Genomic DNA, 55,513 nt, shown 5'->3' on the forward strand with positions numbered 1-55,513 from the left:
CAGGAACACGGCGCGCTCAATGTCCACAAATGACCAAAATTCCTCCGTCCTACAGCGCCCCGCCGGCGCTACATCCCACCCGCTCTTTGAACCGTAAGCCCGCAACGGAAACCGCGTTTCTCCCACGATAGCGTCGTGTCACCTGTGTCACCCAAATCCTATCCGCCACCGCCACCCAGAACATTGATGGTGAAGGCCAATATCCCCAGATTGAACACGAACGCCGCAAGGCAATGAAACAGCACCGCCTGCCGCATCCCCCCGCGCACCACCGAGACGTCGGACGTCTGGAACGTCATCCCCAGCGTGAAGGCGAAATAGAGGAAATCCCAATAGCCCGGCTCCCGCGTATCGGGGAAATCAAGCCCGCCGCTATCGCCCCCATGCCCATCGGCCAGATAGAAGATATGCGCATAATGCATCGCATAGACCAGGTTGGAAAACAGCCAGGCCAGCCCCAGCGTTCCCAGCACCAGGGCGATCACCGCCCAACCCGGCCCGCCATGCCGGCTCACGGCCACCCCGACCGCCATCAGCACCACCAGCGACACGATCCCCGTCAGCAGCAACATGAGCTGGCGATTGACATCATTGTCCGCTGCCTTGCGTCGCATCGAATCCGCATCGGCATCCAGCAGCGGCCGGGCCGACAGGATGAACGCCAGCGCCGCGACGTCGAAGCCCGCCATCACCGCCTCATGCCAGGGCAGCAGCAGGCCCAAGGGCGCCATGCTCCCCAGCAGCAGCAGGAGGAACATGCCATAACGCCAGGGAAAAATCTGCGGTCGCCCCATGCCCCGCATAGAAGAGCCAAAAAGACCTTTCGGCAAGCCGCTTTCTCATCGCCCCGCGCCTGTCGCTTCTGGCCTGTCGCTTCTGGCCTGTCGGTTTTTAGCTGGCGCCCCGCCGGAGACGCCCCTACAGAACAGATCATGACCAAAGGGCAAAGGGCATGATCGCAAAACTCAAAGGACGGCTGGACAGCACCGGCCCCGACCATGCCATCATCGATGTCGGCGGGGTCGGCTATCTGGTCGGAGCCTCCTCCCGCACCCTCGCCGCGCTGGGGCCGGTGGGCGAAGCGGTGACGGTGCACACCGAAATGCTGGTGTCGGACGATGCGATCCGCCTTGTCGGCTTCGCCCGCGCCGAAGAACGGGACTGGTTCCGCCTGCTCACCAGCGTGCAGGGCGTGGGATCGCGCGTGGCGCTCGCCATCCTCTCCGCGCTCGAACCTGCTGAACTGCACCGCGCCGTCGCGACCGGCGACAAGGCCATGATCGCCAGAGCCAATGGCGTCGGCCCGAAACTCGCCCAGCGCATCGCCAATGAGTTGAAGGACAAGATCGGCGCCGTTCCCACCCCCGCCGGCGCGATCGGCGCGGGGCTTGCGGGGCTCCCCACCGGCAGCCACGGCGCCGATGCGATCTCCGCCTTGCAAAATCTTGGCTTCAGGCCCGCCGAAGCCAGCAGCGCGGTTGCCGCCGCCGAAGAGGAGCTGGGCGAAGGCGCGTCGCTTGATGCCCTCGTCCGTCTCGCGCTCAGGAAAGCCGCCAAGTGAGCGAGGAACGTCTGATCGCTCCCACCCGCCGCGTCGAGGATGCCGATGCCGCGCTGCGCCCCAAGTCGCTGGCGGAGTTCATCGGCCAGCAGGCGGCGCGCGAAAATCTGCGCATCTTCATCGAAGCGGCCAAGGGACGTGGCGAAGCGTTGGACCATGTTCTCTTCTTCGGTCCGCCGGGTCTGGGCAAGACCACGCTGGCGCAGATCGTCGCCCGCGAAATGGGCGTGGGCTTTCGCGCCACGTCCGGCCCGGTGATCGCCAAGTCCGGCGACCTCGCCGCGCTGCTCACCAATCTGGACGAGGGCGACGTGCTGTTCGTTGACGAGATTCACCGCTTGAATCCCGCTGTCGAGGAAGTGCTTTACCCCGCCATGGAGGATCGCGCGCTCGACCTGATGATTGGTGAGGGGCCATCGGCCCGATCCGTGCGCATCGACCTGCCGCCTTTCACGCTGGTCGGCGCGACCACGCGGCAGGGCCTGCTGACGACGCCGTTGCGCGATCGGTTCGGCATTCCGGTGCGGCTGCAATTCTACACCGTCGATGAACTGGAACTGGTCGTCCGCCGCGCCGCGCGGTTGCTCGACCTTGCCATCACCTCCGACGGCGCGGTGGAGATCGCCCGCCGCTCGCGCGGCACGCCGCGTATTTCCGGGCGGCTGCTTCGCCGGGTGCGCGACTTTGCCAATGTCGCGGGCGCGCAGGCGGTGGATGCGAAGGTCGCTGACGCCGCGCTCACCCGATTGGAGGTTGATCATCTCGGCCTCGACCTGATGGACCGTCGCTATCTGATGATGATCGCGGACATCTATCGTGGCGGCCCGGTGGGCGTCGAAACGCTGGCGGCGGGCCTGTCTGAAGCGCGCGACACGATCGAGGAAGTGATCGAACCCTATCTGATCCAGCTCGGCCTCATTGCCCGCACCGCGCGGGGCCGTTGCCTGAACGGACCGGGATGGAAGCATCTGGGCCTCAACCCGCCAAGCAATATTCAGGATGGCCTGTTCGACTAAGGTGATTTCGCATCGTTTTTACGCAAAACCGGTTCCCACTTTTGCGCACGATGCTCCAGGCCGGAAATCCTCGAAAAATCATGGCCGTTACGGCATGGCGGGGTTATAGCCTGCCGGGCAGGCGCGTCAGGCGCGCAACAGATGCGCCGCGAGTGAGGAGATGCCGTTTTGAAGGCGATCGAGCGTTTTCCCAATCTGGTGACCATGTTCTTCGCCCGCGCGAAGGAGCAGGGCGACGTCCCCTTCCTCTGGCGCAAGACGGGCGGCCAATGGCAGTCGCTGAGCTGGACGGAAGTCGCGCATGAAGTCGCCTCGCTCGCCAGCGCTCTCCAGGCGCAGGGACTGAAACCGGGCGATCCGGTGATGCTGGTCAGCGAAAACCGGCCGGAATTCTGCGTTGCGGACCTTGCCATCATGGCGGCGGGCTGCGTCACGGTGCCGACATACACCACCAACACCACCCGCGATCATCAACATATCCTGACCGACAGCGGCGCCCGCGCCGTCATCGTCTCCACCGCGAGGCTGGCGCAAAATCTGATGCCCGCCGTGCTGCGATCACAGGCTAGCTTCGTGATCGGCATGGAGCCGCTGCGCGGCGCGCAGGGCGATGTCGCCTGCCATCTGTGGAGCGACCTGATCGCGCATCATCCCACCGACCCGGAGGCCTGCGCCGCCAGCCAGACCGCGCAGCGCGAAGATCTGGCATGCGTCATCTACACCAGCGGCACCGGCGGCGCGCCGCGCGGGGTGATGCAGCATCACGGCGCCATCCTCTGCAATATCGAGGGGGCAGGCGCGATCGTGGCGGAGGATTTCGGCTGGGAGGAGGAGGTCTTCCTCTCCTTCCTCCCCCTGTCCCACGCCTATGAGCATAGCGGCGGCCAGTTCCTGCCCATCCTGCTGGCGGGGCAAATCTATTATGCGGAGGGGCTGGAAAAACTTGCCTCCAATATAGAGGAGGCGCGGCCGACCATCATGGTCGTGGTCCCACGCCTCTTCGAAGTGCTGCGCACCCGCATCATCAAGTCGATCGAGAAACAGGGCAAATTCCCCGCCTATCTGCTGGGACAGGCGCTACGCATCGCGGCGAAGGAACAGGGCGGGCGCAAGTCGCTGCTCGACCTGCCGATGAAGGCGCTGCTCGCCCGGACGCTCAAGCCCAAGATCGCCGCGCGCTTCGGCGGGCGGCTGAAGGCGCTGGTGTCGGGCGGTGCGCCGCTGAACCCCGATGTCGGCCTGTTCTTCGACGCCATGGGGCTGACGCTGCTGCAGGGTTATGGCCAGACCGAGGCGGGGCCGGTGGTGAGCTGCAACCGCCCCAGCGCCGGCATCGCCATGGACACGGTCGGCCCGCCGCTGGACGGCGTGGAGGTGAAGATTGCAGAGGATGGCGAGATTCTCGTGCGCGGCGAACTGGTGATGCACGGCTATTGGCGCAACGCCGCCGAAACCGAAAAGGCGCTGCAAAATGGCTGGCTGCACACCGGCGACATTGGCGAGATCGACGCGCGCGGCCGCATCCGCATCACCGATCGAAAGAAGGACCTGATCGTCAACGACAAGGGCGACAATGTCTCGCCGCAGAAGGTGGAAGGGATGCTGACGCTCCAGCCGGAGATCGGACAGGCGATGGTCCATGGCGACCGCCGCCCGCATCTGGTCGGGCTGCTGGTGCCCGATGCCGAATGGACCCGCGAATGGGCCGAGGCACAGGCGCGCGATGTTTCAGGCATTGAGGGCGACCCCGCCTATCAAACGGCGTTGCGTGCGGCGGTCGATCGGGTGAATGACGACCTGTCAGTGATCGAGCGGGTCCGGCGCTTCATCCTGGCGGACGAACCCTTCACCATCGACAATAGCGAGATGACGCCATCGATGAAGATCCGCCGCCACGTCATCCGCGCTCGCTATCAGGATCGGCTGAACGCGCTTTACAAGTCCTGATGCTTCATTTGCCGGGTGTGCGATAGGGCGTGAAATCGCCCAGCGCGCAATTGCCTGTCACCATGCCGGTCGTCAGGTCCGCACTGGTCGCCATGTCGCCGCGGCAATATTGCGAACCCCAGGTCTTGATGATCAGCGTATCGCCGCGCGACAGGCCGGAACAACTGCCTATCAGGTCGTTGCGATAGACCAGCCGCCCGCTCACCCGATAGAGCAGCACGCTGCTGCTGATCGCCGTCAGACTGGCCTGGGATTCGCGATTGACGCAACTCGTCTTTTCGCCGGCGACCTTGCCGGCCAGAGCGCGTTCCAGTTCGCTGGTCTGCTTTTCGGTCAGCCTGGGTGGCTCATAGCTGCCCGAACATCCGGCGAGCAGCAACGGCGCGAGAAACATCCACGGGCGCATGACACCTCTCCTCGTTCGTCCCCGCTTCAAAGACGGTGGAATACCGTCAAAACCGTCACGCGGCGTCCTTGGCCGCGCGCCGTTCGGCCAGTTGCGCGATGTCGCGCGCGCGCATGAAGACATTGGTCGCGCGCTCCAGCCCGATGCTGGTCGGCACCGTCGCCTCTCCGCGCGCGCGCGCCGCGTCCACCTCCGCCATGCGGGCGTGCAAGGCCGCATTGTCTGGTTCCACGGTCAGCGCGAAATGGCCGTTGGTCTGCGTATATTCATGGGCGCAATAGACCGCCGTGTCGTCCGGCAGCGCCGCGAAACGCTGCATATTGGCGAACATCTGCGCTGCCGTCCCCTCGAACAACCGGCCGCAGCCCATGGCGAACAGCGTGTCCCCCACGAACAGGATGTGATCCTGCGCCAGATGATAGGCGATATGACCGGCGGTATGGGCGGGAACCTCCAGCACGGTCGCTCGATGATGGCCTATGTGGACGCTGTCGCCTTCCTTCACGCCACGGTCCAGCGTACCGATCTTCGCCGCTTCCGCGACCGGGCCGGTGATGGTGCAGCCGCCCCATGCCTCCGCCGCGGCCTTGATCGCCGCATTGCCGCCGACATGGTCGCCATGCCAGTGCGTGTTCCAGATCTGGCCGATGATCCAGCCCCGATCACGCGCCGCCCTCAGCACCGGCTCCGCGACGGCGGGATCGATGGCCACCGTTTCCCCGCTGGCATCGTCATGCAGCAGCCAGACATAATTATCGTTGAGGACGGAAACGCGGACGACTTCCAGCATGGTGTTCACCAGACTCCTGTGTTCGGCATGGACAGCCACGGTTCGGCCGGTTCCAGATGACCATCCTGCAACAGTTCGATCGAGATATTGTCGGGCGTTCGTACGAAAGCCATGTGCCCGTCTCGCGGCGGGCGGTTGATGGCGACACCCGCATCCATCAGCCGCTGGCAGGTTTCGTAGATATTCTCGACCCGATAAGCGAGATGGCCGAAATTGCGGCCGCCTCCATAGAGTTCCGGCGGCGCGCCGTCCTCTGCGGGCCAGTTATAGGTCAGTTCGACTTGCGCTTCCTCATCCCCCGGCGCGGCAAGAAAGACCAGCGTGAACCGTCCCTGCCCGCTGTCGATGCGCTTCTGCTCCTCCAGGCCGAGCAGCCGGAAAAAGGCCACTGTCTGGTCAATGTCGGTGACGCGGATCATGCTGTGCAGATATTTGGGCAAGAAATCACTCCATTCGTCGCCATAAAGCAACGGTTCAGCTCTGAAGTCTTAGGACCTCCCCAAGATAAGGTGCGTTGGACGTGGAAAGAAGAGGAAAGCCACATGGGCGGTCTGGCATATCATGACAAGATCCTGCTCGGCTGTGCGGGGCTGCTCGCATTCGGGGTCGTCAGCGGCGGTTATCTGTTGGGGGACGGCCTCAAGCGCGCCAGAGCGGCCGACCGCTCGGTCACCGTGCGGGGGCTGGCGGAAAAGAATGTCACCGCCGATCTTGCCACCTGGTCGATCAGCTACGCCGCCACTGGTTTCGACCTGCCCGCCGTCCGCGCCGAGATCGACAACAACACCAGGGAATTGCGCGCTTATTTCGCTAGTCTTGGTTTCAAGGCGGATGCGCTGACCCCGACCGGAGCGGGGGTCAACCAATATATCAACAATGGCGTCAACACGATCACGATCACCCAGCGCATGCTGTTGCGGACGACCGATATCGCCCGCGCCCAGCGCGCCGTCGCCCAGCAGTTCGACCTGGTCCGGCGCGGTGTCACGCTGCAGGAAGGGTCGGGCATGCGGTACAGTTTCACCCGGTTGAACGACATCAAGCCGCCGATGGTCGCGGCCGCCACCAGAGACGCCCGGGCCGCCGCCGAGCAGTTCGCCCGGGATAGCGGTGCCAGCGTCGGCGGCATCAAAAGCGCCACCCAAGGCTATTTCTCCATCGAAGCCCGTGATGGCGAGGCCGACGGCGCGAGCGACACGCCATATAAAAAGGTCCGCGTCGTCACGACGGTGGACTTCTATCTCGACTAACGGCGTTTGTGGGAATTATCGCCGATGATCGCGCCGGCCGTGCCGCCGATCACCGCGCCTTCCACCGTGCCAAGACCGGTCGCGGCGCCCACCACGGCGCCACCCGCGCCACCGATCAGGCCGCCGCGCGTCGCGCCGTGCGAGCAGGCGGAGAGCGAGAGGGCGCCCGCCATCAGCAGGCCCAGCGCCGCGAATTTTCCATTGCGTTGCATTTTCGGTTCCTTTTTCTCCTGCGTCCCGCTTATCGGACCAACGGGGAGGCAGGGATCAAGGTTCCGCGTCACTCCGCGGGCGGGGAGGCCGGCAGGCGCGACAGATTATCCCCCGCCGCTTTGGCCGCAGGCGAGTCCGGCGCCAACTCGACCGCGCGCTGCCATGCCGAGCGTGCCATGTCCTCATGATTGCTCAGGACCGCAATATTGCCCTCCTCCAGCGCGACCGACGCATCATCGGGCGAGAGTTGCACCGCCCGCGCGATATGCGCCTGCGCCAGCTTCATCTCGCCCGAACGCCGGGCCAGCGTCGCCGACAGCAGCCAGGCCAGCGGGTCCTGCGCCACCTGCTCCAGCGCAATGTCCAGCGATTCCCGCGCGCCCTTGCCGTCATTAAGCGCCACCAGCGCCCGGGCGCGGTCCAGGTGAACCTCACCCTTTTCCACGCCGTCGGGTAGTCCCCGCGCCAGCGCTGCGTCGAAATCGTCGCGTGCCTTGGCGGCATCGCCCCCGGCCAACGCGGCATTGCCCGCCTGCGCCCAAAGGCGCCCGCTCTGTACCATCTCGCCATTGCGTTCGGCTTCGTCCGCGCCCTGTTCGAAGGCGATGATGGCCGGCGCCCAGCGTTCCGCCCGGGCATAGGCAAAACCCATGCAGTTGCGGGCGTAGAAGCTGCCGCCGTCGATCCGCCACTGCTGGGCGAAGGCGATGCCCTTGTCGGGCGCCTCGACCGCCTGATCCAGACAGGCCTGGAATTTCGCGGCATATTTGTCGGGCACCGGGATGCGGCCATCCCCGCCAGCCGTCGCGGGCGTGGAGGAAGCGGCGGCGGCAGCAGCCTCCTTCCGCTTGCGGTTCATCACCGCTTCGATCTCCGGATCATAGGCCTGGGAGCCAAGCAGCAACAGGGGGAGCAGAAAGGGCATCAGAGGCTGTCCAACAGGCTGGCGACGGTCCGGATCAGCAGGGCAATGTCCGGGTCGCGGGAGAGGCGATGGTCGCCATCCTTAATCAGCACCGTCTGCACATCGGATGAACGCAGCCGCTCTACGATCCGCAGCGCGGTCTGCCAGGGAACGTCGGGATCGTCCTGCCCCTGCAACAACCGCACCGGGCAATCGATCGCAATCTCCTCCGCCAGCAGCCGCAGCGATTGGCCAGATTCCCAGAAGTCCAGGGTGGTGACATAGGGATCGTCGCCATAGGGCGTCGGCTCGATGATCCGTCCCTCGGTTGCCAGCAGCGCCTTGTCCGCATCGGTAAAGCCCCATTCGGTGAAGTCGGGCGCCGCCGCGATGCCGACCAGCCCCGCCACCCTCTCCGGCCGCGCCAGCGCGATCAGCAGCGCCAGCCACCCGCCCATGGACGAGCCGACCAGCACGACCGGCCCCTGCGTCAGAGAATCGATCAGCAGCAGCGCGTCGTCCCGCCAGCTGGCCAGCGTGCCATCCTCAAACCGCCCCTCGCTGGCGCCATTGCCCGCATAGTCCAGCCGCAGCATCGCCCGTTCCCGACCTTGCGCCCAGCCATGCAGGGCGATCGCCTTGCTCCCCTCCATGTCCGACATATAGCCCGGCAGGAAGACGATCGTCGGCCCGCTGCCCGGCTGATGGCGATAGGCCAGCCGCAGCCCGTCCGGGCGAGCGAACAGGGCAGGCGGCGCGACATCGGGGCTTTCCAAGGCACTTCTCCAACTTGAGCAACAGGGGCTTGAGAAAGGCCGTAAAAAGCTCCTCGTCGAGAAACCAGAAAAATAAAAAATAATGCACCGGTCGCGATTGACAGCTTTCCGGCCAGCGGCTAGTTGCGCGCTCCTACCCCGTGCCCAGATGGCGGAATTGGTAGACGCACCAGCTTCAGGTGCTGGCGATCGCAAGGTCGTGGAGGTTCGAGTCCTCTTCTGGGCACCATTTGTTCTTCCGACGACGTCCGACGGCGTCCCGAAAACGGCTGAAATCTGCCACTTCTTGTGCTATAAGCGTCCGGCGAAATCCGGGCGGATACGGCACCAATCGGGAACAATGGGGGTATATCCGAGGGTATCGTTCTCCGTCCTTTGCAAGGACGATACCCTCGATGAGCACCCTCTTCGCCACCAGCGTAGCCAATGCCAAACCACAGGATCGGGACTATAAGCTGTCCGACGGGGGCGGTCTCTATCTTCTCGTGCGGACCAATGGGGCAAAGCTCTGGCGCCTCAATTATCGGCATCTCGGAAAATACCGGACGCTGGCCTTCGGCACCTACCCGGAGGTGAGCCTGGCCGACGCGCGCGGCAAGCGCGACGAGGCGCGAAGGCAGATCGCTGCGGGCCTCGATCCTTCGCATGAGCAGAAGGTCGCCTTAGCGAAGGCACGGGTCGAGGAAAACGACACCTTCAAGGCGGTCGCCAAGGAGTGGATCGCCAAGAACGAGCGCGAGGACATGGCCGAGATCACGCTCAGCAAGATCCGCTGGCTCCTCGACATGGCCTATCCGAAGATCGGCAACCGGCCGATCGCCAAGATCACCACCCAGGAGGTGCTCGCCGTCCTGCGATCTGTCGAGGCGACGGGCCGCTATGAAAGCGCGCGTCGGATGCGCAGCGTCCTCGGCCGGGTGTTCCGCTACGCCGTCGCCACCACGCGCGCCGAGCGCGATCCGACCGGCGACCTGCGGGGCGCGCTCACGGTGCCCAGGACCAAGCATCTCGCGGCAATCACCAATCCCAAGCGTGCGGGCGAGCTGATGCGCGCCATCGAGGGCTATACCGGCCATGCCATCACGCTCTACGCGCTCCGGCTCTCGGCCCACATGTTCGTGCGGCCCGGCGAGCTGCGGCAGGCCGAATGGGCCGAGTTCGACTTCGACCGCTCGGTCTGGAACCTGCCGGCCGAGAAGATGAAGATGCGCGGTGCGCATCGCGTGCCGCTCTCGACCCAGGTGACCAGCCTGTTCGAGGAACTCTGGGAGCTGACCGGGACCGGCCGCTACTGTTTCCCCTCGTTCCGCACCGACCGACGGCCGATGTCGGAGAACACTGTCAACGCGGCGCTGCGCGTCCTCGGTTTCGCCCAGGAGGAAATGAGCGCCCATGGCTTCCGGGCGATGGCGGCGACTCTGCTCAACGAGAGCGGGCGGTTCCATCCCGATGCGATCGAGCGCCAGCTTGCCCATGTCGAGCGCGACGGCGTGCGCCGCGCCTACACGCGCGGCGAATATTGGAGCGAGCGGGTCACGATGATGCAGTTCTGGTCGGACGAACTCGACCGCCTGCGCAGCGGTGCCAAGCTGCTCAAGCCCAACTTCGGCGGCCGGCATGCCGCAGCCGGCTAAGGTTCAGTCGAGGCGCTTCGCATCGTAGATGTAGACGTCGTCGTCCATCAGCTTGAGGTCAGCGATACGCTCCGCGACCGCGCCTGGCGCGAGCTTGGCCTCGAGCCATTTCTGATAAAGGCGCGCAAACTCCAGCAGCTCGGCAAACTTCGGATCGGGGTCTTCTGCCTGCTCCCATAGACCGATCAGGCCGGACAGGCCGTCGACCTCCCGCTTCCGTTCGACCTGGCGTTGCAGGAAGGTGATCCGATAGCCTTCCACGCGGACCTGTCGCTCGATGTCCTTGCGGCGACGGTCCTGCTCCGCCCATTTCCTCGCCTGCTCGGCGCGCTCCGCGCGGCGCGCCTTCACCGCCATGCCCCACCGCTCGAGCGACTCGATCATGGACGGGACGAGGTCTTCGAGGCGCTGCCGCTTGCCATCCGAGAAGGTCCGCCGCGTGCCGCCCGCGTCGTAGTCGTGATCGAATTTCAGGACGAGTTCGCCATTTGGCACATAGTCATGCTCGGGAATGGTTGGCGCGCGCCACGGACGGTAGCTTGTGTCGTCCAGCGCTGGATCCGCGGGATAGTCGGGAGTGGGCGGTGCCTTCCCCACCTCCATTTTCATCCAGTGTCCGGCTCGCGGCGTTGGTAGCCCCAGCCGCCTTGCAAGCGCCGCAAGAGTAGGTGCCGCCGTGCCAAGTTCGGCTGCATTGGTGGTCATCGGCTTTGACCAGATTCGATCGAAAAGCTGGCGCCTGCTCAGCTGCAATGGATCGGTTGGTCCGTCCTTGGACGTCATGTCTTCAAGGAGGGTTCGTCGCTTGTCGTGCCCAGCCTTGCCGCCGCGGTAGCGCGCCTGCGGATTTCTTCGACATCGGGCTGGCCAGCGGACACAACCCAGCTTCCGCCGACGCACAGTACCGCCTCGAGCGCGAGCCACGCAGCAGCGGTCTCGTGGCCGATCCCGCCGGTCGGACAGAAGCGACATTGGTGGAAGGGCGCGACGAGCGCCTTCAGTGCAGGGATCCCGCCATTCGCCTCGGCCGGGAAGAATTTGAAATGAGTGAGTCCCATGTCGAGCCCGCACATGATGTCGCTGGCATTGGCGACGCCCGGGAGTATCGGCACGTCGTTGTCAACCGCGGCGCGTACCAGCGGCCGGGTGAGGCCCGGCGAAACGAGAAAGCCTGCACCGGCATCGATGCTCGCCCGCGCAGCCCCAGCAACCGCAAGCGGAGACCCGCCAATGAAATCTCTTGTCGTTATCGGCCTGCTTGCCAGCGCCACTGTCGTGACCGCCCAGACCGCGCCCATTCCGCCATCACTTCCGGCTGCACCTCCTCCGACGGTGGCGGCCCCGGTCATCGCCCAACCTGTTCCGCCAATGACCTCGCGGACGAGGCCGCGCCGACATGTGCCGCCGTCTCCGGCAGAATTGCGCGTCCGCGCCGCCAACCGCGCGGCGACGCTCGAACCGGTCGCCGCCGGCTACATCAACGCGGTCCAGGTCTATCCTTTCAGCGACGGAGCGATCTACCACGTGCTCACCGCTCCCGGGCAGGTGACCGACATCGCGCTGCAGCCCGGTGAGCTGTTGGGCGCGGTGGCCGCCGGCGACACCGTCCGGTGGGTGATCGGCGACACGACCAGCGGCGGTGGCAAAACCAAGCGAACGCACGTCCTGGTCAAGCCCTTCTCGGCCGGGCTGGCCACGAACATCATCATCACGACCGACAGGCGGACCTACCATCTCGCGCTCTCGAGCGCCGAGCGCTCCGCGATGGTGGCCTTGTCCTGGACCTATCCACAGGACCAGCTCATCGCGCTTAGGGCGGCGGAGGATCGAGCCCGGGCAGCACAGCCGGTCGCGACCGGCCTTTCGGTCGACCAATTGCACTTCGACTATGTCATCTCCGGCGACCGGCCGGCGTGGCGGCCGCTGCGCGCGTTCGATGATGGCCGTCAGACCTTCATCGAGTTCCCGGCCAGCTTCGGCACCGGCGAAGCGCCGCCGCTCTTCCTTGTCGATGCCAGGGGGACCGCACAGCTCGTCAACTACCGGGTGCAGGGGCGCTATTATGTCGTGGATCGGCTGTTCGAGAGGGCAGAACTGCGACTTGGCCTTAAGCGCCAGGAGGTCGTGAGGATAAGTCGATCGGGCCAGGTCGATACGCGGCGGAGGGCGTCGTGACCGAGACCGTGGCTCAGCCGAGCGTCAAGCTCGATCCCGAGACGCTGGCGATCCGAGCGCGGCCACCGCGCGCGATCCGGTTCAAGCGCGGGGTGATCATCGCTATCACCGCGATCGGCTCGGTCAGCCTGATCGCCGTCACCTGGATGGCGCTGAAACCCCGGCTGTTCCAGCGTGGCGAAACCCAACAGGAACTGTCGCAGCCCAACGTGCGACCGACCAGCGACGCCCTGAGCGGCGCGCCGGCAACCTACGGAGATGTGCCGCGTCTGGGTCCGCCGCTCCCGGGTGACCTCGGCAAGCCGATCCTCGAACGGCAGCAGCAACTGGCGACGGCAGTGAATCCGAGCGACCAACAGCTCCAGCAGGCCGAAGCGGCAGAGCGCGAGCGTCGGCTCGCCGAGCTGAAAGCCGCCCGCGAGTCTGGAGTGCTGGTGCAGAACCGTCAGGCCCAGCCGACTGCCGAAGCGGCCATCGCCGCACCAGTTGCAACGCCGGCGAGTGAGCCGGGAAAGGTTGCGCTCGATCCGACAAGCGATCCGAATGCCCAAGGGCGCAAGACGGCTTTCGTGGCGGCGCTGGATCCGAAAGCAGACGTGAACCCGCACGCGCTTACCGCGCTACCCTCTTCTTACACATTGTCGGCGGGCAGCGTGATCTCGGCCAGCCTGATCACCGGACTGCGGTCCGACCTGCCGGGCCTGGTGACAGCGCAAGTGACAGAAAACACCTATGACAGCGCCACTGGTCGATTGCTGCTCGTGCCGCAGGGTGCACGACTGGTAGGCAGCTATGACAGCGTCATCGCCTTCGGTCAGAAGCGGGCGCTGATCGTCTGGCAACGCATCATCATGCCGGACGGAAGTTCACTGCGGATCGACAACGTGCCGGCGACCGATCCGTCGGGCTATGCGGGCCTTGCCGACAAGGTCGACTTCCACACCTGGCAGCTTCTGAAGGGCGTGCTCCTGTCCACACTGCTCGGCGTCAGTTCCGAGTTGGCGCTGTCCGGGCAAAGCGACCTTATCCAGGCGATCCGGATGTCGACACAGGACAACATCGCGCGTGCCGGCGACCAGATCACGCAGCGCAACCTCGGCGTGCAGCCGACGATTACCATTCGCCCGGGCACGCCCGTTCGATTGGTGGTTCACAAGGATCTCGTGTTGGCGCCCTCGAATCGGAAGGATGACTGACATGGCGGAACTCAAACTCCCGCAGCTGCCCGATCGCACGCCGATCAAGCTCAGCATCTCCGTGATGCCGGATCTGCACCAGGCGCTGACCGACTATGCCGCGCTCTACACCACGACCTACGGACGCGACGAGCCGGTCGCCGAATTGATCCCTGCCATGCTTGCCACCTTCCTCGAAAGCGACCGCGCGTTTGTCCGCAGCCGGAGCAAGCCATGACGCGCCGCAAGACACCGGAAGAGCGCTCTTGCGAAAAGGCGACCGCTCTGGAGGAATTGCAGACCCTGCCTACGGAACCGATCAGCGTGCGTGTCGCGACTGCGGTAAAACTCACGGGTATTCCCCGCACTATGCTCTATGAGCTGATCAAGTTGGGCGAGATCGAGACGGTCAAGATCGGCCGGTCGACTTTCATCCCCTATCGTTGCTTGCGAAGGCTCATGAGAGGCTGATTGGTAATGCAGGGCCCGGCAGCTTCACTGCATATCGGACATCGCCCAAAACATTGGAAATTATCTTGGGAATATACCATTGGTATAGCGGGAGCGCATCCCTTGAAGGAATGTATTCAGTGCGCCCTTCTATCGATGGGTACGGCTATCGGTCGACATCTCTGCTTACTTCGTGAGTATCGCATTCAATCTCGACTGGAGTGCTGCGACGCTTTCGATCACCGCGTCAAAATCGGGCGCATCGCCAAAAATCATGGCGCTCATCGCTCCATAGTCGCGCCGTAGGTCATCATACATCGCTCCTTCGGGACACAATGCAAAGTCAGGTGTCTGCGCAGATGCCAAGTCGAAGTCCGGCCGATTGAAGAACATGCGCGCGTGGGCAACGCAGTCGGTGCCGAGGGCAAGATTTGATAACGCCTTCCCGCCTATCTCGGATGCCAAGAGCATGTGAATGTCGTAGTAATGGCGCGACACCCGGTGCCCGCCGCCGCGCAGTTCACCGCGGATATCGAACCAGCGGCGCAGCCCATGCAGAATTACAACCTTGTCCCAGAAGGTCCGCTCGGCATCGACGATCGTGACGTTCGGCACGGTCAGGTCGAGCTCAGGGGCGTCGTCGTCGACATAGGGACGAATGGAATGGACCGCGTTGGGATCCAGCGCGGATTTGGCGCCGGACTCAATCTTCACCGCCTTGTCGATATAGCCATCGGCAGCTGTCGCGGTTGGATAAACGACCAGCAGCGTCTGGCTGTCTCCGTCATGCGGTGTGACCCGGAGCCGGCCAGCGGGCAGCCCCGTCCGCTCGGCAGTCGCTGCGGCGATCGAGGATAGCTGCTTCAGAAGCGGCCCATTGATATAGGCTTCGCACGCTGCCTTGATCGCATCGAGCGTGGCGTCGCGCTTTTTGCGGCTCAGGGCCTGCAGTTCCTCGATGCTCGCGGCTTCACCGAGATCGTCACGAAAGACGGTGACGTCGATGTCCTCGGAGAACCGGCGAATGAGGCCGAATCCCTTGGACAGGGAGGTTCCGCCCTTGAACAGCAATCTTGGACCGTCGGGAAGCCCGTTGAAGAGTGCATCGAGCGTCCAGCAGACCCAGAAGTCTTTCTCGGCATTCTGCGGCGTGGTGCCAAGGCGCTGCGCGGTCGCGGTGAAAAGACCCGCGCGGGTGTCCTGATCTGCGGACAGGATCGCATCATAATTTGGATTCATGCGGCTTTGGGCTCGGCGGTGAGGATGGTTCTCAGATAGCCCTGCATCCAGGCTGGCAGTGCCGACATGCCGTCGCTTAGGTCCTTGCGTAGCCGGGGCCCGTCCAGATCGCTCCAGAGAAGCTGGCGGAGCCTAAGGCGAATAGCCTGGTTCTCGTCGGCATCAGCCATGGCGTCGCGCAGCCAGTGGAGTGCTTGGACCACACGCATAGCTGGACGGCCGGCCCAAAAGAGCTTGCTGGCGGCCGCGGGCCGGAAACTGATGGCGAGGTTACCGAGATGAACAGTCTTCAGCCGTGAATCGGTATGGACGATGATCTTGGCGGGGACTGCGTTGGTTAGGCCGAGGTCATTGGCGGCAGTCATGCCATCGACCAGGACACGAATCTGATCGCGGCGGGCGATCGCCTCGATCACCTGACGGGGATCCGGGGGATTGAGTGCCTTGGTGATGCTGTTGGAGTTCGGCTTGTCGTAAAGCCCTCTGTCGATGCGGCGGAGTGTACCGGCCGAAACAAGGCGCTGGAGAGCCTTGTCAACCGCGTCACGGGTAGCCAAGTCGAGAAAGTCCGCCGCCGTCCATACGCTGCGCGACGTACCAATCCGCTTGAGGATGCGGCTCTTCAGGTCTGAAGTGTCATTCATTGTCCGAAATTTGTACATGTTTTTCAGACAATGTGCAAGTCCATCTGTCCGAAATCTGTTGTCATATTTCGGACAAAGAGTGATGCCCGCTTCAATCACGGCTTCGCGAAAAAGGCGCTCGATCGCATCCCGAATCGGCAACGCAAGGGCAGCGATCCGGAGCCTTTGGGACTCGAACCTTCCCAGCAAAAAAGTCCCAGGGTATCGGTAAGGGTATCGCCTCGTAATGGCTCTCCAGAAATGGCAGTTTTCTGCGGTATAGAGGACCGTTTTCGAGTCCTCTTCTGGCACCATTTCCTCTGAGGTCGTGAAGCCTCAGATTCCCGCGAAAATATGACCCGGATTGCAGCGAGTGCGATACAGGAAAGTGTGCATACGCGGCAAGGGGTAACGCCTGCCTCACATGGTCACGGTAAACGCGCTGGCGCTCGAAGCGCCTCTTTCATGCCTGATTTGCTCAAGCCGTTGGCGAATATGGCGACGGCGAGTGAACGCACGAAATGTCCGTTTGACCAAGCTAGTCACGACCCTCTCCTTCTCTTTTGCGCGGAACGTAACATCAGCGTTCGTCGCTGCAATATATCGTTCGGCATGCGAAACGGACGACAGGGTGCCGCAGGTGAGATACGAGGGGAAATTGTCCCGGCGGTCGCGCTTGGGGAACTGATCGCGCGCCCCGCCCCGCTTTCGGGAGCAGGGAAATGAAAGCCATCAAAATAGAAAAATGGCGGAGACGGAGGGATTCGAACCCTCGGTAGCCCCTTAAGGCTACGACGGTTTAGCAAACCGCTGGTTTCAGCCACTCACCCACGTCTCCGCACGAATTTGCCCACCGGAGGTGAGCAGTGGCTAGGTGTCGGCCTATAGCGATGGCTTTCGCCCATGGCAACGGTTCTTGATCACGAAAAATGACCCCAATTCCGAAAAAGGGATTCGGACTGGCGTGGAATCGACTCGGGTCGCCGTTCGTTCATTGTCGTTTCAGCTTGATCCCCGATAATCAGAGGGATGATTGAAGTGCGGGCCTTTTGGGGAGTAGCGGGCATGATCGGGATTTTGGGGCGGGTATCAGGCCGCGCGGCGCGGGCAGGCGCTCTGGTGGCCGCGCTGGCCGGCATGACGCTGGCGCCGGTTGCCGCGCAGGCGCAGGTACGCACGGTCGATCCCAACAGCGCCATTGATTCCGACCTGGCGCCGGTGCCGCAGCAGAACAGCGCGCCCAGCGATCCCGGCGTCCAGCAAGGGAGCAGCGTCCCCGCCGACGCGGGCGCGGCCTACGACCCGCCGGTCAGCTCGGGCGCAACGGCAACCGGCGCGCCGGTGACCGCCAACTCTCCCCCGGCGGCGCTGCCTCCCGGCGATTCCTATCAGCAGGACGATCTGATCGGCGCGGCCGAGGGCGTGTTCGGCAAGGGCGCGGAAGGCCTGGCCGGCATGATCGAGAAGATCCTGAAGGATCAGGGCCGCCCCAATGCCTATATTGCCGGGCGTGAAGCGTCGGGCGCGTTCGTCGTCGGCCTGCGCTATGGGTCGGGCACGCTCAATCACAAGGTCGAGGGCAAGCGCGAAGTGTACTGGACCGGCCCGTCCATCGGCTTCGACGTGGGCGGCAACGCGGCCAATACCTTCGTGCTGGTCTATAATCTCTACGATACGCAGGATCTGTATCACCGCTTTCCTGCGGCCGAGGGCACAGCCTATCTGGTGGGTGGCTTCACCGCGAGCTATCTGCGCTGGGGCAGCGTGGTGCTGATTCCGATCAGGCTGGGCGTCGGCTATCGGCTCGGCATCAATGCCGGTTACATGAAGTTCACCGAAAAGCGGAACTGGCTGCCTTTCTGAACGATCACAGCGAGAGGCTGAGCTGTTCGCTGGCCTCTCCGTCCGGCTCCTCATGGTCGAGATTGTGGATGCCCAGACCCAATAGCCGCGCGCTCATGCGCAGCGGTAGTTGCGCGCGCAACAGTGCCCGTCCCGTCTCCGCCAGCAGATCGGGCGACCGCACCGGGGCGGCGAAGCTTTTCGACCGGGTGATGATCCGGAAATCCGCGAATTTGACCTTGAGTACGACCGTACGCCCATAGGCGCCGCTCTTTTCGATCCGGCCCCAAAGATTGACCGCAATCCGGTCGATCTCCGTAATGAGCGCCTCTTCCGTCATCAGGTCGTCGAAGAACGTATCCTCCACGCTGACCGATTTGCGTTCCTGCCGTTCATGCACGGGGCGGTCGTCCTCCCCCCGCGAGGCGCGATAGTAGAAATGGGCGGCGCTACCGAAATGATGCTGGAGAAAGGCAAGGTCCCGCGCCCTCAAGTCCACGCCGGTTTCGATGCCCAGTGCCTGCATTCGCTTCGCCGTGACGGGCCCGATGCCATGGATGCGGCGCACCGGCATGGCCGCGATGAAGGCCGGGCCTTCCTCCGGCCGGACGACGCAGATGCCGTCGGGCTTGTTCTGGTCGGATGCAAGCTTGGCGATCAGCTTGTTGTAGGATACCCCCGCTGAGGCAGTGAGGCCGGTTTCCTCCCGGATCAGGCGGCGGATTTCCTCCGCTATGCGGGTGGCCGAAGCAAGGCCCGGCTTGTTCAGCGTGACATCGAGATAGGCTTCGTCCAGCGAAAGCGGCTGGACGATGTCGGTGAAGCGGGCAAAAATCTCGCGTATCTGGGCCGATACCGCGCGATAGACCTCGAAGCGGGGGCGGACGAACAGCAGGTCGGGACAGAGTCGACGCGCCCTGGCGCCCGGCATGGCGGAACGGACGCCATATTTGCGGGCTTCATAGCTGGCGGTGGCGACGACGCCGCGCGGACCGCCGCCGCCCACGGCAATCGCCTTGCCCCTTAGCGACGGATCGTCACGCTGCTCGACCGACGCATAAAAGGCATCCATGTCGATATGGATGATCTTGCGCGGCGGGGTTTCCATGGCCAGCGCTTATGCCATAGGGTGGAACGAAAGGGAAACGCCGGACGGCCAGCCGCCCAGCCTTATTTCTTGTCCTTCAAGGACAGCAGCGCGGCAAAGGGACTGGCCTGCTCCTCGCTCAGCACGCCGGCCTCCCGCAAATAGCCGTCAGCCTCCGGCGAGCGCGGATAGGGCGTCATGGCGAGCGCCACCGTCTCGGCGACGGCTTCCCCGATGTCGATCACCAGCCCATCAAAGCCGATGGTGTCGCAATCCTCCGCATCCAGTTCCAGCTCGTCGCCTTCGGGCAGGTCCGTGCCTTCCTTGACGAAGCGAAGGAGGAAGTCGGTGTCAATCGTCTCCGGCACCGCCACGCCGGTCGCGACGCAGGGCTGCGCCAGCGCGGCGCGCGCATGCCCGCGGGCGAAGATCGCGCCATTTTCCTCGCTCAACGCATAGTCCGCCTCCAGCCGGTCGAGTGCCAGCAGGTGAAAGCGCCTGGCGAGGGCTTCGCGTTCGGCGGCGTCGGCGGTGATCGTCAACGGTTGCGCATGGCGGGCGAGCTGATCAATCCGGACGGGCCGCGAAAATTCAGGAGCGGCGTTCATCCCAGATCTCCCGCCAGCAGGGCATCGCGGCTGAGGCAGCCAAGCCGGACCCAGCGCGCGCGCAGATGCGATTCGACATGGGCCAAGGCATCGGCGGACGGCGCCCGACCGCGATAGAGATTGCGCGCAATCGCGTCATCCAGCCTTGTTTCACCCGAGAACGCCGCCCGATAGGCGGTCAGGCGTCCCCCCAGTGCGCTTACCATGCGGCCGATATGCTTGCCGACGACGACATCGCCAATCCCTTCCTGCCGCAGCTGACCGTCCATGTCGTCGACGAACAGCTCGGTCAGCCAGACACTTTCCTGGAGCCCGCCCAACGCCTCCAGCCGCATCAGCACCTGCGCGAGAATGGCGACGATCATGTCGAACCGCCCGTCGATCGTGTCCGGCACTTGCCCTTCGACATACCAATGGGGCTGACGCCCCTCCGCGACGACGACATGATAAAGAGGGCGCATCGCGTCCCTGGGATCGCTTTGCGCGAACAGACGCTGGAAGATGCTGGGCATGACGAGACTGTTTCCTGGCTGAACCGAATAGCGGCCTCTTGCCGAGGCTCGCGCATTTCCATATTGATCGCCCAGCCGCCCGATGCAATGGCGGCTTTGTTTTTCGGCAAGGTCCGGGGTCGCCCCCGCAGGAGAAGTTCATGCGCCAGTTCAGCCGCCAATCCCGCAGCGGGCGGATTTTGCTTGGCGCAGGCCTTTGCGCGCTGCTTATCGGCGCGTCGGGCTGCACCCGCATCCGCACCCATCAGGGCTATCAGGTCGACAAGCTTCTGGTCGATTCGGTGCAGCCGGGCATCGACAATCGCGCATCGGTGGAAGGCACGCTGGGCCGGCCGAGCTTCGTCGCGCAGTTCGGCGATCAGGACTGGTATTATGTGTCGCGCGACATGCGGGCGCTGGCCTTTTCGAATCCCAAGCCGGTATCGCAGACCGTCCTGCATGTGCGTTTCGACGCGGCAGGCAATGTCGTGGCCGTGGACCGCATGGGGTTGGAGCAGGTCGCAAAAATCTCCCCCACCGGGGACAAGACGCCGACATTGGGCCGTCATCGCAGCCTGTTCGACGAGATTTTCGGCAATATCGGAGCAGTCGGCGCCGGCGGCATGGGTGGCGGTGGCGGCGGCAGCAACACTGGCGGCGGTGGCCCGAACGGAAGTTAGAACCTTTTCCAAGCAGGCGGAAACGCCTGTTGACGCGGAAAACACGGCAAAAGGGGACTCGCCCGAGTCCCCTTTTTTGTATGGCCTGTGCCGGTGGATCAGACCGGCTTGCGGTCGAGCCGATGTTCGCCCTTCACCCAGCGCACGGTGCCGGTGCTGGCGCGCATCACCACGCTGTCGGTGGTGAGCTTGCCGCCGGGCAGCCGCTTGACTCCGCCAAGCAGGGAGCCGTCGGTCACGCCGGTCGCCGCGAAGATGCAGTCGCCTTTGGCCAGTTCCTTCAGGTCATAGACCTTGTCGAGATCGGTGATGCCCCATTTGCGGGCGCGGGCGCGCTCGTCATCGTTGCGGAACAACAGCTTGCCCTTGAACTGCCCACCCACGCAGCGCAGCGCGGCGCAGGCCAGAACGCCCTCCGGCGCGCCGCCCGATCCCATATACATGTCGATATTGGTTTCGGGATTGGTGGTCGCGATCACGCCCGCCACGTCGCCGTCGGGGATCAGCATGATGCCGCAGCCAATGGCGCGCAGTTCCGCGATCAGCTTTTCATGGCGCGGGCGATCAAGCACGCAGACGATGATTTCATGCGGGTCGACGCCCTTGGCATTGGCGACGGCCTCGACATTCTCCTGCACCGTCCTGTTGAGGTCGATGATGCCATCGGGCAGGCCGGGGCCGACCGCCAGCTTTTCCATATAGACGTCGGGCGCATTGAGCAGGCCGCCTTCTTCCGAAATGGCGAGTACGGCCAGCGCATTGGGCCCGGCCTTGGCGGTGATGGTGGTGCCCTCCAGCGGGTCGAGCGCGATGTCGATCTTCGGTCCGGTGCCGATCGCATTGCCGACCTTCTCGCCGATATAAAGCATCGGCGCCTCGTCGCGTTCGCCTTCGCCGATGACGACCGTGCCGTCCATATAGAGGTCGTTGAAGGCCAGGCGCATCGCTTCGACGGCGGCGGCATCGGCGGCCTTTTCATCGCCGCGGCCGATCAGCTTCGATGCGGCGATGGCGGCGGCTTCAGTCACGCGCACCATTTCCAGCACCAGCACGCGATCGAGTATCGAGCTTGCCTGCACCATGTTGATTCCTCTTCTGCCGGTATTTTCGGAGCGCGATAGGATGTCGTTCGAACATTGTCGAGGGTGCGCTTTTCGCAGGGGAGAAGCAATGGAAGGGCGCTTTGCCGTCCGCCAGCAATCCTAGAGCACCGTCGCCAGGCCTTCCGACAGAAATGTGGGGCGATAGCCCAGGACCCGCAGCCGATCGATGTTGAGGGCCGGAAAGCCCCAGTCCTCCCTTGTCATTTCCTCCTCATGGACGATCGGTGCCCCGGTCCGCCGCGCCAGCAGTTGCGCGAGTTCAGCGATGGTCGTGCGAACGCCGCTACCGACGTTGAAGGGGCCTTCCTGGTCGCTGACAAGCAACAGCAGCATCGCCCGCGCCACATCATCGACATGGACGAGGTCCGATCCGAACGCGCCGCTGCCCTGGACGCGGATAGGCCCTCCGCCGGCTGCGGCTCTGGCCATCAGGCCCAGCGCGCCGCTCCTCTGCCCCGGGCCATAAACCGAAGCCAGCCGCATGGTCTGGAGCAACATATTCTCCCCGCGGCAGCGCTCCGCCGCGTAGATTTCCTGGCCGACCTTCGATCCCAGATAATAGCCCCTGCTGCGTGGGAAGAGCAGTGTTGCCTCATCCGGCGGTCCGGCTGTCCGCGCATAGGCATTGGCGCTGCTGGCCTGCAGGATGCGGCCGACGCCAGCGTGGATCGCGGCATCGACCAGATGAAGCGTGCCGAGCGCGTTGATCCGCCAGCAGTGCTCTGCTTCAGACGGGTCGCGATGATCGGAGGGGATATGCGCAGCCAGGTGGACCAGCGCCGCGCAACCTGTCAGTTCCGTCGTTGCGACGGCCGCCAGATCGAGAAAGGCCCATTCATCCTCCGGATCGGCCTCGACTGGGCAGCGGCGCGCGAGATGGCGGATGCGCCAGCCGCTTCGGCGCGCGGCCGCCGCGAAATGACGGCCGACAAAGCCCGAACCGCCAGTCAGCGCGAGCAGGGGGATGGGGGCGCTCATCGCACCGTGTCGATGCGCTCCTGCGGCACGAACATTTCGTCCAGATAGCGCAGGATCACTCCGGATCGCACCGGCGGCTGCACGATCGGCGTGTCATGGAGCAGCTTGCGCACACACATCTCCACCTCATTGAAGCCCGCCATGGCGCGCAACGGCGTCGTGCCGGAAAAGCGCGCATTGATCTCGAACACGCGCGGAGTTCCGCCGGCATCGGTGCGGAACTGGAAATTGGCCGGGCCATGAGGTCGCAGCGCTCGGCCGAGCAGGCGCACCTGCGCGTTCAGTTCGGGATAGTCGCCGGTATAGGCGCGATAGGTGTTGCCGTCGCGCAGGTCGCGTCGCATCACGATCGACGCCTGCACTTCGCCATCGAAAACAAGCGTGCTGGCGGTGAACTCGCAATCGGGGTCGCCGACGCATTGCTGAATGACCAGTCCGCCGCGCCCCTTCCGCGCCAGCGCCAGCTCAGCCCGGTCCTGGACGAGCGACACGCCGACCGAGCGGGCGCCGATCCGGGGCTTCACCACCAGCGGAAAGCCGACCGCGGCGATCAGCGCCTCGACCGCTTCCTCATCCTCCGCAGCGGCCGATGCGGGATGGGGCAAGCCTGCGCGTTCAAAGAAGCGCGCCGTTTCCAGCTTGTCGTCGGCAATGGCGACGACGCGCGGATCGCTGACCAGCACATGCGTATCGAACAGCGCCTCCAGCCGGTGCCGCTCGGCTGCGAAATAGGATAGCTCCACATCCGTTCCCACCAGCACGGCATCGGGCCGCTCGCGGTCCAGCAATTGATGGATGCGGTCCCCGAACGCCGGGTCGTTGGCAAGGGGCAGGCGATAGGCGCCGTCCGCCCAATAAAGACCGGGGGAGAGCGGGTTGGGATCGGCCGCGATCACCCGGCAGTCCAGCGTCGACTGCCGCAGTGACTTGATGATGCCCTGTCCCAGGACAGCGCCGGCGCCGGTGACGAGGATCTTCATGAAAAAAACCGGCAGAGCCGCTCCTGCGTCGCAGCGGACAGGGTGGTGGCGCGGATGGCTTGCATCTGGTCCTCCGGATCGAAATCGATGTCGCGGGTTTCCATGGTCACAAGATCTCCTCTGATTTCGATCATCGCCCATTTCGGTGTCGGGTCCTGATCGTCACGGGACTGACCAAGCGAGGCGAGGGTGAAGATCGTGGCCGCCGCGCAGTCAAAGCGGCGATGCCGGTGAACATGGCCGAACAGTCCATAGATGAAGCCGCGCGCCGCCACCATGGCGGCGGCGTCCTCCGCCTCCTGCGCCGAGCGGATATAGCGCCAGTCGCCAAAGTCGAACGGATTGGCATGGGCGGCGAACAGCGGCCCCTGCGACCAGCTTTCCTGCCAGTCGAACGTGGTCATGCCGCCGGGCGGAATATGGGCGGCGGTCCAATCGACGCTTTCGCGCAGCCAGTCGGGCAGGCCCGCGCGATAGGCTTCCGCCCTAGGCGATCCCTGATAGAGCAGGTCATGATTGCCGCTGATCAGGATCGCGCCGTCCCGCGCCGCTGCTCCCTGCACCAGTTCCAGCGTCTCCAGCGGTTGAACGCCATAGGTCAGCAGGTCGCCCAGAATCAGCATCTGGTCGAACCCCTCCCGCCGGGCGGCGGTGAGGGCCAGTTGCAGCGGGTCGCTGGAGGCATGGATATCGGTCAGAACCGCTATTCGCATGGCGAAACCGGCCGAAATGGAGAGGGTGCAGGAAAGCGCGCCGGGCCATCGGTCATCAGCTCCTGATAGAGACTGAGATGCGCAGCGGCGCAGCTTTCGATGGAAAAGCGCCGCGCCGCGCGCAGGGCACCCTGTGACAGCATGGCATAATGCGCGTCGTCGCTGAGCGTCTCCACGATCGCCTGCGCCAGCGCGGCGGGATCGGAGGGGGGCACGAGACGGCCGTTGATGCCGGGCGTGACCATTTCGCGATTGCCCGCCACCGCCGTTGCGACGATCGGCAGGCCGCTCATCGCCGCTTCGATCATCGCGATGGGAAAGCCCTCCCACAGCGAGCAATTCACGAACAGATCGGCCTGCCGCATCAGCGCATCGACATCATGGCGCGCACCCAGCAACTCGACGGGCGCGTTTGCGGCCAAGGTGCGGAGCTGGTCGAACTGAGGCCCCCCGCCCGCGATGCAGAGGCGGGCGGCGCGGCCGCGCGCGGCCAGTGCATCGGTCAAGGGGCGGGCAGCGCGAAGCAGGGTGGGATAATCCTTCTGCTCCGACACCGTGCCCACGGCCAGTATCATCGGATCGCGCGCCACTGCGGAGCGTGGCTGCCCCGCCAGAAATCGGGTGCTGGCTGCATTCAGGATCATGCGGACAGGCCTTTGGGCATGGTTGCGCAGCAGCGCCTCGCACTGATCGCTGATCGCGACATAGCCATCGACGATGCGGTTGAAGAGGACAAATGCCGCCGGGGGGAAGGACAGGCGGCTGTTATGATGGGTCAGCACGATCGGCACGCCTGGGCTGGCGAGCGCAAGGGGAAAGAGCGCCCGGGCGCTATGGGCGTGGATCACGTCCGGCCGGATCGATCGCAGCGCCCGGCGCAGCGCCCGCGCTCCGCTCAGCCAGTTGTTGCGATTGGCGAGGCCCAGCGACAGTGCCTTGGCGCCACCCTGTCGCAGGCGCGCCGTCATCGCCTGTTCGGTGTCGGGGGCGTTGCCCACCTGCGCCGCGTCGCTCAATGCAATGACGGTCGCCCCGTGGCCCGCTGCGGCAAAGGCTTCCGCCAGATTGCAGACCAGCATTTCGGCGCCGCCCGAGGTGAAGCTGGTGATGATCGAACAGATGCGCATGTCAGAGATCGATGCCGGTTGCGGCGAGCAAGGTGAGTGCGCGCGGCGACAGCTCTGCCCGGCACCGGTCCAGCACGAGATCCGCTTGGCCGGGGCTCATCCACTGGCCGAACGTTCCCGCCTTGCCGCTGCGCATCCGTAGGCTCTGATCGTCCTGGCGATCATAATCATGGCCGGGAATGCCGCCATCGCGTTCCTTGTCGCGCATCCGGTCGAACTGCGCGGCGGCGACGGCGCGGGCTAGCACATCGCCCTCAGCTTTCACGCCCAGGAAGGAGAGGATGCCGGCGATGGTCGGCATCGGCTGGCCTAGCATATGTTCATAGCTGATGAGGTGATGGGGGCGTCCGGCGAGTCCCGCCGCCCAACTGTTCAGATAGCCGGTCAGCGCCGCCAACCCATATTTTGGTTCGTCCAGAAAGGCGGCCATGTCGCCCGCAAAACTCTTCTTGTGCCGGGTGGCATGGAAATAGGCCGACACGATCACGTCGCGCGGATCGCGGATCAGGAACAGAACCGGCCGGTTGAGGAACAGCCGCTCGCGATAGGGCAGATGGCTGACCAGGATCAGTGGCAACGCCGCGTCGCCGGTTCGCCCTACAAAGGCGTCGATGCCGCGCACCGGATCGCGATCGAAATTGGGCAGGACGCGGAAAGTGCTGGTCAGATCGGGTTCGAAGCCCAGCCGCGCGCTTTCGGCAAAATAGCAGGAGAGCAGGTAGCGCAGCCAGGTTCGGCCGCTCTTGGGATAGGACACCAGAAAGGCGTCCGCCCGCGCGGCGGCAAGACGCAGATGGGGTTCGTCCCGCAACCGCCGCCGCATCGCCCGAGCAAAACCCTTCAACGACATCATGTTCATGATCCTGCCCTCACGCGATGATGGTCGAGAACGCTGGTGATGACCGAGTGCCAGTGGGCGAGTATCCGATCATGGCCGAACAGCGTCATCCGCTCCCGCGCGGCATTCCCCAGCGCGGCGCGCCGGGAATCATCGGCGCAGAGCGCGGCGATCGCTTCCCCCAGCATCGCAACGTCGCCATTGCGAACCAGCAGGCCGCTTTTGCCATGCTCAATCATTTCGGCGGGACCCCATTCGCAGTCGAAGGAAATGACCGGCAGTCCCGCGCCCATCGCCTCTCCCACGACGATGCCCCAGCCTTCGAAGCGCGACGACAGCACGAAAAGGTCGGATCGGGGAATCCATTCGCCGGGCTTTTCGGTCACGCCGGGCAGGCTGATCCGCTCCGTCAGGCCGAGGCGGTCGCGTTGACGTTCCAGCGCGGCGCGCTCCGGCCCGTCACCCCAGATCACCAGGTTCCAGTCGGGAATGCGCTCCGCCACGCGGGCGAAGGCATTCAGCAGCAGGTCGAAGCCCTTTTGGGGCACGAGCCGCCCGACCGCGCCGATGGTGCGGCCCTGGGGCCTGTGCCCGGCGCCCGTGATGGCAGGCGGCACGGGGTTGGGGATCACCCAGCCCTTCACGTCCATCGTCACCCTGAACCAGTCCATCGCCCCCTGCGTCATAGTGATCAGGCCCACGGCTTGGGGATAGGTCATCCGCCGCAGTCTGCTCCAGACCGGTCCTGCATTCTGGAGCGCGGGATTGTTGCGTTCCGATACGATCACGGGAATGTCCAGCGACCGGGCCGCCAGCACCGACAGGATGTTGGTGCGCGTCAGGAAGCTGACGACCAGTTCGGGCCGGACCTCCTTCAGCGTGCGTTTCAGCAGCCTCAGCCGCCTTAGCATCGCCAGCGCGCCGGTCGCCGCCGGGCGACGGCGCGACTTCATGCCCAGCCGGATGATCCGAACATCATCGTGACTGGGATAATAGGCCGGCGTGGATGGTTCTTCGAAGGCGATCAGGCTGACCATCCAGCCCCGCGCCGCGAAATGATTGCAGAGCAGGCTGACAATATGCTCCGATCCACCCGCGCCAAGCCCCGGAAGGACGAAGGCGACGTTTGGCGGCCTGGACGCTCTTACCAGCATGGCGGGCGGAATCCTGTATAATCGCGGGTTTATGCCGGTCAGTGTCCCTGCCGGGACGGTCCAAGTCCACTGCGCGAAGGGGTTAGGAGGCTGCCTCTTTGGATGCTGGCATCAATAATGGATGCGCAGTTCCAGCCCGACGCGGGTACGATCATAATCATCCAGCGGATCGGTGCTGTTCCGCTTGGAAAAGCGTGCATTGGCCGCCAGCGCGATCCGGCGGTTGAGCGCATGTTCCAGCTCGCCGGTCACGCCGTAGATTTTCTCGGTAAGGCCTGTGCCGAAATATTTGCTGCGGCGATAGACCAGGCCCAGTTCACCGCGCAGATTATGGCGGATTTCCTGTTGGACCCCCAGGCGAAAGCGCATGTCCTCGCGCGACTGCACGCCGGTGCGGTATGTGGCGACATTGCCGATGAAACCGTCCAGCGTGATCGCCGTGCGCGGCCGGGGAGCATAGGTCAGCCCGACCTGCGCCGACAGGCGGGTGCGCGGTTCGATCCGTGAATCCCTGGGATCGAATCGGTAGACGCCGATCGCCGCCTCTCCCCTGATGGTTCCGCCCGGATCGATCGCCACGCCGGTCCGCATGCCATAGGTGCGCGAATCCCGGTCGATCTCGCCCAATTGCGGCGCCCGGCGAAAATCGCGCTTCGACGCGAAGCCTTCGACAAAAGCGTTCATCAGCGGCGACACCCGCAGCATCACCCGCGCCAGTCCCCCCATATTGTCGAGGTCGCGATTGTCGTCGATCGCCTTGGTATAGCGGAAGCGCGCGGCCGTGCCGCGCACCATGAAGCCGACGCGCGCGCCCTGATGGGTATAGGCAAGGTCCCCTTCCAGCGCGTTCAGTTCACGCGGACCGATCGAGGGCGCGGTGTTGCCTTCCGGCTCGCCGCGATCCTCTATGATATGCTGCCAGCTCGCCGCCGCCGCCAGCTTGTCCGAAGCGGACGGGGTCCAGTTAAGGCCGGCGCCGACCTTGCCGCCCTCCGCATTTTCACTGTCATATTTGAAATAGCGGCGGAAATCGCCTTCCGCCCGGGCATTGAGTTCGATGGCGCCGCCCTTCCGGTTGATCTCGGCATAGGGCCGGAAGACCGCGCGGAAATCATCCTTCTCGCCAAAGGCCTGGGCGTAGATATTGCTGTCATATTCGATCCGCGCCGTGCCGCCGATCTCCACCGTTGCGCTGCCCAGCGTCAGGGGGGTGGGTATGAACAGCGCTTCGGGCGCATCCAGCGCCATGGTCGGGGATTGCAGATCCTGTGCGCTGGCGACCGAGGGTGGCACGGTCAGGCTGAGCGCAAGGGCGGCAGCCGCGCTGCCCGAAGCGATGCCGCGCATCAGAACCACTTCTCATAAATGCGCACCGTATCGCCGGGCTGGATCATGTCACGTTCGCCTGCGCGGCCGACCACCTGACGGCCATCGACCATGCGCGTGATGGCGACGCTGCCCTGTTCGGCACGGAAGGTGTAGCCGCCCGCGACCGACACCGCCGCGAGTACCGACATGCCCGCGCGATATTGATATTCGCCGGGGCTCTTCACCTCGCCCAGCACATAGAAGGGGCGCAGCCTGACCGGCTGGACGCTGACCGTGGGCGTGTTGAGCAACTGGCGTTGCACCAGTTGCCCGGCGATGCTGGCCTGTAGTTCCGGGACAGTCTTGCCCCCCGCGTCGACATCCCCCAGTACAGGCAGGGAAATCTGGCCGCGATCGTTGATGACATAACTGCTGTTGCCTGGGTCGGTGGCGCTGAGGCCGGGTATCGCCACCCGCACTTCGTCGCCCGCGCCCAGACGATAGGCGACCGTGGGTGCTGGCGGCAGGCTGGCAAGGCCCGAAAGGCCACCCGAGCAGGCCGTCGTCAGAACAAAAAGGCCAAGGAAAAGACCAGGATAAAGCCGGTTGCGCATCTGCGTCCCCTCTTGATTGGATGGGCGGAAGCTTAAGCCCTTTGGCTGATTCAGGGGCGGGCAATAACGGGTCGGGACCGGGCAAAAAGGGACGAGGGGGGAGCAACGCTTTTGGGATGCCCGTCATGCCGCCAGTCGTCGGCCGCGCTTCCAATGGTCAAGATCGCGACCGATCAGATCCTCCAGATCCGCAATATCCCGCGCATAATAATCGACCATGCGCTGACGCAGCGCGGCGGACAGCGGTGGATAGGCGATCTGGCGCGCGAACAGGCCCCGCACCCTTTCGAATACCGGATTGCCGCGCAGCGGACGGGCGGCCCCCTTCAACGGGGCGAGCGCGGTGCGCACCGGCAAGGGCAGGAAACGCTCCCCGCTGTCATTGCGCGGATCGGACCCCACCTGCTCCGAATAATGGCAAGGCGCGCCGATATGGTCGCTGACGATCGCGACGGTGGCTTCGGGCGCGGCCTTGACATCCTCGAACAGGATGACCTTGATCTGTTCCGCATCGAAATGGTCCAGCCAGCGGCGCAAATGCCTGGCGTAGAGGCCGTCCACCAGAAATCGCGGCTGGTCGTTCGGGCGTCCATCCAGATAGGCTTCCGGACCCTCCGTCACGGTGCCGCGCCGGAACAGCATCTTGTAATCCGAATAGGCGCGATCCACCGGGTTGCGCAGTTGCACCACCAGCCGGGCGTCCGGCAACGCGGCGGCCAGGCGGATGGCGGCATCCGGATGGGCAAGATAATCGGCGGATTTTTCCCCCAGCATCTGATCGGGTCGCGCGCCGTCGAAAAAGCGGCGATAATGGTCGAGGCCGAGGTCATGATCCTGACTGAAGAAATGCGGCTCCGGCGCGGGTAGATAAATAGCCGGATTGTCCTGAAGCTGGTTGTGGATCCAGGTCGTCGCGCCCTTGACAGCGCCGATGATGACGAAATGCGGCAGGCGGTCGTTGCTCATCCTCATGTCCTTTTCCGTCAGCATTCCAACTCCGCCATCGCAATCTCCAGACAGTTGGCGAGGCGGCGCATGTCGGCTTCGTCCAGCAGATGGTCGACCGGAAAGGCGATGCTGCGGCGCCCCCGATCCTGCGCCACGGGCAACACCCTGTCGCGGCGCACGTTGAGGCCCGTAAAAGCCGCTTCCCGCGTCATGTCGGCGCAGGACCCGCTGCCCACCGGCATGCCCATGCGGACCATCCGGTCGATGATCGGCGCGGTCCCCGCCTTGCCCAGGTGATCGGCGGCAATGGTCACGTAGAGCCGGTAGAAGGCATGGCCGACATGGGCCGGTATCTCCGGCACTTCGACTGCGGAATCGGCGCGCATCAGGCGCATCAACACCTCCGCATTGCTGCGGCGCCGGGCGAGCCAGGCCGGCAGCTTGGCAAGTTGCGCCCGGCCGATCGCCGCCTGCATCTCGGTCATCCGCCCATTGCTGCCGAAGCTGTCGTGCAGATAGCGGAAACCGCTGGCCGGGACGGGGGCGAAGAATTTGTCCGGATTCTTGCCATGGTCCTTATAGGCCCAGGCCCGCTTCCAATGGGTTTCCTCGCGCAGCAGGACCATCCCTCCTTCTCCCCCGGTCGACATGATCTTGTCCGTGCAGAAGGAGAAGGCGGCGGCATCGCCGAAGCTGCCGGCCGGGCGGCCATGGAAAGTCGCGCCATGCGCCTGAGCGCAATCCTCGACCAGCCATAGCCCCTTTTCGTCGGCCAGCGCCCGGAGCGCATCCATGTCGCAGGGCCACCCTGCCAGATGCACGCACAGGATCGCGCGGCTGCGACCGGTCAGCATCCGGCGCGCAGATTCGGGGTCGATGGCGTTGCTGACGGGATCGATGTCGGCAAAGACAGGCGTCGCGCCCACCGCGACGATGCAGGCCGCGCTAGCGAAGAAGCTGCGGGAGGGCAGGATCACCTCATCCCCCGATCCAACGCCCAGCGCGCGCAACGCCAGTTCCAGCGCCACCGTGCCATTGCTGACGGCAATGCCATGAGGCATGCCGCAGAAGGCCGCGAACTCCGCCTCGAACTGGCGGGTCTGCTCACCATGGACCATGGAGTTGACCCGACCGCTTTCCAGCACATGCATGACGGCGGCAATTTCGTCCGCCTCATGCTGCGGCCAACGGAGCGAGGGATTGTCCAGCGGGCTGAGACGCAACTCGATGGTGTTTCGGGCAGGCGCGGCTTGGATCATGGTCACTCCCCGGAGCTTATGCGACGTCGCGCGGCAGATGGGACGACAAGGCGATCTGGCTTTCCGCCGGGCGCGGTATCATGAGCAGCGTGTCGGAACTTTCCTCCGCCAGCCGCCGCAATATCTCCGCCCAGCGCGAACTGGCCGACGCGGCGACCATCTCATGGGTCAGCCGTACCAGCTCATCCGCGTCGCCCGCAGCGATCAGCCGGGCGAGCTGGCCAAAACCCTCCACCAGCATCTCCAGCGGAATCGGCGAGGGCATGGCCTCGAAAATGCCGGGAATGGCGCTCTCGATCTTGTCCTCGCTGGTGTCGAACAGTTCCTCGAACAGTTTTTCGCCGGGACGCAGGCCGATGAACCTGATCGGCACGTCGATCTCGGGACGCAGCCCCGCCATGCGGATGACGCGGCGGGCGATTTCCACGATCTTCACCGGTTCGCCCATGTCGAGGACGAAGATGGTGCCGCGTTCCGAATCCGTCTCCAGCGCGCGGGCGCTGCTCTGGAGGATCAGCAGCACCGCCTCCTGCACCGTCATGAAGAAGCGTTCGATATCCGGATGGGTAACGGTCAGCGGCTTGCCGGTGGCGAGCTGATGCTGGAACAGGGGGATCAGCGAGCCGCTGGACCCCAGCACATTGCCGAAGCGCACGGTCAGGAAGCGCGGGCTGTCGGGATCGCAGCTGCCGATCAGGTCGAGCGCCTGGCAATAGAGTTCGCCCAGCCGCTTGGTCGCGCCCATCAGGCCGACGGGGTTCACCGCCTTGTCGGTGGACACCTGGATCATGGCCCGCGCCTCGAACTCGCAGACCGCATCCGCGACATTGCGCGTGCCCAGCACATTGGTGTGCACCCCGGCGCAGGGATTGGCTTCCACCATCGGTACATGTTTCAGGGCGGCGGCATGGAAGACGATCTCCGGCCGTCGCCGCTCGAACACCTGCCACAGCGCGGGGCGCTGGCGGATCGAACATAGCTCGGCGTGGAAGCGGACATGGGGGAATTTCTCCCGCGCCTCCATTCCGATGGCGTAGAGATTATATTCGCTGTGGTCGAGCAGCACGATCTCTGCCGGGGCATAATAAGCGAGCTGGCGCACCAGTTCCCCGCCGATCGTGCCGCCTGCCCCCGTGACCATGATCCGCGCGCCGGTGACGACGCGCTCCAGATAGCTGTGCTGCACGGTGATCTCCGGCCGCCCGAGCAGTTCCGCCAGCGGCATCTTCTCGATCGCCATGCGGTCGCCGTTCAGGGGCTGCGCGCTGGTCCAGGGATTGCGGAAGCGCGACACGACCAGATTTTCCTGTTCGGCCAGGCTCGCGATGCGTAGGATTTGCTGCCGGTTGAGCCGTTCGCTGCTTTCCTGCACCACCAGGCTGACCGGGCGCCTGCCCACGCGGTCGAGGTCCGCGACGATCTGCGGCAGCATGTCGGGCGATCCCAATATCGGCAGGCCGCCGACATGCAGCCGCCGCTCATGCCCGTCGAAGGAGATGACGCCGACGATCTCCAGTCCCGAACTGGCATCCGTGGGCACAAGGTCCGCCATGACCCGCGCCCAGTCCAGCTCGCCCAGCAGCAATATGCGGCGGCGCGCCTGGACCGTCCGGCGCAGGCGGGCGGAGCGGACACGCCTGAAGAACTCCCGGCGCAGAGCGCGCGCGGCCAGCAGCGCGGCGACGGTCAGCGGCACATTGACCGTCAGGAAGATGGTCATCACTCCGCGCATCATCTTTTGTGGCACGATCAGTCCGGCGGTGATCATCCAGATGAGCCAGCCGCTCGCGAGCAGGCTGACCGCCAGCGACAGCGCGTCCCCCATCGACAGGAAGCGCCAGCTCTGGCGATAGGTGCCGATGACGAACAACACGCCCATGTTGACGCCGACGAACAAGGCCGTGAACCAGGGATCGAACAGCGTCTCGGGCATGTGCAGTTCGGACAGGATCAGGCGCGACAGGATGAAACTGCCGAATATGATGAGCGCGTCCAGCATCAGGATGATGGCCAGCCTGATCGCCCAGAAGCGCGTGGCGCCCCGCGCCGCGAAGGCGCGCACGGCTGCATCCAGTCGCAGGAGCGTGGTTGCGGGCGGCGTTTCCGCAACGGTTTCCGTCCCGTCCTGCCCGACTGGCGCGATGTTCGGCATCCCGATATCTCCGATCCATGGGCCGCCGGTTGCGGGGAAAGAAGGCGGCCGTGACGAACTGCCTGACGTTCCGGCCGCAACCGCCGGTATTCCCAAGGCTATCGAAACGGGCGCTTGCCGGTAATCGGTCTACTGGACACTATCCTTTATCCCACGCGCGGTCCCGCCGGCGCGCATGACCTCTCATTGGGGCTAGGCTGCCGGCTCCTTGGTGCCCGACACCGGTGCCACGACTGGCGCGGACGGGGCGCTCCTGCCTCAAAAGGGTAATCTACCGATGCACCTCCAGGAGGAGGGATGGCCTGTGATACCTCCTGCGCTGAACGGTTCCGGGAGGCTTGCGGGCAATGAAAGTCATGATCCTCTCCAGCCTGTCCTGGTCGCTGATCAATTTCCGTGGCGCTCTGATTGCCGGAATGGTCGCGGAGGGGCATGAGGTCGTGGCCTGTGCCCCCGATGAAGAGCCGGAGGTGTTGGCGAAGCTGGCGGGCATGGGCGTGCGCTTTTGCCGGACGCCGATGGCGCGCGCGGGCACCAATCCGCTGCATGACGCGCGCACCCTGCTCCATTATCGCCGGCTGATGCGGATGGAGCGGCCCGATGTGGTCGTGGCCTATACGCAGAAGCCGATCATCTATGGCGGGCTGGCCGCGCGGCTGTGGAGCCGGGCACGCTATTTCGCGATCATGAGCGGCCTTGGCTATGTTTTCAGCGAGGAGGCCGACAGTCGCCACTGGCTGCGAACCATCGTGTCGCGGCTCTATCGGATCGGCGTGGCCAGGGCGCGATGCATCTTCGTATTCAACAACGACGATCATCGCGTCATGCAGGAGAGCGGGATCGTCCCGCCCGCGCAAAGGGTGATGCAGGTGCCCGGCTCCGGCATTGACGTGCGGCATTTTGCCGAACAGCCCCTGCCCGGTGGGCCGTTCACCTTCCTGATGATGGGCCGCCTGATGCGCGACAAGGGCGTGGGCGAATATGTGGAGGCCGCGCGGATCATCCGCGCCAGGCGCCCGGACGTGCGTTTCCTGCTGCTGACCCGGCCGGAAACCGAAAATCCGACCGGCTATGCCGCCGCCGATCTGGAGCAATGGCGCGAGGCAGGGCTGATCGAGTTCCTGCCTGAAACCCGTGACGTGCGGCCCTTCATCGCGTCGGCTCATGCCTTCGTGCTGCCGTCCTTCTATCGGGAGGGTTTGCCACGCACGATTCTTGAAGCGCTGGCAATCGGGCGACCGGTCATCACCACGGATATGCCCGGTTGTCGCGAGCCGATCCGGGACGGGGTCAACGGCTTGTTGGTTCCGCCCCGCGACGGCCCTGCTCTGGCCGAAGCGATGGAGCAGCTGATCGCCGACCCGGCACGCGTCACCGCTATGGCCAAGGCAGCGCGGCAAACGGCGGTCGACATTTACGATGTCGACAAGGTGAACGCGATGCTGCTGGATGTCATGCAATTGCGGGGCAGCGACATGCCGATATCCGTCCCGGCACCCGCGCCCGTCCTGCTGATGCCGGAGCGCATATGATTGCCTGTCTCCGCCCGGCGGGCTTGTTGGCGATCGCTCTTCTCGGCCTGCTCTCTCCCTTTCTGCTGCTGCTGTCGGTGCTGGTGCTGTCGGGCCTGGGCTGGCCGGTGCTGTTCCGCCAGCCGCGAAGCGGCCGGGGCGGCCGGTCTTTCACCATGATCAAGTTCCGCACCATGCGGGACCTGCGCGACGGGCAGGGCGCCTTGCTGCCAGACGCGCAGCGGGTCACGGCGCTGGGACAGTTTCTCCGCCGGTCGCGGCTGGACGAACTGCCCGAACTGATCAACATCGCGCGCGGCGACATGGACTTCGTCGGCCCTCGCCCCCTGCTGCCACACACCATCAGCGCGATGGGGCGCGACGGCATGGAGCGCGGCCGGGTCCGGCCCGGCCTCACCGGCCTGGCCCAGGTGAGCGGCAACACGCTGCTCACCGTGGAGGAAAAGCTGCGCTTCGACCTCTGGTACGTGCGCAATCGCAGCTCCCGTCTTGACGCGCAGATCATGGCTTGCACGCTGCTGGTCGTGACCCGGGGAGAGAAAAGGATCGACTGGCATGCCGACGAAGCGCGCCCTCCTCATTGGGGCAGTTGAAACCACCCGGATCGCCTTCGATGCGATCACCCGCGCGCCCGGATGGGAAGTCGCGGCCGTCGTCACGCTCGATCCCGCCCTGGCCAATCGGCATTCCGATTATGTCGACCTGGAACCGGTCGCGCGGGAGCGGGGCTGCCGGGTCATCCATGTGGACAATATCAACCGCGAGGAAGCGCTGCTCGCGATCCGCGACGCCGCTGCCGATATCGCCTTCGTCATGGGCTGGTCGCAGATCTGTGGCCAGGACTTTCGCAATCTCTTTGCCGATCGGGTCATTGGCTATCATCCGGCCGCCTTGCCCCGGCTGCGCGGACGTGCGGCGATCCCCTGGACGATCCTGCAACAGGAGCCGATCACGGCCGGGAGCCTGTTCTGGATCGATGCGGGCACGGACACCGGCGAGATACTGGACCAGCAGTATTTTCACGTCGCGCCAATGGAAACGGCAGCCTCCCTCTATGCCAAGCATATGCGGGCGCTGGCCCTCATGCTCGACCGCTCGCTGGGGCGGATGGCGGCCGGGGAGATGCCGCGCATGGTGCAGGACGAAAGCTGCGCGACCTGGGCCGCGCGCCGCACGCCGATGGACGGGCTGATCGACTGGCGGCAATCCGCAGCGGACATATTGCGCCTGATCCGGGCGACCGGCCATCCCTATCCCGGTGCCTTCACCCGGTCGAACGGCGTGGACCTGCACATCTGGGCGGCGTCGTTGTCGGACATGGGCGGGCGCCATGCCGCTCTTCCGGGGCAGGTCGTCCTGCGCACGGCGGAAAGCTTCACGATTCTCTGCGGCCAGTCGACCGCGCTGACCGTCACCCAATGGAGCGGCCTCGACAAACCGCCGAAACTTCACGCCATTTTAGGGGAATAGCCATGTTGTTGCCGTTCAACGCCCGCCGGATCGCGGTGGTCGCTCCGCATCCCGACGATGAGATATTGGGCTGCGGCGGCACCATGGCGCGGGCCGCCGCAGCTGGCGCGGAGGTGCATGTGATCGTCGTCACGCGCGGTCAGCCCCCGCTGTTCGATGAGGAAATGGTGCAACAAATTCGCGCCGAAACCTTACGCGCGCACGACATGATTGGCGTGACCGGCACCCAGTTTCTTGATTTTCCCGCCGCTGGACTCGATCAGGTCAAGCGGAGCGACCTGAACCTTGCCTTGTCATCGGCGCTGTCGCGGATCGAAGTCGATCTGCTGTTGATCCCCTTTATCGGCGACATTCATCTGGATCATCAGATCGTCTTCAATGCCGCGCTGGTGCATGCCCGCCCCCGCGGCAGCGGCGGCCCCAGCTGTGTCCTCGCCTATGAGACGCTGTCAGAAACCAACTGGCTGGCCCCTGGAGTCACGCCTGCCTTCATTCCGAACATGTTCGTCGATATCGGCGCGACGCTGGAGCGGAAGATCGCCGCCTTTCAGATGTTTCAGTCCCAGGTGAAGCCCAGTCCCGATGAACGGTCGATAGAGGCCATTCGTGCCCTGGCCATTTCACGGGGCGCGACAGTTTATCGTCACGCTGCGGAAGCCTTTGTACTTGTTCGGCAAATTCATTAACATGGATTACTTTTATTCGACTCACCCGAAAGGTGCATTTGCCCCGCGATTCTCCCGATTACATCCATAGCGATACCACAAAAGTAGTAGATTTTACTGTTGCGGCCGCGCTGTTGGCTGTCAGATGCGAGAAAAATCCAGCAGCTTAACAACGCGTTAACGGGTTATTGCGCGAACCCGAAATTTCCATTGTACATTCCGGGACTCTGGCGGCACAAATATGCTACTGATAAGTTGTTGAAACGAAAAGAAAGGGTCGCACTACAGGCATTTGATTACTGGTCTTCTACATTCCGTTTGGGGCCTGCTTACGGAGGTGGAAGAGATCATGAGGGGACCACCCAATGTCTTACCCAGTTAATGTGCGTCTGTTGTGCGGTAATGCAATCGTTCGGGAGGGGCTTAGCCGCATCCTGATGGAAAGGGATTTCCGCGTAACCCAATATCCCAATATTGCCACGGTACTTCAACAAGTTGAGGTTCCCGAAGAGGATACTGGACCATCCCTGTTGTTGATCGATGACGGGACCGAAGCGATGGATGTCGAAACGCTGTCGGTTCTGCAGAAACGTTTCCCCTGTTCCTATCTTGTCCTGCTGTCCGACAGGTTCGATTTCCAGATCATGCTGAAAGCGTTCCGGCTCGGAGCACTGGCCTATATCGTCAAGGAAATTTCCTGCGACCGGCTGGTGGCGACGCTGCGGCTGGTGGCCATGGGCGAACGCGTCCTGCCGCCGCAACTGGCGGATGAACTGCAATCCCGGCCAAGCCTGACCGATGCACTGGAAGTCGAACGTCCGGTGGATGCGGCCTGCCTGTCCGACCGGGAACTGGAAATCCTGCGCTGGCTCATCATGGGATGTCCGAACAAGGTCATTTCCAAACGGATGGACATCAGCGAGGCAACCGTGAAGGTTCATGTTAAGGCCGTGCTGCGCAAGCTGCGCGTCAAGAACAGGACCCAGGCGGCGATTTGGGCGGCCAATCACGGGATGCGCGGACGCGTGACCGAGGTTGAACCCGAATTGCCTGTAGCCATTCCTCATCCGGCCCAGTTGCCGGTTCTGGAAATGGCCGGAATGGCGAGCCGCATCTGATCTTCACCCTCCCCAAGGGGGGATCGTCATGGCATATGAAATCAAGGGCGTGCTGATCGCACGCGCCTTGCCGATGCTGCGCAGCCGGTTCGGGAGGTTCCTGGTCAAAGGAACCCGCGGCCGGCTGATCGCGGTGGGGCACCTGCTGTCGGGCAACTTCCTCAACGCGCTGATCATGCTGGTCAGTGTTGCGATGGCGGCCCGTTCCCTGGGACCGGCGACCTATGGCGTCATGGTTCTGGTCCTGTCCTATAATCGCGTCGTCGAGCGAATCCTGCGCTTCGAATCCTGGCAGCCGCTGATCCGGTTCGCCGTGGAGGAGGAAGCGAAGGGGTCGCCCCGGCGATTGCAGCGGCTTTATTGCTACGGCCTGATGCTGGACATTGGCGCGGCGGCACTGGCCGCCGTGAGCGCGATCGGCCTGGCCCTGCTGTTCGGTCCGCTGTTCGGGCTCAAGCCCCTTCATGTCGAGTTGGTGGCGATCTATTCGGTCGCGACCCTGTTCAACATCGCCGGGGTGCCCACGGCCGCGCTGCGTCTGTCCGGCCAGTTCAAGATGCTGGCCTATGCGCAGGTCGCGGGCAATGTGCTGCGCATCCTGCTGGCCTTCATCTGCATGGTGACCGGGGCTGGCTTGATCGGCTTCATGGTGGCGTGGACCGCATCGCAGGCGCTGGGATCGATACTGGTCTTCTGGGTCGGCTTCCGTGCCCTGCGGCAGATGGGGATACCCAATCCGCTGCATGCCCGGCTGAAGGGCCTGATGGGGGATTTTCCGGGCTTCTTCGGCTTTGCCTGTTCCACCAATCTGTCGCTGACCCTGCGCGTCATCACCACGGAGGCGGACTCGCTGTTCGTCGGCGCGGTGGCGGGCAGTTCGGCGGCGGCGGTCTATTATCTTGCCAAGCGGATCGCCAAGGTCGCGACCCAGATTGGCGCGCAGGTGCAGGCCGTGGTCTATCCCGATGTCGCGCGGATGTGGGCGAACGGCAATATCCGCAACTTCCGGGCCGCCACCTTGCAGGTGCAGGTGGCGCTGGCCGCCGTCGGCGTCGCCATGCTGGCGGGAGCCTGGGCATTCGGACCGCTGCTCATCCGCGTCGGGCCGGGCGTCGCCTATTCGCAAACCTATATATTGCTGATGACCCAATTGGTGGCGGTGATGCTGATGCTGCATGCCGCGCCATCGCGATCGGCCATGCTGGCGATGAATCAGAGCTGGAAGGTGCTCGCCATCTCCGGCTTCGGCACGGCGCTGTTCGTGGCGGTCGCGGCCTATGCCGTGCCGCGCTATGGGGCGATCGGCGGCAATATCGCCCATGTCATATTGGGCGTGGTGACGGCGGTGCTGCTGGATGTCTGCTGGTTGCGGCGGGCAAGGGTCCGGCCGGTGGCGGCGAGCGTGGGGTGAAGTGATCCTCGCAGGATTTGGGTGACATAGGTGACACGATGATGGGGGTAGAAAGGCACGCCTCTGGCGCGCTTTCTTATGGGGTTTTACCTTTCAAAGAGCGATGAAAGCCTAGTGGTCCGATTCTGACATTTGCATCCCTATCTGCCAGGTCGCGCGCAAATGTCAGAATCTTTTCGGACCACTAGCAACTTTATGATTCTAGTGGATTTTACGATTTTGACATTTGCTACCGTGCTATCCGGATGGCGGGACGCAAATGTCAAAATCAATCCACTAGCGCCGGAGAGGCGTTGTAGGACAGTGAAAAATCAAGTCGGGGGAACGAATGGGACCAAGCTTCCATAGACCCTAATCCTCGCCGTCGCCGCCCTTCAGCAGATGCGCCACGATCTGCGTGCGGTTGGAGGCGCCGTTGACCGCCATGATCGCGCGAACATGGACCTTGACCGTGCTTTCGCTGATATTGAGGCGCTGGGCGATATCCTTGTTGGAAGCGCCCTGCGCGAGCAGGCGCAGCACGTCGCGTTGCCGTTTCGTCAAAAGCTTGAACCTGTCCACCGCCAGCGCGACCCGTTCGCTGACGCCATCGGGCGTTCCGGGAAGGCGCGCCTGCATCCTGGCGGCCAGAGGGGCGGGATAGACGGCCAGCCCTTCCGAAAGGAGGAGGAGCACGCGCTGCATGGTTGCGATGCCGGTGCTGGATCGCAGCAGGCCGTCCGCCCCGGCGGTGACGGCGGCCTGCATCAGGGCTTCATTGCCATGATCGGCGATCACCAGGATCGCCGCGGCCGGCCATAGCTGCTTCGCCTGCCCGATCTGCGACGGCAGGGCGGCGCTTTCCTGGTCGGAATCGCCGGTTTGAAAGAGAATGATATCGGGTTTTTCAGCGCCCTCCGACAGTCCGAGGCTGGATTGCTGCAAAATCCTGGTTCCCGCCGTTTCCAGCGCGACGGCAATGCAGGCCCGGCGCAGGGGGCTGCCATCAAGGATCAGCAGGCTCAGTCTGGAAATATCCTCTTTCACTGTTACGCTTTCGAAACGAACATGAGGAACGGGCGCCTCGTGCGGAGGCGGCAGGCTGCTCACGCGGCCTTGCGGGCGAAAGCGTGACGGACCCGGCTGGCCCAGCCCTGCCGGACCGGGAAGCTGTCGGAATAATAGGCGGCCGATCCCATGTAGAACTGAACCGCGTCGCCATAGCCGCGCCGGGCATGCTCCTCATAATCGACCTGGTTGAACACCGCGCCGACCACCTGATTGTTCACCATCTGGAGCGAGGCGCGCAGCTGCTCGACCGTCGTATGCCCCCAGCGCACGACCATCAGGGTGGTGTCCGCCAGCGAAGAGAGGGTTCGCGCGTCGCGCACGGCCAGAACGGCGGGCGCGTTGATCACGACCAGATCGAAGCGATCCCGCAGATCGTCGAGCAGGCGGCCGACCTGCCATCCCTGCACGATGGCGGCGGGATTGCGGATCTGTTCGCGGGTGCTGAGCACCACGGGCATCAGGGCCTGGGGCGCTGCGCCTTCGGCCATGTCCTGATCCACATGGGGTTCGGCCTGGGGAATGAGCCTGCGGCTTTCGCCCGCATGGGTCAGTACCTCGATCAGGTCGGGCGTGTCGGAATTGTCCTGAATCGACCGCAGGATGCTGGGGCCGGGGCGGCGCAGGTCGAGATCGACGACGATCGCCCGGCGGCCCATGGAGGCGGCGGCGGCGGCCAGCGTCAGCGCGACGCTGGACTTGCCGTCGCCGGGCAGCGGCGATGTCACCAATACCCGCTGGCTGGGCCCCTGATGCGGCAGTTCGCCGATCTCGCTGGCAAGGTTGCGGGCAACTTCGGTAAACAGCGACTGGGGCTGGGTGATGACCGGATTTTCCTCGATCGTGGTGCCGATCCTGTCCTCCAGCCGGGGCAGCATGGCCAGAGTCCGCAGGGCGAAGAGGCGCCGGAGCTGATCCCCGCTGCGCAGCCGGTTGTCGAACATCTCGATCCCCAGCACGATCAGGAATGCCAGTACCGAGGAGCCGACGAAGGCCGCCAGAGCCATTTTCTTCGGCGCGGGCGCGACCGGCTGGAGTGGCACGGCGGCGGCCGACACCATGGACGAGTTGACGCCCGTGGTCTGGAGTTCCGACTGCACCGTCTGGGTGCGCTGGGCGGTGGTGAGATAGGCCTGGCGCGCGACCTCCGCCCGGCGATCGAGGATCGAGAGATCCACCAGATTGGCATTGTTGCGGAAGGCCGCGCCGGTGATGGCGTTGAGTTTCGATTGCAGTTGTCCCGCGCGGGCCGAGGCGGCGCTGGCCTCCGCCAGTGCCATCGCCCGTTCGCGCCCGGCATCGGCGTTATTCTTCGTTTGCTGGGTGGCGACGACCGACGCCCGTTCCTGGACCAGCGCGTTGCTGACCTGCGCGATCTGCGCCGAAAGCGCCTGCATCTGCGGATGATTGGCGCCCATCTGCACCGAAATCTCCGAACGCTGGCGGAACAGGTCGTCATATTGTTTCTGAAGGTTGTCGAGCGCGGGCGAGGTCGCGCCGGCCACCGTGCGCATGGCAGCGGCGCGGCTGACCCCTGCGGCCTGCGCCTGCATGGCGCTGCTCATCGCGGCGGTGGAGGCGGCCTCCACGGCGATGCGGTTCATCTGCTGATAATCCTCCGCGCTGCCCGCCCCCATCGGCATCTGATGCTGGCGGCGGAAATCGGCCACGGCGCGTTCGGCCAGCTCCACCTCATGGGCGAGGCGGGCGGTTTCCTTGTCGAGCGCGGTGCCGAGCCCGTTGCGCCAGGTCTGGCGCCGCTGCGAGCGTATCTTCTGAAGGCTGTCGACGAAGCGGTTGGCGATGCGCGAGGCCAGCTCCGCCTTGCGCGACTGCACGGTGACGTCGATGAAGTCGGAATCGGTCGAACTGACGATGCGGGTGTTCCTGGTCAGCTGCGCCGCCGCCTGCTGCACCGTCATCGGCACGCCATGGGTGAAGGCGGGATTGCGGTTGAGATTGAGGTCGCGCACCACCTGTTCGGCCAGCACCTGCGACCGGTACATGCGTGCCTCATTGGCGACGCGCTGCTGATTGCGGGTGGCGTCGGCCTGATTGGAGCCGGTCGAGTCGTTGAGTTCCACCTGTACCGTCGCGGTCGCTTCGTAGCGGTTGGGAAGCTGCAACTGCACGATCAGCACCACGGCCACGCAGGCGGCCACGATGCTCCCCACCAGCTTCACATGCCGGCGTATCAGGAACCAGATCTGCCGCGCCGACATCTGTTGCAGTTCGAAGGACAGGTCGCGCGGCTTTTCCGCGCCTCCGCCGGACGCAGCGCCATCGATCAGTGTCAGCCGTGCAGACGCCATGATACTCTCCCTGTCGCATCGCGAAGGCGCATGGGCGCGGCCCACGCTGAGGCAGATCCTCAATCGGGTCGATATTGCGGGTTGTGACGGGGTAGAGCAAAAGCGCATCGGGAAGGCGGATGGCGCATAGGTGCTAACCCTTCGGATGAAGGAGCAGGGGAAGATGGGGCCTGCAACCGGTTCCCGGTCGTCATCCGTGCCGGACAGCCCATGGTCCTAGACATTTCTGGTGCGTGTCTGACTATTCCGGATCGTCCCATTCCGAGCCATTGTGCCGGCTTTGATGAAGGATGAGAAAGCGCTGCACAGGGGAGCGCTGGATGATCGCGGAGCTGGCATATCAGGATCTGGAGCCCGGCTCGCTGGCCCGCCTGTTCGGCGCGGGCCATGCAGCGGTGCTGGTGCGTTGTCCGGACATCGTCGCGGAACTGTGGCGCGGGCTGCTGGAGGATTCGGCCGAGCAGATGCCGTGGGAAGCGCCGCTGATCGATATCGCGCGCAATTATCATGGCAGCGGCGACATCACGGCCAGTCTGGGCGACCTGTTCTACTTCCAGCCCGGACGGCATGGCTATATTGCGCGGAAGATGGCCCTGTCGCGCGGAAAGGGGAAGGGGCATGTCGTCGCACGGCCTGCCTATTTCGTGCAGGGAGGCGGGCATTACGTGCCGCGTCAGGCGTTGCTGGACCAATGTTGGGCGATCGGCTGGCGGCTGATGGCGGCCCTGGCGCCCGAAGGGACCCCGCCGGCGGATTTCCAGATCGTGGTGCAGCGGTTGAAATATCAGGAAAGCGCGGGCGATTTCGACCGGCTGGACGCGCTGGCCCGCAATTCGCTGGGGCGGTGGGGGCGGGCAGGCTGCGCGCTTGACGAAAGGCGTTCGCAGGCCGCCGGAATGCTCAGTCCGCGCGGACTGTCCGATCTTTATGGCCTGCTCGCTGAGGTGCCGGTCATCGGGCGGTTGCTTCAGGGCATCAACCGCCTGCTGCTGCGCCGCGACCGCAGCCGCGACATCGCGCCGGGGCAGCGGCTGATCGAGGGCGCCCATTATGATTATCGCTATTTTTCGGCGCTCTGCGGCCAGCGGGAACAGATGCTGACCCAGGTTTTCGCCGACGGGCGATGGATCGACCTGCCGATCGACCGCGCGACGCTGGCGGTCTTTCCGGGCAGCATGGCGACGCAGGCCTATGGCGTGCGGCATGTGCTGCATCGCGTGCTGCACGTGGAACAACAGGGCGAAGGCCCGGCCGGCGATCCGCGGACGGACAATGTGACGGTGCTGATCGGGTCGGCCTGATCCGGGGCGGCGCTATGGCGCGCAACGGCGCAGCGTTCCGGGCGGCAGGATTTCGCGCAGCCGTTGGCGCACCACCCCGGCCCAGATGCGATAGCCCGCCGGGTTCATGTGCACCCCGTCCGCCCGGTAATTGTCGCCCAGCCGTCCGTTCTCCAGCAAGGGCGCGGTGATATCGGCATAATAAGCCTGCCGGACATGGGCGATCAGCCGCTGCGCCGCGGCGTTGAACAGTTGCTGATCCCGGAAGTTCGACCAGCGCGTCGGGCTGGGCTTCATCGACAGCACCAGCACCGGCACATCGCCCATCATCCGGCTGCGCATGGCCAGGAAATGCGCGAGTTCGTGGATCACGGTGCGGACCGGCACGCCATTGGCGATATCATTCTCCCCGGCATAGAGGATGATCGCTTCGGGCCGCGGATCATTCCCCGCATTGGCGAAGCGCGGCAGGATATGGGCGAAGACCGCATTGTCGATGCCGCGATTATGCGTGATCCACGGCGCCATGTCGCGGTGGAGGCTGGTCCAGCGGTGCATGGACGAGCTGCCCAGGAACCAGAGCGAGCAGGCGCCGTGCCGCCCTTCATCATCGGGCAGCGTCACGCGCGATTCCCGGAAATGGCTGACCGCCATCCAGCCACCGATCATCAGGCCAAAGACAAGGGCCGCCACCGCCATCTTGGCAACGGGCGAGGCGTCGAGGCGTTGCAGCAGCGGCGTCTTCATCGAAAGTTATAAGTAGAGCTTTTTTTCCGTCTGAAAAGCGCGGAGATTCCTTTCGTTCCTTAACCTTGTCGCAATGGTTGCGGCGCTATCGTTCCGTCCGGGGCGCTGGGGCAAATTCGTGGGCAAGAATCCGTCGATCGACCTGCTGAAAGGCGTGCTGATCCTGCTCGTCATGGGCGGGCATGTCATGGAGCTGACCGGCGGCCACGATCTGGCCTTGTGGGTCGGATCGGGCTTTCGCATGCCGTTGATGGTCGGCATTTCCGGCTATCTTCTGAACGTCACCCGCACCCGCGGCGAGGATGCCGCCACCCTGCTGTCGCGCTATGGCCGGCGGATGCTGCTGCCGTGGCTGTTCGCCGGGATCGTCTACATGCTGATGAGCGGGGAAGGGCTGCGCTGGACCATGCCCGTCGACCTGCTGCTGCGCCCGCCCTTCCATCTCTGGTACGTGCCGACGCTGTTCTTCCTGATCATGCTGACGCGTCTGCTGCCCTTTTCGCCGGTGGTGCTGCTGGCGGTGGGCACGCCGATCAGCCTGTGCATCATGTATGGCTTTGGCCTCAACCATGCGCCGATGGGGGATAATCTGCTGGCGCTCGACAGCCGGTTCCTGCGTCACCCGGTCTATTTCTTCTTCGGCATGCTGATGGCGGAGCGACGGGTTTCGCAGCGGCATCTGCCGATCGTGGCGATCGTCGCGCTGCTGGGCCTGATCTGGTGGTCGGGGCTGTATGAGGGCGACAATGAGCTGGCCTTCGTCCCCGCGCGGCTGCTGATGTGCCTTGGCCTGATCGCCTTGCTGCCGATGCTGTCGGCATTGCGGCTGGACCTGGCGCCGGTCAATGCGATCGGGCGCGACAGCCTGTTCTTCTACCTCTGGCACCCGTTGGTGATGGGGGTGGTCATCATGACGGGCGTTGGGCCGCTGGCGACTTTGGCGCTGTCGATCCTGTTGCTGGCCCTTGCCAATCGCCTGACCGCGCGCGGGACGCTGTTGCCGCTGCTGTTCGGCAGCGTGCCGGATCGGCGTGGCGCGGCTCCGGCGTTGCCGGGCGCGCCCTTACCGGCCTGACCGTTCAGAGCTTGCCATATTTGGCCTCGAAACCGGCCAGGTCGCCGGCTGCGAGATATTTGGCCTGATCGATCCACTGGTCGCGCACCGGGCGGCCCTTGAAATTGCCCAGCTTCGCATCGATCGCGGCGATGTCGGCGTCGTTCCAGCCGGCGATCTGCGCATAGCGGGTCACGCCCAGTTCGATCAGCAGGCTGTTGAGCTTGGGGCCGACGCCCTTGAGCTTCAGCAGGTCGTCACTGTCGCTGGCGGGCGTAGTGACGGCGGGCGAGGCCGGGATCGGGGCGACCGGTTGAGGCGCGGGCTCGACGAGCGTGGTGGGGGCGGGCGCCGGTTCGGGCGCGATGGGCTCGGGAGCGATGGGCGCGGGGGCAGGCGGCGCGGCGACCGGCGCGGCGGGCTTCCTCGCTTCCACGGGGATGGAAGGTTCGCCCGGCCGGTTGCGTCCGGACAGCAGGAAGACGATGCCTATGATGACCAGCAGCCCAATCAGCAGCCACAGGCCATAGTCCATGAAAAATTCTTGCATCGCTCCCTCCCTGTTCCGACTTTGCCTTATTTAAGGGCGCTTTATGGCGTCCGGCAAGGGGATCAGTGCCCCGCTTCCTCCCGCGCCACTTCCCGCCAGCCAATATCGCGGCGGCAGAAACCCGTGGGGAAGGCGATGGCGTCGACCGCCTTATAGGCTGCCTGTTGCGCGGCCTTGACCGTGTCGCCGGTCGCGGTGACGTTCAGCACGCGGCCGCCATGGGCGACGATCGCGCCGTCCCTGTCCGCCGTGCCCGCGTGGAAAACGCGCGCGCCGGTGGCTTGCGCCGCGTCGATGCCGGTGATCGCGCCGCCCTTTTCGGGGGTGCCGGGATAGCCGTTGGCGGCCATGACGATGGTGAGCGCGGTGCGATCCGCCAGTTGCACCGGTCCCTGATCGGCCAGCCTGCCCTCCGCCACGGCGAGCAGCAGTTCGACCAGATCGCCGTCGAAGCGCATCATCAGCACCTGGCACTCCGGATCACCGAAGCGGGCATTATATTCGATCAGCCTGGGGCCTTCCTCGGTCAGCATCAGGCCCGCATAAAGCACGCCGCTATAGGGCATCCCCTCCGCCGCCAGGGTGTCGACGGTCGGACGGATGATCCTTTCGATCACTTCCGCTTCCAGTTCGGGGGTCAGGACGCGCGCCGGGCTATAGGCGCCCATGCCGCCGGTATTGGGGCCGGTGTCGCCGTCGCCGACGCGCTTGTGATCCTGCGCCGATCCGAAGGGCAGGATGGCGCTGCCGTCGGTGAGCGCGAAGAAGCTGGCTTCCTCGCCGGTCATGAATTCTTCCAGCACCACTTCCGCGCCCGCCGCGCCGAACGCGCCGGAGAACATGTCCTCGATCGCCTCGACCGCCTGTTCGCGCGTCTCCGCGATGATCACGCCCTTGCCCGCGGCCAGCCCGTCGGCCTTGATCACCACCGGCAGGCCGAAATCGTCCAGCGCGGCGATGGCGCCATCCTTGCTGGTGACGCGCTCATAGGCGGCGGTGGGGATGTTGGCGCGCTTGCACAGGTCCTTGGTGAAGCCCTTGGACCCTTCCAGCTGCGCGGCGCGCTTGCCGGGGCCGAAGACCGGATAGCCCTTGACGCGGAGATTGTCGGCAAGCCCGTCGACCAGCGGCGCTTCCGGTCCGATCACCACCAGCCCGATCGAGTGGCGCAGGCAGAAATCCACCACCGCGCGATGATCCGTGGCATCAAGGTCGACCAATGTGGCATGCTGGGCTATGCCGGGGTTGCCCGGCGCGGCATAAAGGGTGGAAAGAGCGGGCGATTGCGCCAGCTTCCACGCCAGCGCATGTTCGCGGCCGCCGCCGCCCAACAGAAGGATGTTCATTTCGCCCATGTCCCCGGAATATGAAGCTGGTACTGATGTCTCGGGGCGCCTGTTAGCCGAGGATCGCGCCGGCGACAACGCGCCGCCGCTGTCGGTGAGCGAATTGTCGGCCGTGTTGAAGCGCACCGTCGAGGACCGCTTCGGCCATGTGCGGCTGCGCGGTGAGATTTCCGGCTATAAGCGGGCGGCTTCGGGGCACATCTATCTGTGTCTGAAGGACGACAATGCGGTGATCGACGGCGTGATGTGGAAGGGCGGGGCGGCGCGCCTGCCCTTTGCGCCGCAGGACGGGGTGGAGGTGATCGCCACCGGCAAGCTCACCACCTATCCGGGACGGTCCAAATATCAGATCGTGATCGAGCGGATGGAACTGGCGGGCGAAGGCGCGCTGATGGCGCTGCTCGAGAAGCTTAAGGCAAAGCTGGCGGCGGAGGGGCTGTTCGACCGCGATCGCAAGCGGCGCCTGCCCTTCATGCCGCGCGTGATCGGGGTGGTGACGTCGCCCACGGGGGCGGTGATCCGGGACATTCTCCATCGCCTGGAGGATCGCTGTCCGACGCAGGTGCTGCTCTGGCCGGTGCTGGTGCAGGGGCAGGGCGCCGCCGAACAGGTGGCGCAGGCCGTGCGCGGGTTCAGCGCGATGCAGCCGGGCGGACCCTTGCCACGGCCCGATCTGGTCATTGTCGCGCGCGGCGGCGGGTCGATCGAGGATTTGTGGAGCTTCAACGAGGAAGTCGTCGTCCGCGCGGTGGCCGAATGCTCGATCCCGATCATCTCCGCCGTGGGGCATGAGACGGATACGACGCTGTGCGACTATGCCGCCGACATGCGCGCGCCCACGCCGACTGCTGCCGCGGAAATGGCGGTGCCGGTGCGGGCCGAGCTGATGGCGATGCTGACCGAGCAGGGGCTGCGCATGGACCGCGCGGTCCGGCGCGGCGCGGCCCAGGCGCGCGAGCGGCTGGAGATGCAGGCGCGGCTGATGCCGACGCCCGACATGCTGCTGGCGCCGCAGCGGCAGAGGCTGGATCAGCTGTCGGATGGCCTTACCAGCGGTTTGCGGCACCGGCTTGCCGATGCGCGCGCGCATCTGGGGCAGGCGAGTGGCGCGCTGCGTCCGGCTTTGCTGCGTCAATATGTCAGCCGCGCTGCCGAGCGGGTCGACCGGCTGCGGTTGCGGCCCGATTATCTGGCGCGGGTCTATCAGGATCGGGCGACGGCGTTCGACCGGGTTTCGCGGCTGCTCCTGTCGGTCAATCCCGATCTGCCGTTGCAGCGCGGCTTCGCGCGGGTGATGGCGGGCGACCGGCTGGTGAAATCGGTGGCGGAAGCGGAAGCGGCGGGCGCCGTCAGCCTGCACTTCCGCGATGGTGCGGTCGGCGCGACCATAGAAGGCGCCGCCCCTCTTGAGAAGCCGTCCGGGGAGGCTATATCCACTCCGTCCCGTGCGCCCCGCAAGCCGCGCGAGGGCCAGGAAACGGGGCAGCAGGACCTGTTTTCCCGATGACGATGCTGCGCAGGAAAGGCCGAATGATCCCATGCTGATGTCCAACCGCGACCGACCGGCCCGGCTGCATTATATGGCCTACAGCTTCCGGGTGTTGCAGACGGGCGACCATGTCGTCTGCGCCGTCAGCGGGCAGAAGATCCCGCTGGAGGATCTGCGTTACTGGAGCATCGCCCGGCAGGAGCCCTATGCCGGCGCCGAAATCTCCGCCCAGGCCGAGTTGAAGGCGCGTGGTCTGTAAGGTGCCGGATGTGTAGATGAAGAGCTGGATCGCCGCCGTTGCGCTGGCGTCGGCCGGCGTGATGGCCGCGCCATCCAGTGAGATCATCCTCACCGGCACGCCGATCCAGGGTGGCGCCCTGCTGGGCAGCGCGCCCAGGGGCACCGTCGAGCTGCGCTTCAATAACCAGCCGGTGCGGGTCGATGCCGATGGCCGCTTCCTGATCGCCTTCGACCGGGATGCGGCGCCCATGGCGCGGCTCTCCGTCCGGCTGGCCGATGGCCGCATCCTTGACCATGTGCTGACCGTCGCGCCCCGTGCCTGGCGGATCGAGCGGGTGAACGCGCCGTTGCGCCCGACCCAAAGCACCGAGGCTTTTCTGGCGCTGCGCCGGCCGGAACTGGCGCGGATCGCCGCTGCGCGCGACAGGGTGACTGACGCGCAGGGTTGGCGTCAGCGCTTCATCTGGCCCCGCATCGGCCGCATCTCCGGCCTGTTCGGGGCGCAGCGGGTCTATCAGGGGCAGCCGGGCGCCTATCATGGCGGCGTCGATGTCACGGGCGCCACAGGTGACCCCGTCATTGCCCCGGCGGATGGGGTGGTCATATTGGCGGCCGATCACCCCTTCACGCTGGAGGGCAATCTGCTGATGATCGATCATGGCCATGGCCTCAGCAGTGCCTTCCTGCATCTGTCGCGGATCGATGTGATTGAGGGGCAGCATGTGATTCAGGGGCAGGCTGTCGGAGCGATCGGGGCCACCGGGCGGGCCACTGGCCCACATCTGCACTGGGGCATGAAGTGGAATGAGGCGCGGATCGACCCGCTTTTGCTGGCCGGACCCATGCCGGCAAATTGAATTAATATTACATGGAACTATAATTTTGTTCGTTCGTTTCGTCGCGTCCGGTGGTTAAATTTTCCCCGGGATTACGGGCTCGCAACAATATTGTTATACGGGCGTTTAACAGCGCGTGGCGCGTTTGTGGCATAATTGCTACAGTCTGCATCAAAACTGATACGGCCCCTAACTTGGTTGCTTTACACTCTTAAAACGACTGCGCAGATTGTTTCGCAGCACGTGTGAAGAGGGTTTGCTGTCGGGCTCCTTACGCTCTCTTCACGCGTCAAAATAATGGCGCGCGGCATGTCTCCGTGTACCTCCAGAGCAAGGGACTGGATTGTGAAGACCAACTCGAATAACGCGTGGCTGCGCGGAAGCGCGGCGTTGCAGGCGCTTGCATATGCCGGTGCCGGATTTGCCACTTTCGCTACCCCTGCCTTCGCGCAGGACGCGGCCCAAAGCGCAACCCCCGAAGACAATGGCGCCGTCATCGTCGTCACTGGTTCCATCATCCGCCGCACCGATGCGGAAACGCCCTCGCCGGTGACGACCGTTTCGGTCGAAAATCTCGACAAGCGCGGCATCAGCACGGTTCAGGAAGGCCTTCAGCGCATCGCCGCCAATAACGGTCCGGCGCTGACCAACAGCTTCTCCGCCAATGGTGCCTTCGCCGCCGGTGCTTCGGCGGTGTCGCTGCGCGGCCTGTCGACCAACTCGACGCTGGTGCTGTTCGACGGCATGCGCGCCGCTTACTACCCGCTGTCGGACGACGGCACGCGCAACTTCGTCGACCTGAACACCATCCCGGACGACATCGTCGACCATATCGAAGTGCTGCGCGACGGCGCATCGTCCAGCTATGGCGCGGATGCCATTGCTGGCGTGGTCAACGTCATCACCAAGAAGAATTTCAAGGGCATTTCGGGCCGCGCCGAAAGCGGCATTTCCAGCCGTGGCGATGGCCAGCAATACCGCCTGTCGATGACGGCCGGGACCGGCGATCTGGATGACAATGGCTATAACGCCTATGTCAGCGGCTTCTATTACAACAGCAAGCAGCTGAAGAACGACCAGCGCCCATATCCGTACAATAGCGATGATTATCGCAATGTTTGCCATGACGGCGTCTGCGGTCCGAACAATGTCGTCGACGGCCTGGACGGTGACGGCAATTATCCCGGTTTCAGCCCGGTCGTGACCAACACCGGCAGCACTTTATTCGTCCGCTCGGCCGATGCCCTGACCGGCACGCAGAGCGGCCGTTACCAGCTGCTCAACCCGTCCGTCGCCTGTCAGCGTGGCAGCCTCTACAATCTGACCGCCGCCGAACTGGCCGATGCGGCCAATGCCGCGGCGCCGACCACCGTATGCCAGGAAGACCTGACCAAGAATTACGGCATCATCAACCCGGATATCGAGCGTTACGGCCTGTCGGCCCGCTTCACCGCCCGCGTCGGGGATTCGAGCGAAGCCTATGCCGAGTTCAACTTCCTGACGACCAAGGTCGCCTATGACGGCCTGCCCAGCACCATTCGTGCGAATGCGCCGGCGCCCTTCTACTTCCCGCGCTACAGCACCTCGGGCAATGTCGCCTATTATGGCAATAACAATATCCTGCAGCTGCCGGTCTATGTCTGCCCGCGTGGCACGACCGTGGCCTGCACCGCCGCCAATGGCACGCTCAATCCGAACAACCCGTTCGCGGCATCGGGTCAGAATGCGGCGCTGATCGGCCGTCTGCCCAATTCCATCGAGCATGACGAATCGCGTACCCGTGCCTATCGCGGTGCGCTGGGCATCAAGGGTCCGATCAACGACAAGTGGAGCTATCAGGTCGACGCGACCGCGATGCACATGGACCTGCGCCGCAAGTCGGACGGCTATGTCTACATCCAGCATCTGCTGGACGTGATCGCGGACGGCAGCTTCAACTTCCTTAATCCGAACGCCAACAGCCAGGCGACCATGGATTATCTGATGCCGACGGCGATCGCCAATTCGACGTCGGACATGGTGCAGGTGCAGGGCATCGTTCAGGGCGAACTGTTCGACCTGCCGGGTGGTCCGTTGCAGATCGCGGCGGGCGTGTCGTTCCGCTACGAAGCGATCGATTCCCCCTCGATCAACTCCGACATCAACGGTGGCACGGAGCGCTATTATCGTCTGAACGGCTTTGCCGTGAAGGGTGATCGCCGCGTTTATTCGGCTTTTGCGGAAGTGACGGCGCCGATCATCGATCAGGTCGAAATCGATGCGTCGGGCCGTTATGACCGCTATTCGGGAGGCCTCAACAATTTCTCGCCGAAGATCGGCGTGAAGGTGAAGCCGATCAGGGAAGTGCTGCTGCGTGGCACCTATTCCAAGGGCTTCCGCGTTCCCAGCTTCGGTGAGGCCAATGCGACCTTCCCGACCACCGGGTTCGTCACCAACAATCAGAGCCTGTTCAATGACACCTATCTGGCGCAATATGGCTGCACGGTCGCTACCTTCGCCAGTTGCCCGCAATATATCCGCCAGGGCAGCTATGGCGCGACCTCTCTCGCCAATCCGGACCTGAAGGCTGAAAAGTCGCGCAGCTTCACCGCCGGCATCCTGGTCGAGCCGATGCGCGGTGTCAGCTTCTCCGTCGACTATTACAACATCAAGAAGACGGGCGCGATCACGACCGCGGACAACACCCCGGCGTTGCAGGCCTATTATGCCAATCAGGCGATCCCGGCGGGCTTCAACGTCATCGAAGACGTGCCCATCGCGCCGGGCGATCCGCGCCAGCCGCGTGTTGCCTTCGTCCAGTCGGGCTTCATCAATGCGAACACCATCAAGTCGGAAGGCCTGGACTTTGCCGCGAATGTCGACCTGCCGCTGACCGACAGCATCCGTCTGACCAGCTCGCTGGAGGCCAGCTACATCCTGCGTCTGGAAACCGAGTTCCCCGACGGTTCGGTGGAACGCTATGACGGCACGCTCGGCAACTTCAACCTGACGGCAGGTTCGGGCACGCCCAAATGGCGCGGCACGTGGACCAACACGCTGGACTTCGGCAAGTTCGCGCTCAGCGGCACGGCCAACTTCTTCGGCGGTTACGACACGTCGGCGATGGATCAGGGCACCGGCTACAAGGATTGCGGCCTCAATGACGGCTCGCTGCCTTGCCGGGTGAAGGATTACATCACCTTCGATCTCAACGCGCAGATCAAGGCGACGGACAACTTCACCTTCTACGTCAACATGTTGAACGTGTTCGACAAGCTGCCTCCGATCGACACGATCACCTACGGCGCCCATGCCTATAACCCGGTGCAGGGTGGCGAAGGCATTCTTGGCCGCTACTTCCGGATCGGCGCGAAGTTCAACTACTGATCTTCGCTGGTCTTTAAAGGGGAAGAAGAGGGGCGCTTCCTGCGGGAGGCGCCCCTTTTTACGTTTGCGCGGTTGAGGGCGATGTGCCGGTTTTGGTCATTTGTGGACATTGAGCGCGACGTGCTCCTGCGCAGGCAGGAGCCCAGTTCGGATGTTGCCAGGACGAAGTGAGGGCTGGGCTGGGTTCCTGCCTGCGCAGGAACACGGTGCGCTTCAAGGAACGTGCAGCTAAGCAGTCCGTCCGCTCTCTCAGCCGAGGCTCAGCTTCAGCGCCCCATCGCCCTCATCGACCCTGACTGTCGATCCATCCGGCACCTCGCCGCGCAGGATGAGGTCGGCCAGCGGGTCTTGCAAATAACGCTGCACGGCCCGTTTCAAGGGGCGTGCGCCATAGACCGGGTCATAGCCGACCCGGCCCAGCCATGCCCGCGCGCCGTCGGTCAGATCGAGCGCCACCTTGCGGTCCTTCAGCAGCTTGCCGATGCGCGCGACCTGGATATCCACGATCGGCGCCATATGGACGGCGCCCAGGCGGTGGAACAGGATCACCTCATCCAGCCGGTTCAGGAATTCCGGGCGGAAATGGCTTCGCACGATGTCCATCACCTGATCCTCGACCTTCTCCACCGGTTCGTCATCGGCAAGGCTGGCGATGAACTGGCTGCCAAGGTTCGACGTCAGCACGATGATCGTGTTGGTGAAGTCGACCGTGCGGCCCTGACCATCGGTCAGGCGCCCGTCGTCCAGCACCTGCAACAGCACGTTGAACACGTCGCTGTGCGCCTTTTCGACCTCATCGAAGAGGACCACCTGATAGGGGCGGCGGCGGACGGCTTCGGTCAGCACGCCACCTTCCTCATAGCCGACATAGCCCGGAGGCGCGCCGATCAGCCGGGCGACGCTGTGCTTCTCCATGAATTCGCTCATGTCGATGCGCACCATCGCGCTGTCGTCATCGAACAGGAAGCCAGCGAGCGCCTTGGTCAGCTCGGTCTTGCCGACGCCGGTG

Annotated in this window: 55 protein-coding genes and 2 tRNA genes (1 of these 57 cut by a window edge); 24 read left to right on the forward strand and 33 right to left on the reverse strand. The window is 64.5% G+C overall.

Annotated elements, in window-relative coordinates:
• Positions 1-158 precede the first annotated feature (158 nt).
• Positions 159-794, reverse strand: coding sequence for a DUF1345 domain-containing protein (locus tag RUH75_RS07765; protein WP_313803993.1), 636 nt, complete (start codon positions 792-794; stop codon positions 159-161).
• A 158-nt stretch (positions 795-952) separates the two neighbouring features.
• Here RUH75_RS07765 and ruvA point away from each other — a divergent pair, with 158 nt between their 5' ends.
• The 3 genes from ruvA (at position 953) to RUH75_RS07780 (ending at position 4,524) form a co-directional block, all read left to right on the forward strand.
• Complete coding sequence (ruvA, locus tag RUH75_RS07770; RefSeq protein ID WP_313803996.1) at positions 953-1,561, forward strand: Holliday junction branch migration protein RuvA; 609 nt, start codon at positions 953-955, stop codon at positions 1,559-1,561.
• Complete coding sequence (gene ruvB, locus RUH75_RS07775; RefSeq protein WP_313803999.1) at positions 1,558-2,577, forward strand: Holliday junction branch migration DNA helicase RuvB; 1,020 nt, start codon at positions 1,558-1,560, stop codon at positions 2,575-2,577. Before ruvA ends, ruvB begins: the two co-directional genes overlap by 4 nt.
• A 204-nt stretch (positions 2,578-2,781) precedes the next feature.
• The gene (locus RUH75_RS07780) at positions 2,782-4,524 is read left to right on the forward strand and encodes an AMP-dependent synthetase/ligase (protein ID WP_313804191.1); all 1,743 of its coding nucleotides are present in this window, start codon (positions 2,782-2,784) and stop codon (positions 4,522-4,524) included.
• Between the two features lie 4 nt (positions 4,525-4,528).
• Here the strand turns inward: RUH75_RS07780 and RUH75_RS07785 are convergent, their stop codons facing one another.
• From RUH75_RS07785 to RUH75_RS07795, 3 genes are read right to left on the reverse strand one after another with little or no spacing between them, the layout of a single operon-like run.
• Complete coding sequence (locus RUH75_RS07785; RefSeq protein ID WP_313804002.1) at positions 4,529-4,930, reverse strand: hypothetical protein; 402 nt, start codon at positions 4,928-4,930, stop codon at positions 4,529-4,531.
• 55 nt (positions 4,931-4,985) lie between these two features.
• Positions 4,986-5,720 carry a hydroxyacylglutathione hydrolase gene (gene gloB / locus RUH75_RS07790; protein ID WP_313804194.1) on the reverse strand — a complete coding sequence of 245 codons (735 nt, stop codon included), beginning with the start codon at positions 5,718-5,720 and terminating at the stop codon, positions 4,986-4,988.
• A 5-nt stretch (positions 5,721-5,725) separates the two neighbouring features.
• On the reverse strand, positions 5,726-6,160 hold the full coding sequence (locus RUH75_RS07795; RefSeq protein WP_313804005.1) for a VOC family protein: 435 nt from the start codon (positions 6,158-6,160) through the stop codon (positions 5,726-5,728).
• Between the two features lie 102 nt (positions 6,161-6,262).
• On the opposite strand from RUH75_RS07795, the gene RUH75_RS07800 reads away from it, so the two are divergent.
• Positions 6,263-6,970, forward strand: a complete 708-nt coding sequence (locus RUH75_RS07800; RefSeq protein WP_313804008.1) for an SIMPL domain-containing protein — start codon at positions 6,263-6,265, stop codon at positions 6,968-6,970.
• Here RUH75_RS07800 and RUH75_RS07805 read toward each other — a convergent pair.
• From RUH75_RS07805 to RUH75_RS07815, 3 genes are all read right to left on the reverse strand, one after another.
• Positions 6,967-7,182, reverse strand: a complete 216-nt coding sequence (locus tag RUH75_RS07805) for a hypothetical protein (RefSeq protein ID WP_313804011.1) — start codon at positions 7,180-7,182, stop codon at positions 6,967-6,969. The genes RUH75_RS07800 and RUH75_RS07805 overlap by 4 nt on opposite strands.
• 68 nt (positions 7,183-7,250) lie before the next feature.
• The gene (locus RUH75_RS07810) at positions 7,251-8,108 is read right to left on the reverse strand and encodes a hypothetical protein (protein WP_313804014.1); all 858 of its coding nucleotides are present in this window, start codon (positions 8,106-8,108) and stop codon (positions 7,251-7,253) included.
• Positions 8,108-8,863, reverse strand: a complete 756-nt coding sequence (locus RUH75_RS07815) for an alpha/beta hydrolase (protein WP_313804017.1) — start codon at positions 8,861-8,863, stop codon at positions 8,108-8,110. The genes RUH75_RS07810 and RUH75_RS07815 overlap by 1 nt, the downstream gene beginning before the upstream one ends.
• Before the next feature lie 142 nt (positions 8,864-9,005).
• On the opposite strand from RUH75_RS07815, the gene RUH75_RS07820 reads away from it, so the two are divergent.
• Together RUH75_RS07820 and RUH75_RS07825 are read left to right on the forward strand one after the other, a co-directional pair.
• Positions 9,006-9,092: transfer RNA gene (locus tag RUH75_RS07820), tRNA-Leu, on the forward strand.
• Between the two features lie 166 nt (positions 9,093-9,258).
• Positions 9,259-10,497, forward strand: coding sequence for a tyrosine-type recombinase/integrase (locus RUH75_RS07825; protein WP_313804020.1), 1,239 nt, complete (start codon positions 9,259-9,261; stop codon positions 10,495-10,497).
• A 3-nt stretch (positions 10,498-10,500) separates the two neighbouring features.
• Here RUH75_RS07825 and RUH75_RS07830 read toward each other — a convergent pair whose 3' ends face one another.
• Positions 10,501-11,202 (reverse strand): hypothetical protein, encoded by a 702-nt coding sequence (locus tag RUH75_RS07830; RefSeq protein ID WP_313804023.1) that lies wholly within the window; start codon positions 11,200-11,202, stop codon positions 10,501-10,503.
• Between the two features lie 74 nt (positions 11,203-11,276).
• Positions 11,277-11,846: a 2-dehydro-3-deoxyphosphogluconate aldolase gene (locus tag RUH75_RS07835; RefSeq protein WP_313804026.1), complete on the reverse strand. Its 570-nt coding sequence runs from the start codon at positions 11,844-11,846 to the stop codon at positions 11,277-11,279.
• Here RUH75_RS07835 and trbG point away from each other — a divergent pair.
• From trbG to RUH75_RS07855, 4 genes are read left to right on the forward strand one after another with little or no spacing between them, the layout of a single operon-like run.
• Positions 11,728-12,672: a P-type conjugative transfer protein TrbG gene (gene trbG / locus RUH75_RS07840; protein ID WP_313804029.1), complete on the forward strand. Its 945-nt coding sequence runs from the start codon at positions 11,728-11,730 to the stop codon at positions 12,670-12,672. The genes RUH75_RS07835 and trbG overlap by 119 nt on opposite strands.
• On the forward strand, positions 12,669-13,868 hold the full coding sequence (locus tag RUH75_RS07845; protein WP_313804032.1) for a TrbI/VirB10 family protein: 1,200 nt from the start codon (positions 12,669-12,671) through the stop codon (positions 13,866-13,868). The genes trbG and RUH75_RS07845 overlap by 4 nt, the downstream gene beginning before the upstream one ends.
• 1 nt (position 13,869) lies before the next feature.
• Positions 13,870-14,085 carry a DUF2274 domain-containing protein gene (locus RUH75_RS07850; RefSeq protein WP_313804035.1) on the forward strand — a complete coding sequence of 72 codons (216 nt, stop codon included), beginning with the start codon at positions 13,870-13,872 and terminating at the stop codon, positions 14,083-14,085.
• The gene (locus tag RUH75_RS07855) at positions 14,082-14,318 is read left to right on the forward strand and encodes a helix-turn-helix domain-containing protein (RefSeq protein WP_313804038.1); all 237 of its coding nucleotides are present in this window, start codon (positions 14,082-14,084) and stop codon (positions 14,316-14,318) included. The genes RUH75_RS07850 and RUH75_RS07855 overlap by 4 nt, the downstream gene beginning before the upstream one ends.
• A 165-nt stretch (positions 14,319-14,483) precedes the next feature.
• Here the strand turns inward: RUH75_RS07855 and RUH75_RS07860 are convergent, their stop codons facing one another.
• The 3 genes from RUH75_RS07860 to RUH75_RS07870 all read right to left on the reverse strand — a co-directional run bounded on the left by RUH75_RS07860 (position 14,484) and on the right by RUH75_RS07870 (position 16,997).
• On the reverse strand, positions 14,484-15,536 hold the full coding sequence (locus tag RUH75_RS07860) for a nucleotidyl transferase AbiEii/AbiGii toxin family protein (RefSeq protein WP_313804041.1): 1,053 nt from the start codon (positions 15,534-15,536) through the stop codon (positions 14,484-14,486).
• A complete protein-coding gene (locus tag RUH75_RS07865; RefSeq protein ID WP_313804044.1) occupies positions 15,533-16,321 on the reverse strand; it encodes a DUF6088 family protein in 789 nt (262 codons plus the stop codon). Before RUH75_RS07865 ends, RUH75_RS07860 begins: the two co-directional genes overlap by 4 nt.
• A 584-nt stretch (positions 16,322-16,905) precedes the next feature.
• Positions 16,906-16,997 (reverse strand) — tRNA-Ser (locus tag RUH75_RS07870).
• A gap of 227 nt (positions 16,998-17,224) precedes the next feature.
• On the opposite strand from RUH75_RS07870, the gene RUH75_RS07875 reads away from it, so the two are divergent.
• Entirely contained in the window at positions 17,225-18,022 is a 798-nt protein-coding gene (locus tag RUH75_RS07875) for a DUF1134 domain-containing protein (RefSeq protein ID WP_313804047.1), read from the forward strand.
• A 4-nt stretch (positions 18,023-18,026) separates the two neighbouring features.
• Here the strand turns inward: RUH75_RS07875 and dinB are convergent, their stop codons facing one another.
• The 3 genes from dinB to RUH75_RS07890 form a co-directional block, all read right to left on the reverse strand.
• Complete coding sequence (dinB, locus tag RUH75_RS07880; protein WP_313804050.1) at positions 18,027-19,109, reverse strand: DNA polymerase IV; 1,083 nt, start codon at positions 19,107-19,109, stop codon at positions 18,027-18,029.
• Positions 19,110-19,171: 62 nt separating this feature from the next.
• The gene (locus tag RUH75_RS07885) at positions 19,172-19,696 is read right to left on the reverse strand and encodes a DUF177 domain-containing protein (RefSeq protein ID WP_313804053.1); all 525 of its coding nucleotides are present in this window, start codon (positions 19,694-19,696) and stop codon (positions 19,172-19,174) included.
• Positions 19,693-20,208 carry a ubiquinol-cytochrome C chaperone family protein gene (locus tag RUH75_RS07890; protein WP_313804056.1) on the reverse strand — a complete coding sequence of 172 codons (516 nt, stop codon included), beginning with the start codon at positions 20,206-20,208 and terminating at the stop codon, positions 19,693-19,695. The genes RUH75_RS07885 and RUH75_RS07890 overlap by 4 nt, the downstream gene beginning before the upstream one ends.
• Positions 20,209-20,348: 140 nt before the next feature.
• Here RUH75_RS07890 and RUH75_RS07895 point away from each other — a divergent pair, with 140 nt between their 5' ends.
• Positions 20,349-20,867, forward strand: coding sequence for an outer membrane protein assembly factor BamE (locus RUH75_RS07895; RefSeq protein ID WP_313804059.1), 519 nt, complete (start codon positions 20,349-20,351; stop codon positions 20,865-20,867).
• 98 nt (positions 20,868-20,965) lie between these two features.
• Here RUH75_RS07895 and glpX read toward each other — a convergent pair whose 3' ends face one another.
• The 12 genes from glpX to RUH75_RS07955 form a co-directional block, all read right to left on the reverse strand.
• Positions 20,966-21,949, reverse strand: a complete 984-nt coding sequence (gene glpX, locus RUH75_RS07900) for a class II fructose-bisphosphatase (protein ID WP_313804062.1) — start codon at positions 21,947-21,949, stop codon at positions 20,966-20,968.
• Between the two features lie 120 nt (positions 21,950-22,069).
• Positions 22,070-22,948 carry an NAD(P)-dependent oxidoreductase gene (locus RUH75_RS07905; protein WP_313804065.1) on the reverse strand — a complete coding sequence of 293 codons (879 nt, stop codon included), beginning with the start codon at positions 22,946-22,948 and terminating at the stop codon, positions 22,070-22,072.
• Positions 22,945-23,928: an ATP-grasp domain-containing protein gene (locus tag RUH75_RS07910; RefSeq protein WP_313804068.1), complete on the reverse strand. Its 984-nt coding sequence runs from the start codon at positions 23,926-23,928 to the stop codon at positions 22,945-22,947. Before RUH75_RS07910 ends, RUH75_RS07905 begins: the two co-directional genes overlap by 4 nt.
• On the reverse strand, positions 23,925-24,641 hold the full coding sequence (locus RUH75_RS07915; protein WP_313804071.1) for a metallophosphoesterase: 717 nt from the start codon (positions 24,639-24,641) through the stop codon (positions 23,925-23,927). Before RUH75_RS07915 ends, RUH75_RS07910 begins: the two co-directional genes overlap by 4 nt.
• Positions 24,632-25,768 carry a glycosyltransferase family 4 protein gene (locus RUH75_RS07920; protein ID WP_313804074.1) on the reverse strand — a complete coding sequence of 379 codons (1,137 nt, stop codon included), beginning with the start codon at positions 25,766-25,768 and terminating at the stop codon, positions 24,632-24,634. Before RUH75_RS07920 ends, RUH75_RS07915 begins: the two co-directional genes overlap by 10 nt.
• Before the next feature lies 1 nt (position 25,769).
• On the reverse strand, positions 25,770-26,627 hold the full coding sequence (locus RUH75_RS07925; RefSeq protein WP_313804077.1) for a sulfotransferase domain-containing protein: 858 nt from the start codon (positions 26,625-26,627) through the stop codon (positions 25,770-25,772).
• Complete coding sequence (locus tag RUH75_RS07930; RefSeq protein ID WP_313804080.1) at positions 26,624-27,760, reverse strand: glycosyltransferase family 4 protein; 1,137 nt, start codon at positions 27,758-27,760, stop codon at positions 26,624-26,626. Before RUH75_RS07930 ends, RUH75_RS07925 begins: the two co-directional genes overlap by 4 nt.
• A gap of 111 nt (positions 27,761-27,871) precedes the next feature.
• Positions 27,872-29,107 (reverse strand): outer membrane beta-barrel protein, encoded by a 1,236-nt coding sequence (locus tag RUH75_RS07935; protein WP_313804197.1) that lies wholly within the window; start codon positions 29,105-29,107, stop codon positions 27,872-27,874.
• Positions 29,107-29,682: a polysaccharide biosynthesis/export family protein gene (locus RUH75_RS07940; protein WP_313804083.1), complete on the reverse strand. Its 576-nt coding sequence runs from the start codon at positions 29,680-29,682 to the stop codon at positions 29,107-29,109. Before RUH75_RS07940 ends, RUH75_RS07935 begins: the two co-directional genes overlap by 1 nt.
• A gap of 123 nt (positions 29,683-29,805) precedes the next feature.
• On the reverse strand, positions 29,806-30,648 hold the full coding sequence (locus tag RUH75_RS07945; protein WP_313804086.1) for a sulfotransferase: 843 nt from the start codon (positions 30,646-30,648) through the stop codon (positions 29,806-29,808).
• A 17-nt stretch (positions 30,649-30,665) separates the two neighbouring features.
• Positions 30,666-31,889, reverse strand: coding sequence for a DegT/DnrJ/EryC1/StrS family aminotransferase (locus RUH75_RS07950; protein WP_313804089.1), 1,224 nt, complete (start codon positions 31,887-31,889; stop codon positions 30,666-30,668).
• Between the two features lie 16 nt (positions 31,890-31,905).
• Entirely contained in the window at positions 31,906-34,041 is a 2,136-nt protein-coding gene (locus RUH75_RS07955; protein ID WP_313804092.1) for a polysaccharide biosynthesis protein, read from the reverse strand.
• Between the two features lie 347 nt (positions 34,042-34,388).
• On the opposite strand from RUH75_RS07955, the gene RUH75_RS07960 reads away from it, so the two are divergent.
• The 6 genes from RUH75_RS07960 (at position 34,389) to RUH75_RS07985 (ending at position 40,237) form a co-directional block, all read left to right on the forward strand.
• Positions 34,389-35,573 carry a glycosyltransferase family 4 protein gene (locus RUH75_RS07960; protein ID WP_313804095.1) on the forward strand — a complete coding sequence of 395 codons (1,185 nt, stop codon included), beginning with the start codon at positions 34,389-34,391 and terminating at the stop codon, positions 35,571-35,573.
• Positions 35,570-36,166: a sugar transferase gene (locus RUH75_RS07965; RefSeq protein WP_313804098.1), complete on the forward strand. Its 597-nt coding sequence runs from the start codon at positions 35,570-35,572 to the stop codon at positions 36,164-36,166. The genes RUH75_RS07960 and RUH75_RS07965 overlap by 4 nt, the downstream gene beginning before the upstream one ends.
• Positions 36,129-37,043: a formyltransferase family protein gene (locus RUH75_RS07970; RefSeq protein ID WP_313804101.1), complete on the forward strand. Its 915-nt coding sequence runs from the start codon at positions 36,129-36,131 to the stop codon at positions 37,041-37,043. Before RUH75_RS07965 ends, RUH75_RS07970 begins: the two co-directional genes overlap by 38 nt.
• Positions 37,044-37,045: 2 nt before the next feature.
• Complete coding sequence (locus RUH75_RS07975; RefSeq protein WP_313804104.1) at positions 37,046-37,729, forward strand: PIG-L deacetylase family protein; 684 nt, start codon at positions 37,046-37,048, stop codon at positions 37,727-37,729.
• A gap of 344 nt (positions 37,730-38,073) precedes the next feature.
• Positions 38,074-38,826 carry a response regulator transcription factor gene (locus RUH75_RS07980; RefSeq protein WP_313804107.1) on the forward strand — a complete coding sequence of 251 codons (753 nt, stop codon included), beginning with the start codon at positions 38,074-38,076 and terminating at the stop codon, positions 38,824-38,826.
• 28 nt (positions 38,827-38,854) lie between these two features.
• Positions 38,855-40,237 carry a lipopolysaccharide biosynthesis protein gene (locus tag RUH75_RS07985; protein WP_313804110.1) on the forward strand — a complete coding sequence of 461 codons (1,383 nt, stop codon included), beginning with the start codon at positions 38,855-38,857 and terminating at the stop codon, positions 40,235-40,237.
• A 351-nt stretch (positions 40,238-40,588) separates the two neighbouring features.
• On the opposite strand, the gene RUH75_RS07990 is transcribed toward RUH75_RS07985, so the two are convergent.
• Together RUH75_RS07990 and RUH75_RS07995 are read right to left on the reverse strand one after the other, a co-directional pair.
• Positions 40,589-41,326, reverse strand: a complete 738-nt coding sequence (locus RUH75_RS07990; protein ID WP_313804113.1) for a response regulator transcription factor — start codon at positions 41,324-41,326, stop codon at positions 40,589-40,591.
• Complete coding sequence (locus RUH75_RS07995; protein ID WP_313804116.1) at positions 41,323-43,596, reverse strand: Wzz/FepE/Etk N-terminal domain-containing protein; 2,274 nt, start codon at positions 43,594-43,596, stop codon at positions 41,323-41,325. The genes RUH75_RS07990 and RUH75_RS07995 overlap by 4 nt, the downstream gene beginning before the upstream one ends.
• Before the next feature lie 320 nt (positions 43,597-43,916).
• Here RUH75_RS07995 and RUH75_RS08000 point away from each other — a divergent pair, with 320 nt between their 5' ends.
• Positions 43,917-44,897, forward strand: coding sequence for a 2OG-Fe(II) oxygenase family protein (locus tag RUH75_RS08000; RefSeq protein WP_313804119.1), 981 nt, complete (start codon positions 43,917-43,919; stop codon positions 44,895-44,897).
• A 12-nt stretch (positions 44,898-44,909) separates the two neighbouring features.
• Here RUH75_RS08000 and RUH75_RS08005 read toward each other — a convergent pair whose 3' ends face one another.
• Complete coding sequence (locus RUH75_RS08005) at positions 44,910-45,623, reverse strand: GDSL-type esterase/lipase family protein (RefSeq protein WP_313804122.1); 714 nt, start codon at positions 45,621-45,623, stop codon at positions 44,910-44,912.
• Positions 45,624-45,741: 118 nt separating this feature from the next.
• Here RUH75_RS08005 and RUH75_RS08010 point away from each other — a divergent pair, with 118 nt between their 5' ends.
• Positions 45,742-46,698, forward strand: coding sequence for an acyltransferase (locus RUH75_RS08010; RefSeq protein WP_313804125.1), 957 nt, complete (start codon positions 45,742-45,744; stop codon positions 46,696-46,698).
• A gap of 4 nt (positions 46,699-46,702) precedes the next feature.
• Here RUH75_RS08010 and RUH75_RS08015 read toward each other — a convergent pair whose 3' ends face one another.
• Positions 46,703-47,227, reverse strand: a complete 525-nt coding sequence (locus RUH75_RS08015; protein WP_313804128.1) for a hypothetical protein — start codon at positions 47,225-47,227, stop codon at positions 46,703-46,705.
• A 62-nt stretch (positions 47,228-47,289) separates the two neighbouring features.
• Positions 47,290-48,573, reverse strand: coding sequence for a phosphoribosylamine--glycine ligase (gene purD / locus RUH75_RS08020; protein ID WP_313804131.1), 1,284 nt, complete (start codon positions 48,571-48,573; stop codon positions 47,290-47,292).
• Between the two features lie 7 nt (positions 48,574-48,580).
• Here purD and xseA point away from each other — a divergent pair, with 7 nt between their 5' ends.
• From xseA to RUH75_RS08040, 4 genes are all read left to right on the forward strand, one after another.
• Positions 48,581-50,080, forward strand: a complete 1,500-nt coding sequence (xseA, locus tag RUH75_RS08025; protein ID WP_313804134.1) for an exodeoxyribonuclease VII large subunit — start codon at positions 48,581-48,583, stop codon at positions 50,078-50,080.
• A gap of 31 nt (positions 50,081-50,111) precedes the next feature.
• Complete coding sequence (locus RUH75_RS08030) at positions 50,112-50,321, forward strand: DUF2093 domain-containing protein (protein WP_313804137.1); 210 nt, start codon at positions 50,112-50,114, stop codon at positions 50,319-50,321.
• Positions 50,322-50,337: 16 nt separating this feature from the next.
• Complete coding sequence (locus tag RUH75_RS08035; RefSeq protein ID WP_313804140.1) at positions 50,338-51,159, forward strand: M23 family metallopeptidase; 822 nt, start codon at positions 50,338-50,340, stop codon at positions 51,157-51,159.
• 324 nt (positions 51,160-51,483) lie between these two features.
• Complete coding sequence (locus tag RUH75_RS08040; protein WP_313804143.1) at positions 51,484-54,504, forward strand: TonB-dependent receptor domain-containing protein; 3,021 nt, start codon at positions 51,484-51,486, stop codon at positions 54,502-54,504.
• Positions 54,505-54,753: 249 nt separating this feature from the next.
• Here RUH75_RS08040 and clpB read toward each other — a convergent pair whose 3' ends face one another.
• On the reverse strand, positions 54,754-55,513 hold the 3' portion of the coding sequence (clpB, locus tag RUH75_RS08045) for an ATP-dependent chaperone ClpB (protein ID WP_313804146.1). It continues 1,820 nt past the right edge of the window; the window shows 760 of its 2,580 coding nt (coding positions 1,821-2,580); its start codon lies off the right edge, out of view; the stop codon is at positions 54,754-54,756.

It is taken from the genome of Sphingobium sp., from assembly GCF_032153725.1.
In the GTDB taxonomy this organism is placed as follows: domain Bacteria; phylum Pseudomonadota; class Alphaproteobacteria; order Sphingomonadales; family Sphingomonadaceae; genus Sphingobium.

What these genes read in the sequence shown, in the direction of transcription:
- RUH75_RS07875 (WP_313804047.1), top strand. Translation starts at nt 17,225, where the DNA reads ATGATCGGGATTTTGGGGCGGGTATCAGGCCGCGCGGCGCGGGCAGGC.
- RUH75_RS07960 (WP_313804095.1), top strand. Translation starts at nt 34,389, where the DNA reads ATGAAAGTCATGATCCTCTCCAGCCTGTCCTGGTCGCTGATCAATTTC.
- RUH75_RS08030 (WP_313804137.1), top strand. Translation starts at nt 50,112, where the DNA reads ATGCTGATGTCCAACCGCGACCGACCGGCCCGGCTGCATTATATGGCC.
- RUH75_RS08005 (WP_313804122.1), bottom strand. Translation starts at nt 45,623, where the DNA reads ATGAAGACGCCGCTGCTGCAACGCCTCGACGCCTCGCCCGTTGCCAAG.
- RUH75_RS07930 (WP_313804080.1), bottom strand. Translation starts at nt 27,760, where the DNA reads ATGCTGGTAAGAGCGTCCAGGCCGCCAAACGTCGCCTTCGTCCTTCCG.
- RUH75_RS07780 (WP_313804191.1), top strand. Translation starts at nt 2,782, where the DNA reads ATGTTCTTCGCCCGCGCGAAGGAGCAGGGCGACGTCCCCTTCCTCTGG.
- glpX (WP_313804062.1), bottom strand. Translation starts at nt 21,949, where the DNA reads ATGGTGCAGGCAAGCTCGATACTCGATCGCGTGCTGGTGCTGGAAATG.
- RUH75_RS07885 (WP_313804053.1), bottom strand. Translation starts at nt 19,696, where the DNA reads ATGAACGCCGCTCCTGAATTTTCGCGGCCCGTCCGGATTGATCAGCTC.
- RUH75_RS07920 (WP_313804074.1), bottom strand. Translation starts at nt 25,768, where the DNA reads ATGCGCATCTGTTCGATCATCACCAGCTTCACCTCGGGCGGCGCCGAA.
- RUH75_RS07985 (WP_313804110.1), top strand. Translation starts at nt 38,855, where the DNA reads ATGGCATATGAAATCAAGGGCGTGCTGATCGCACGCGCCTTGCCGATG.
- RUH75_RS07995 (WP_313804116.1), bottom strand. Translation starts at nt 43,596, where the DNA reads ATGGCGTCTGCACGGCTGACACTGATCGATGGCGCTGCGTCCGGCGGA.
- RUH75_RS07940 (WP_313804083.1), bottom strand. Translation starts at nt 29,682, where the DNA reads ATGCGCAACCGGCTTTATCCTGGTCTTTTCCTTGGCCTTTTTGTTCTG.
- RUH75_RS07915 (WP_313804071.1), bottom strand. Translation starts at nt 24,641, where the DNA reads ATGCGAATAGCGGTTCTGACCGATATCCATGCCTCCAGCGACCCGCTG.
- gloB (WP_313804194.1), bottom strand. Translation starts at nt 5,720, where the DNA reads ATGCTGGAAGTCGTCCGCGTTTCCGTCCTCAACGATAATTATGTCTGG.
- xseA (WP_313804134.1), top strand. Translation starts at nt 48,581, where the DNA reads ATGTCCCCGGAATATGAAGCTGGTACTGATGTCTCGGGGCGCCTGTTA.
- RUH75_RS07765 (WP_313803993.1), bottom strand. Translation starts at nt 794, where the DNA reads ATGGGGCGACCGCAGATTTTTCCCTGGCGTTATGGCATGTTCCTCCTG.
- RUH75_RS07890 (WP_313804056.1), bottom strand. Translation starts at nt 20,208, where the DNA reads ATGCCCAGCATCTTCCAGCGTCTGTTCGCGCAAAGCGATCCCAGGGAC.
- RUH75_RS07805 (WP_313804011.1), bottom strand. Translation starts at nt 7,182, where the DNA reads ATGCAACGCAATGGAAAATTCGCGGCGCTGGGCCTGCTGATGGCGGGC.
- RUH75_RS07955 (WP_313804092.1), bottom strand. Translation starts at nt 34,041, where the DNA reads ATGCCGAACATCGCGCCAGTCGGGCAGGACGGGACGGAAACCGTTGCG.
- RUH75_RS07855 (WP_313804038.1), top strand. Translation starts at nt 14,082, where the DNA reads ATGACGCGCCGCAAGACACCGGAAGAGCGCTCTTGCGAAAAGGCGACC.
- RUH75_RS07830 (WP_313804023.1), bottom strand. Translation starts at nt 11,202, where the DNA reads ATGACCACCAATGCAGCCGAACTTGGCACGGCGGCACCTACTCTTGCG.
- RUH75_RS07975 (WP_313804104.1), top strand. Translation starts at nt 37,046, where the DNA reads ATGTTGTTGCCGTTCAACGCCCGCCGGATCGCGGTGGTCGCTCCGCAT.
- RUH75_RS07945 (WP_313804086.1), bottom strand. Translation starts at nt 30,648, where the DNA reads ATGAGCAACGACCGCCTGCCGCATTTCGTCATCATCGGCGCTGTCAAG.
- RUH75_RS07935 (WP_313804197.1), bottom strand. Translation starts at nt 29,107, where the DNA reads ATGCGCGGCATCGCTTCGGGCAGCGCGGCTGCCGCCCTTGCGCTCAGC.
- RUH75_RS07850 (WP_313804035.1), top strand. Translation starts at nt 13,870, where the DNA reads ATGGCGGAACTCAAACTCCCGCAGCTGCCCGATCGCACGCCGATCAAG.
- RUH75_RS07965 (WP_313804098.1), top strand. Translation starts at nt 35,570, where the DNA reads ATGATTGCCTGTCTCCGCCCGGCGGGCTTGTTGGCGATCGCTCTTCTC.
- RUH75_RS07910 (WP_313804068.1), bottom strand. Translation starts at nt 23,928, where the DNA reads ATGAAGATCCTCGTCACCGGCGCCGGCGCTGTCCTGGGACAGGGCATC.
- RUH75_RS07925 (WP_313804077.1), bottom strand. Translation starts at nt 26,627, where the DNA reads ATGAACATGATGTCGTTGAAGGGTTTTGCTCGGGCGATGCGGCGGCGG.
- dinB (WP_313804050.1), bottom strand. Translation starts at nt 19,109, where the DNA reads ATGGAAACCCCGCCGCGCAAGATCATCCATATCGACATGGATGCCTTT.
- RUH75_RS07860 (WP_313804041.1), bottom strand. Translation starts at nt 15,536, where the DNA reads ATGAATCCAAATTATGATGCGATCCTGTCCGCAGATCAGGACACCCGC.
- ruvA (WP_313803996.1), top strand. Translation starts at nt 953, where the DNA reads ATGATCGCAAAACTCAAAGGACGGCTGGACAGCACCGGCCCCGACCAT.
- RUH75_RS07800 (WP_313804008.1), top strand. Translation starts at nt 6,263, where the DNA reads ATGGGCGGTCTGGCATATCATGACAAGATCCTGCTCGGCTGTGCGGGG.
- trbG (WP_313804029.1), top strand. Translation starts at nt 11,728, where the DNA reads ATGAAATCTCTTGTCGTTATCGGCCTGCTTGCCAGCGCCACTGTCGTG.
- RUH75_RS07810 (WP_313804014.1), bottom strand. Translation starts at nt 8,108, where the DNA reads ATGCCCTTTCTGCTCCCCCTGTTGCTGCTTGGCTCCCAGGCCTATGAT.
- RUH75_RS07980 (WP_313804107.1), top strand. Translation starts at nt 38,074, where the DNA reads ATGTCTTACCCAGTTAATGTGCGTCTGTTGTGCGGTAATGCAATCGTT.
- RUH75_RS07950 (WP_313804089.1), bottom strand. Translation starts at nt 31,889, where the DNA reads ATGATCCAAGCCGCGCCTGCCCGAAACACCATCGAGTTGCGTCTCAGC.
- RUH75_RS08015 (WP_313804128.1), bottom strand. Translation starts at nt 47,227, where the DNA reads ATGCAAGAATTTTTCATGGACTATGGCCTGTGGCTGCTGATTGGGCTG.
- purD (WP_313804131.1), bottom strand. Translation starts at nt 48,573, where the DNA reads ATGAACATCCTTCTGTTGGGCGGCGGCGGCCGCGAACATGCGCTGGCG.
- RUH75_RS07895 (WP_313804059.1), top strand. Translation starts at nt 20,349, where the DNA reads ATGCGCCAGTTCAGCCGCCAATCCCGCAGCGGGCGGATTTTGCTTGGC.
- RUH75_RS07785 (WP_313804002.1), bottom strand. Translation starts at nt 4,930, where the DNA reads ATGCGCCCGTGGATGTTTCTCGCGCCGTTGCTGCTCGCCGGATGTTCG.
- RUH75_RS07835 (WP_313804026.1), bottom strand. Translation starts at nt 11,846, where the DNA reads ATGACCGGGGCCGCCACCGTCGGAGGAGGTGCAGCCGGAAGTGATGGC.
- RUH75_RS07905 (WP_313804065.1), bottom strand. Translation starts at nt 22,948, where the DNA reads ATGAGCGCCCCCATCCCCCTGCTCGCGCTGACTGGCGGTTCGGGCTTT.
- RUH75_RS07970 (WP_313804101.1), top strand. Translation starts at nt 36,129, where the DNA reads ATGCCGACGAAGCGCGCCCTCCTCATTGGGGCAGTTGAAACCACCCGG.
- RUH75_RS08000 (WP_313804119.1), top strand. Translation starts at nt 43,917, where the DNA reads ATGATCGCGGAGCTGGCATATCAGGATCTGGAGCCCGGCTCGCTGGCC.
- RUH75_RS08035 (WP_313804140.1), top strand. Translation starts at nt 50,338, where the DNA reads ATGAAGAGCTGGATCGCCGCCGTTGCGCTGGCGTCGGCCGGCGTGATG.
- RUH75_RS07825 (WP_313804020.1), top strand. Translation starts at nt 9,259, where the DNA reads ATGAGCACCCTCTTCGCCACCAGCGTAGCCAATGCCAAACCACAGGAT.